Annotated in this window: 40 protein-coding genes, 2 tRNA genes and 1 pseudogene; 15 read left to right on the top strand and 28 right to left on the bottom strand. The window is 67.9% G+C overall.

Annotated elements, in window-relative coordinates; translation table 11 throughout:
* Positions 1–202: 202 nt before the first annotated feature.
* Positions 203–278, bottom strand: a tRNA-His gene (locus AC1AYX_RS09430).
* Positions 279–1,510: 1,232 nt separating this feature from the next.
* Between AC1AYX_RS09430 and AC1AYX_RS09425 the strand changes: the two genes are divergently transcribed.
* Complete coding sequence (locus tag AC1AYX_RS09425; protein ID WP_476503230.1) at positions 1,511–2,548, top strand: threonine aldolase family protein; 1,038 nt, start codon at positions 1,511–1,513, stop codon at positions 2,546–2,548.
* A gap of 44 nt (positions 2,549–2,592) precedes the next feature.
* On the opposite strand, the gene AC1AYX_RS09420 is transcribed toward AC1AYX_RS09425, so the two are convergent.
* Together AC1AYX_RS09420 and AC1AYX_RS09415 are read right to left on the bottom strand one after the other, a co-directional pair.
* On the bottom strand, positions 2,593–3,798 hold the full coding sequence (locus AC1AYX_RS09420) for a glycosyltransferase (RefSeq protein ID WP_476503229.1): 1,206 nt from the start codon (positions 3,796–3,798) through the stop codon (positions 2,593–2,595).
* 54 nt (positions 3,799–3,852) lie between these two features.
* Complete coding sequence (locus AC1AYX_RS09415) at positions 3,853–5,070, bottom strand: pyridoxal phosphate-dependent aminotransferase (RefSeq protein ID WP_476503228.1); 1,218 nt, start codon at positions 5,068–5,070, stop codon at positions 3,853–3,855.
* Between the two features lie 192 nt (positions 5,071–5,262).
* On the opposite strand from AC1AYX_RS09415, the gene purT reads away from it, so the two are divergent.
* The 4 genes from purT (at position 5,263) to AC1AYX_RS09395 (ending at position 12,049) form a co-directional block, all read left to right on the top strand.
* Entirely contained in the window at positions 5,263–6,573 is a 1,311-nt protein-coding gene (purT, locus tag AC1AYX_RS09410; protein WP_476503227.1) for a formate-dependent phosphoribosylglycinamide formyltransferase, read from the top strand.
* Between the two features lie 108 nt (positions 6,574–6,681).
* On the top strand, positions 6,682–7,371 hold the full coding sequence (gene purC / locus AC1AYX_RS09405) for a phosphoribosylaminoimidazolesuccinocarboxamide synthase (RefSeq protein WP_476503226.1): 690 nt from the start codon (positions 6,682–6,684) through the stop codon (positions 7,369–7,371).
* 254 nt (positions 7,372–7,625) lie between these two features.
* Entirely contained in the window at positions 7,626–11,378 is a 3,753-nt protein-coding gene (locus AC1AYX_RS09400) for a phosphoribosylformylglycinamidine synthase (protein ID WP_476503225.1), read from the top strand.
* 134 nt (positions 11,379–11,512) lie between these two features.
* Positions 11,513–12,049 (top strand): DNA-deoxyinosine glycosylase, encoded by a 537-nt coding sequence (locus AC1AYX_RS09395; protein ID WP_476503224.1) that lies wholly within the window; start codon positions 11,513–11,515, stop codon positions 12,047–12,049.
* A 40-nt stretch (positions 12,050–12,089) separates the two neighbouring features.
* On the opposite strand, the gene AC1AYX_RS09390 is transcribed toward AC1AYX_RS09395, so the two are convergent.
* The 4 genes from AC1AYX_RS09390 to AC1AYX_RS09375 form a co-directional block, all read right to left on the bottom strand.
* Positions 12,090–12,656: a hypothetical protein gene (locus AC1AYX_RS09390; protein WP_476503223.1), complete on the bottom strand. Its 567-nt coding sequence runs from the start codon at positions 12,654–12,656 to the stop codon at positions 12,090–12,092.
* Positions 12,657–12,711: 55 nt separating this feature from the next.
* Entirely contained in the window at positions 12,712–14,118 is a 1,407-nt protein-coding gene (locus AC1AYX_RS09385; RefSeq protein WP_476503222.1) for a Na+/H+ antiporter NhaC family protein, read from the bottom strand.
* Between the two features lie 119 nt (positions 14,119–14,237).
* The gene (locus AC1AYX_RS09380; protein ID WP_101622064.1) at positions 14,238–14,456 is read right to left on the bottom strand and encodes a hypothetical protein; all 219 of its coding nucleotides are present in this window, start codon (positions 14,454–14,456) and stop codon (positions 14,238–14,240) included.
* A 152-nt stretch (positions 14,457–14,608) separates the two neighbouring features.
* Positions 14,609–16,231 carry a Y-family DNA polymerase gene (locus AC1AYX_RS09375; protein ID WP_476503221.1) on the bottom strand — a complete coding sequence of 541 codons (1,623 nt, stop codon included), beginning with the start codon at positions 16,229–16,231 and terminating at the stop codon, positions 14,609–14,611.
* Between the two features lie 245 nt (positions 16,232–16,476).
* On the opposite strand from AC1AYX_RS09375, the gene purF reads away from it, so the two are divergent.
* From purF to purD, 3 genes are read left to right on the top strand one after another with little or no spacing between them, the layout of a single operon-like run.
* Positions 16,477–18,000, top strand: a complete 1,524-nt coding sequence (gene purF / locus AC1AYX_RS09370; protein ID WP_101622061.1) for an amidophosphoribosyltransferase — start codon at positions 16,477–16,479, stop codon at positions 17,998–18,000.
* 60 nt (positions 18,001–18,060) lie between these two features.
* The gene (gene purM / locus AC1AYX_RS09365; RefSeq protein WP_476503220.1) at positions 18,061–19,098 is read left to right on the top strand and encodes a phosphoribosylformylglycinamidine cyclo-ligase; all 1,038 of its coding nucleotides are present in this window, start codon (positions 18,061–18,063) and stop codon (positions 19,096–19,098) included.
* Positions 19,099–19,157: 59 nt separating this feature from the next.
* Positions 19,158–20,429: a phosphoribosylamine--glycine ligase gene (gene purD, locus AC1AYX_RS09360; RefSeq protein ID WP_476503219.1), complete on the top strand. Its 1,272-nt coding sequence runs from the start codon at positions 19,158–19,160 to the stop codon at positions 20,427–20,429.
* Positions 20,430–20,601: 172 nt separating this feature from the next.
* Here the strand turns inward: purD and AC1AYX_RS09355 are convergent, their stop codons facing one another.
* The 7 genes and pseudogenes from AC1AYX_RS09355 to AC1AYX_RS09325 all read right to left on the bottom strand — a co-directional run bounded on the left by AC1AYX_RS09355 (position 20,602) and on the right by AC1AYX_RS09325 (position 28,803).
* Positions 20,602–22,143 (bottom strand): aldehyde dehydrogenase family protein, encoded by a 1,542-nt coding sequence (locus AC1AYX_RS09355; RefSeq protein WP_476503218.1) that lies wholly within the window; start codon positions 22,141–22,143, stop codon positions 20,602–20,604.
* Positions 22,144–22,153: 10 nt separating this feature from the next.
* Positions 22,154–24,244: a sulfatase-like hydrolase/transferase gene (locus AC1AYX_RS09350; protein WP_476503217.1), complete on the bottom strand. Its 2,091-nt coding sequence runs from the start codon at positions 24,242–24,244 to the stop codon at positions 22,154–22,156.
* A gap of 185 nt (positions 24,245–24,429) precedes the next feature.
* Positions 24,430–25,359: a metal ABC transporter solute-binding protein, Zn/Mn family gene (locus AC1AYX_RS09345; RefSeq protein WP_476503216.1), complete on the bottom strand. Its 930-nt coding sequence runs from the start codon at positions 25,357–25,359 to the stop codon at positions 24,430–24,432.
* Positions 25,360–25,594: 235 nt separating this feature from the next.
* A complete protein-coding gene (locus AC1AYX_RS09340) occupies positions 25,595–26,005 on the bottom strand; it encodes a Fur family transcriptional regulator (RefSeq protein ID WP_476503215.1) in 411 nt (136 codons plus the stop codon).
* 87 nt (positions 26,006–26,092) lie between these two features.
* Positions 26,093–27,259, bottom strand: a pseudogene (gene purK, locus AC1AYX_RS09335) (5-(carboxyamino)imidazole ribonucleotide synthase); the annotation flags it as partial.
* Positions 27,243–27,740 carry a 5-(carboxyamino)imidazole ribonucleotide mutase gene (gene purE, locus AC1AYX_RS09330; RefSeq protein WP_034526948.1) on the bottom strand — a complete coding sequence of 166 codons (498 nt, stop codon included), beginning with the start codon at positions 27,738–27,740 and terminating at the stop codon, positions 27,243–27,245. The gene purE and the pseudogene purK, both read right to left, overlap by 17 nt.
* Before the next feature lie 70 nt (positions 27,741–27,810).
* Positions 27,811–28,803, bottom strand: a complete 993-nt coding sequence (locus AC1AYX_RS09325) for a zinc-binding dehydrogenase (RefSeq protein WP_476503232.1) — start codon at positions 28,801–28,803, stop codon at positions 27,811–27,813.
* Between the two features lie 214 nt (positions 28,804–29,017).
* On the opposite strand from AC1AYX_RS09325, the gene AC1AYX_RS09320 reads away from it, so the two are divergent.
* Positions 29,018–31,183: a 1-deoxy-D-xylulose-5-phosphate synthase gene (locus AC1AYX_RS09320; protein WP_476503214.1), complete on the top strand. Its 2,166-nt coding sequence runs from the start codon at positions 29,018–29,020 to the stop codon at positions 31,181–31,183.
* Between the two features lie 55 nt (positions 31,184–31,238).
* Here the strand turns inward: AC1AYX_RS09320 and AC1AYX_RS09315 are convergent, their stop codons facing one another.
* Genes AC1AYX_RS09315 through AC1AYX_RS09305 form a run of 3 tightly spaced genes read right to left on the bottom strand, consistent with a single transcriptional unit; the run spans position 31,239 to position 34,638 of the window.
* Complete coding sequence (locus AC1AYX_RS09315) at positions 31,239–32,741, bottom strand: ABC transporter permease (protein WP_476503213.1); 1,503 nt, start codon at positions 32,739–32,741, stop codon at positions 31,239–31,241.
* Entirely contained in the window at positions 32,738–33,925 is a 1,188-nt protein-coding gene (locus tag AC1AYX_RS09310) for a COG1361 family protein (protein ID WP_476503212.1), read from the bottom strand. The genes AC1AYX_RS09315 and AC1AYX_RS09310 overlap by 4 nt, the downstream gene beginning before the upstream one ends.
* Entirely contained in the window at positions 33,922–34,638 is a 717-nt protein-coding gene (locus tag AC1AYX_RS09305) for an ABC transporter ATP-binding protein (RefSeq protein ID WP_476503211.1), read from the bottom strand. The genes AC1AYX_RS09310 and AC1AYX_RS09305 overlap by 4 nt, the downstream gene beginning before the upstream one ends.
* A 362-nt stretch (positions 34,639–35,000) precedes the next feature.
* Here AC1AYX_RS09305 and AC1AYX_RS09300 point away from each other — a divergent pair.
* A tRNA-Arg gene (locus AC1AYX_RS09300) sits at positions 35,001–35,074 on the top strand.
* A gap of 111 nt (positions 35,075–35,185) precedes the next feature.
* On the opposite strand, the gene AC1AYX_RS09295 is transcribed toward AC1AYX_RS09300, so the two are convergent.
* Positions 35,186–35,587, bottom strand: coding sequence for a DUF4186 domain-containing protein (locus AC1AYX_RS09295; protein ID WP_034526933.1), 402 nt, complete (start codon positions 35,585–35,587; stop codon positions 35,186–35,188).
* Positions 35,588–35,958: 371 nt separating this feature from the next.
* On the opposite strand from AC1AYX_RS09295, the gene AC1AYX_RS09290 reads away from it, so the two are divergent.
* Positions 35,959–36,171 carry a Nif11-like leader peptide family natural product precursor gene (locus AC1AYX_RS09290; protein ID WP_476503210.1) on the top strand — a complete coding sequence of 71 codons (213 nt, stop codon included), beginning with the start codon at positions 35,959–35,961 and terminating at the stop codon, positions 36,169–36,171.
* 218 nt (positions 36,172–36,389) lie between these two features.
* Here AC1AYX_RS09290 and AC1AYX_RS09285 read toward each other — a convergent pair whose 3' ends face one another.
* Positions 36,390–37,061: an ECF transporter S component gene (locus tag AC1AYX_RS09285; protein ID WP_476503209.1), complete on the bottom strand. Its 672-nt coding sequence runs from the start codon at positions 37,059–37,061 to the stop codon at positions 36,390–36,392.
* A 268-nt stretch (positions 37,062–37,329) separates the two neighbouring features.
* Between AC1AYX_RS09285 and purB the strand changes: the two genes are divergently transcribed.
* From purB to AC1AYX_RS09270, 3 genes are all read left to right on the top strand, one after another.
* Positions 37,330–38,766 carry an adenylosuccinate lyase gene (gene purB / locus AC1AYX_RS09280; RefSeq protein ID WP_034526926.1) on the top strand — a complete coding sequence of 479 codons (1,437 nt, stop codon included), beginning with the start codon at positions 37,330–37,332 and terminating at the stop codon, positions 38,764–38,766.
* Between the two features lie 40 nt (positions 38,767–38,806).
* A complete protein-coding gene (locus AC1AYX_RS09275; RefSeq protein WP_476503208.1) occupies positions 38,807–41,275 on the top strand; it encodes a lysylphosphatidylglycerol synthase transmembrane domain-containing protein in 2,469 nt (822 codons plus the stop codon).
* Between the two features lie 157 nt (positions 41,276–41,432).
* Positions 41,433–41,717: an HU family DNA-binding protein gene (locus AC1AYX_RS09270; protein ID WP_055426949.1), complete on the top strand. Its 285-nt coding sequence runs from the start codon at positions 41,433–41,435 to the stop codon at positions 41,715–41,717.
* Between the two features lie 244 nt (positions 41,718–41,961).
* Here the strand turns inward: AC1AYX_RS09270 and pafA are convergent, their stop codons facing one another.
* The 6 genes from pafA to AC1AYX_RS09240 all read right to left on the bottom strand — a co-directional run bounded on the left by pafA (position 41,962) and on the right by AC1AYX_RS09240 (position 48,918).
* Entirely contained in the window at positions 41,962–43,467 is a 1,506-nt protein-coding gene (gene pafA, locus AC1AYX_RS09265) for a Pup--protein ligase (RefSeq protein WP_476503207.1), read from the bottom strand.
* Entirely contained in the window at positions 43,467–43,670 is a 204-nt protein-coding gene (locus AC1AYX_RS09260; protein ID WP_476503206.1) for a ubiquitin-like protein Pup, read from the bottom strand. The genes pafA and AC1AYX_RS09260 overlap by 1 nt, the downstream gene beginning before the upstream one ends.
* Positions 43,671–43,715: 45 nt before the next feature.
* Complete coding sequence (locus AC1AYX_RS09255) at positions 43,716–44,573, bottom strand: inositol monophosphatase family protein (protein WP_476503205.1); 858 nt, start codon at positions 44,571–44,573, stop codon at positions 43,716–43,718.
* A 97-nt stretch (positions 44,574–44,670) separates the two neighbouring features.
* Positions 44,671–46,380 (bottom strand): depupylase/deamidase Dop, encoded by a 1,710-nt coding sequence (gene dop / locus AC1AYX_RS09250; protein WP_476503204.1) that lies wholly within the window; start codon positions 46,378–46,380, stop codon positions 44,671–44,673.
* Between the two features lie 16 nt (positions 46,381–46,396).
* Entirely contained in the window at positions 46,397–47,938 is a 1,542-nt protein-coding gene (arc, locus tag AC1AYX_RS09245) for a proteasome ATPase (protein ID WP_476503203.1), read from the bottom strand.
* 269 nt (positions 47,939–48,207) lie between these two features.
* Complete coding sequence (locus tag AC1AYX_RS09240) at positions 48,208–48,918, bottom strand: DedA family protein (RefSeq protein ID WP_476503231.1); 711 nt, start codon at positions 48,916–48,918, stop codon at positions 48,208–48,210.
* A 71-nt stretch (positions 48,919–48,989) separates the two neighbouring features.
* Here AC1AYX_RS09240 and serB point away from each other — a divergent pair, with 71 nt between their 5' ends.
* Positions 48,990–49,733, top strand: a complete 744-nt coding sequence (gene serB, locus AC1AYX_RS09235; RefSeq protein ID WP_476503202.1) for a phosphoserine phosphatase SerB — start codon at positions 48,990–48,992, stop codon at positions 49,731–49,733.
* Positions 49,734–49,862: 129 nt separating this feature from the next.
* On the opposite strand, the gene fmt is transcribed toward serB, so the two are convergent.
* The 3 genes from fmt to AC1AYX_RS09220 all read right to left on the bottom strand — a co-directional run bounded on the left by fmt (position 49,863) and on the right by AC1AYX_RS09220 (position 54,181).
* Entirely contained in the window at positions 49,863–50,834 is a 972-nt protein-coding gene (gene fmt, locus AC1AYX_RS09230) for a methionyl-tRNA formyltransferase (protein WP_476503201.1), read from the bottom strand.
* Positions 50,835–50,975: 141 nt separating this feature from the next.
* The gene (locus AC1AYX_RS09225) at positions 50,976–51,680 is read right to left on the bottom strand and encodes an HAD family hydrolase (RefSeq protein WP_476503200.1); all 705 of its coding nucleotides are present in this window, start codon (positions 51,678–51,680) and stop codon (positions 50,976–50,978) included.
* Between the two features lie 98 nt (positions 51,681–51,778).
* Complete coding sequence (locus AC1AYX_RS09220; RefSeq protein ID WP_476503199.1) at positions 51,779–54,181, bottom strand: primosomal protein N'; 2,403 nt, start codon at positions 54,179–54,181, stop codon at positions 51,779–51,781.
* Positions 54,182–54,335: the final 154 nt, after the last annotated feature.

Here is a 54,335-nt window from a genome sequence, read left to right as displayed (position 1 = left end):
CGAGCTTCGGCCTGGATGCAAAAGGAAAGGAAGACAACGGAAATCCTGCGACAGCATCCACACCACGCCCGGGATTTCTAAAACACCACGTTTGGTTCCTATAACCCTCGCCTACCGCACCATGAGGGTTTTACCGCACCATGGGATGAAACGGGGGGGGAGGGAATACGAAAAGACCCCGAGGTTTCCCTCGGGGTCTTGGTGGGGTGGCTAACGTGGCTCGAACACGCGACCTTCTGAACCACAATCAGATGCTCTACCAACTGAGCTATAGCCACCATTGTTCTCGACCCGCTCTCGCCGGTCGGCAACGAGTGAATACAATACAGGAGTTTCCGCCGTTGTCCAACTACGGCGTGTCGCGCCTGTTTCCAAGGATTGAGGGCATATATACCCCAAGAGCACGATGCAGGAAAGCACGCAACTATTCGCGAAATCGTGGAATCCCACGCCGCATCGCCCATTTCGTCCCCTCTGCACCACACCTCCGCTCCTCGCGCGCGGACGGCTGCAGGCCCGACTCGCCGCGTTGGGCGCGCCCGCGACCTCCGCTCCTCGCGCGCGGACGGCTGATCACGGGTGGTTACGCGTTGGCGAAGTTCTGACCTCCGCTCTTCGCGCTCGGACAGCCGCCGATGCATGTCTGCGCGGTGGGGCGGGTGACGCCTCCGTTCCACGCACGCGGACGGCCGCACGTAGGCGGCGCGCCCGCCCGCCACTCCACCACGCCCCCACCGGTTCCACCGTCGGTCCCTTCGTTTCACAAGTACGGCCGCCCGCGCCGCAGCAAAACCCACGCCCGGCAAACCCTGCATCCCACGTCGCCTTTGCGAACCGTCATCGCCCCACCCAATCGCTCGCATACGCACATGAGAACGGTCACATTGTTCGCTTGTGTTCATTTCAACATAGCCCGTCACCCTTACTGCCGATTGGCTTTCCGGCGTGTTGAAGCGTGCAGCATGTTCGGTTTTTGGTATACTTACCAGTGAAGGCCGGAGTTTAAGATCGGCCGGGAATCCGGCAGGTCGCAACGAAGCGCAGAAAGCCGTAAGGCCGCAGGCGCAACGCCTTCGAGATAACTGAACAGCGATCGATGGTGAATTCACCGAGGTGCGGCAAGGCAACACGGCGCAGGCGCCGGGCCGCGAAAGAAACACGTGTACTGGTTGTTTGTGGTTCATCATTGCAAGGAGGCCGCGCAAGGCGGCGCGGCGAAAGCAGCAAAGCGTACCATCGCCTCCTTCCCCATCAGATGGCCCCCGGAACTTCTTCCCTTCGGTTCCGGGGGCCATCTTCTTGTGCGCGGGACACGAGGCCTCGCACGCCCCCCCTCGGCCCCGCTTCGCGGAACAGCTCCCGCCGGCGGGAGCGAAGAGGTACGGATACGCTCGGTCATGCAGACCACCCTCAGTCAGCCGTAGGCTGACAGCTCCCGCCAGCGGGAGCGCAAACTCCATGCGGGAGCGGAAACTCCGCGCGGGAGCGGCCGGCCACTACACTGGTCGTCATGCTTTCCTTCGAGAACGATTACTCTCGCGCGGCGCACCCGGCGGTGCTCGACGCGATCGCCCGCATCAACGAGAACCTGTACCCCGGCTACGGCATGGATCCGATCTGCGAGCGCGCCAAGGCGAAAATCCGCGAGGCGTGCGCCCTGCCGGAGGCGGACATCCACTTCCTGGTCGGCGGCACGCAGACCAACCAGGTCGTCATCGACGCGGTCACGCCGCCGTACGCGGGCGTCGTCGCCGTCGCATCCGGCCATCCGAACGTGCACGAGGCGGGCGCCATCGAATACTCCGGTCACAAGGTGCTCACGCTCCCCCATCACGATGGGAAGATGGACGCGGCCGAGCTCGACGAGTACTGCGCAACCTTCTACGCGGACGGCAACCACGGGCACATGGTCTTCCCCGGATGCGTCTACGTCTCCATGTCGACCGAATACGGCACCGTCTACTCGAAGGCGGAACTCGAGGCCATCGCCGACGTCGCGCACCGTTACGACATGCCGTTGTTCGTGGACGGCGCGCGTCTCGGCTACGGCCTCACGGCGACCGGCTGCGACATGACGCTGCCCGATCTCGCCCGCATCGCCGACGTCTTCTATATCGGCGGCACGAAGGTGGGCGCGATGTTCGGCGAGGCGGTCGTGTTCGCGAACCGTGACGCGCGTTCCGCCGCGCCGCGTCATTTCCTCACCGAGATCAAGCAGCATGGCGCGCTGCTCGCGAAGGGCTTCCTGCTGGGCGCGCAGTTCGACGCGCTGTTCACCGACGACCTGTACTTCCGCATCGCCCGCAACGCGAACGTGCAGGCGGACCGCATCCGCGCCGCCCTGCGCGACAAGGGCTACACGCTCACGTTCGAGGCGCCGACGAACCAGATCTTCGTCACGCTCGACCAGCCGACCATCGACCGTCTGGAACGCGACGTGCGTCTCGGCTTCATGGAGAAGGCGGACGAGTCGCACACGGTGATGCGCATCTGCACGAGCTGGGCGACCACGGACGAGGAGACGGACCGGCTCATCGCCCTGCTGTAGCAGTCCCCACTACGGCAGTCCCCGCTACGGCAATCCCCGCCGTATCACGCCTCCGCCGTGGCGATCGCCTCGCGTTCCATGTCGACGAACCGGTGGACGGACGCCTCCACCGAATAATGCTCGCGCGTGTGCTCGGCGTAGACCGCGCCCCAGCGCGCGAGCTCGTCCGGATGATCGATCCACCAGTCGATGCGGCGCGCGAGCATCGCGGCGTCGCGCACCGGGAACAGCGAGGCGTCGGTCAGCGCGAACTGGCTCGCCGCGGACAGTTCGGACGCGGCGATGACCGGCACGAGGCCGCACGCCATCGCCTCGATGACGCTCACCGATTCGATGTCGGCAATCGAACAGTGCACGAACAGGTCGCACGAACGCAGCAGCGCCGGCATGTCGACGTTGCGGTGGAAACCGATGTCCGCCTTGCGCTTGAGGCGACGGTTCGCACGGAACGTGAGATACCGTTTGAGCGGACCGGTGCCGGCGATGACCAACTGGACGTCGCTCGCGTGCCGGCTCATCGAGATCGCCTTGATGAGCGTGATCTGGTCCTTCTCGTGTGCGAGGCGGCCGGACGCGACGACGCGGAACGGCACGTGCGCGGGCGCGTCCGGATCGAACGGCTCGCGCGCGGTGAACCGTGGCGCGTAGCCGTTCGAGATCACGTGCATCGTCCCCTTGTACCCGTGTTCGCGCAGCAGGCTCGCGGTCATCTCGGTGGGCGTGTGGATGTGGTCGACGCGCTTGTACAGCCACTGGCGGAACAGCCAGTAGAGGAACCGCTCCATGCCGGGGATGTAGCGCAATGGTCCGGCGGAGTAGAGCACGTTCTCCGGCTGCAGGTGGAATCCGGCGGTCACGGGGATGCCCATCCGACGGGCGACCTTCGCGGCGTGCCGGCCGAATTTGAACGGCATGTAGATGTGGACGACGTCGACGCCTTGGAACGCGGTGCGGAACAGCGTGTCGCTCGGCTCGGCGAACTGCATCTGCTGCTTGGCGGCCACCCACGAGACGAGCGGCACCTTGTTGACGCGTGCCGGATAGTCGGGCGCGCCGACGCCGACGAGACGCACGTGATGCCCCTGCCGTTCCAGTTCGGCGGCCCATTGCAGCGCCGAATTCGACGTGCCGTTGCCCTGGTTGCCGACCGTGTCGACCACCAAGGCGATGGTCAGCGGACGGTCGATGTCCTCCTCGACGATCGGCGTCCGCCGAATCTCCTCATCATGCTCCGATTCCTGTTCACGCATTGCTCCAGTCTATGACCGCACGCGACTGGGCACGGGCCGTGCGCCGCGGCGATGCTATGCCAGCGCGCGCGTGATGCGCGACACCGCCTGATAGAGGTCGCGTTCCGGTTTCAGCAGGCTGAACCGCACGAATCCGTCCGACACGGGACCGAAGCACGATCCGGGCATGACGGCCACACCCGCATGTTCGATGAGCCATGCGGTGAACGCGTCCGACGTGCCGTAGCCATCCGGCACACGCGCCCACAGGAACAGTCCTCCGCGAGGCGGCGCCACGTCGAGCCCCGCCTCGCGCAATCCGTCGGCGAGCACCTGCGCGCGATGCCCGTAGCTTGCGCTGAGCGCCGCCACGGAACGCAGGTCGCCGCTCAGCGCGACCGCACCGGCCTGCTGCACGACGCTGGGCGCGAGCACGGCGGTCTGCTGGTGGACGGCCTTCGATGCGGCGAGGATCGCGGCGTTGCCGGCGATCCAGCCGCCGCGCCACCCGGCGACCATGAACATCTTGGACAGCGATCCGAGTTCGACGGCCACATCGAGCGCGCCCGGCGTGGCGAGGATGCTGGGCGACGGCGCGTCGCCGAACTCGATGCCCGCGTAGGCGAAATCGTTCATCACCGCGAACCGGTGCTCGTGCGCGAGCGCGACGACGCGCCCGTAGAATTCCGGCGTCGCGACGGCGCCGGTGGGATTGTTCGGATAGTTGAGGATCAGCAGCGTCGCCTCGTCCCACAGCTTCGGGTCGACGGCGTCGAGGTCCGGCAGGTAGCCGTGCGCCGGGTCCGCGGGAATCGTGACGAAGCGGCCCTTGGCGACGGCGGTGGAGCCCTCGTACTGCGGATAGTACGGGTCGACGGCCACGACCGTGTCGCCTTCGTCGATGAGCGCCTCGATGACGGTGGAGATGCCCACCGACGCGCCGGCGGTGGCGAGCAGGTGCGCGCGCGGGTCGAGCGCCACGCCGTAGCGTCCGTGATACCAGTGCGCGATTGCGTCGAGATAGGCGGGGACACCGTCGAACGCGGGATAGCGGAACAGGGACGGGTCGTGCGCGGCGTGGGCGAGCGCGTCCTGCATGAACGCGGGCGGCGCGCCGTCCGGATTGCCTTTGGACAGGTCGATGACGTCATGCCCGGCGCGGATGGCGGCCGCGGTGCGCGCGTCGGCCTGGGCGAACGGGTTCGGCGGGAGCGCCGCCGCCCTGCGTGAGATCAGATCCGCGATCGGATCGACGGACTGACTGGCTGCGGGCGACGGATTCCCTTCCCCCATCTCCAACTCCCTTTCTTCCCCTTCAGGAAACGTTGGCCCGATCGTTTATTCCCAACCGATCGGTGATACTCAAGGTACGCTGCGGATCGGCGCGTGGCGACGGCGTGTCTATACGCGGTATTTATGGACGGTTATCAACGCGTGCCGGCATGCCGGCGCGCCTCATCGGGTGGCGATGGGAGAATGTGACGCATGACCGATAGCGTGAACACCGTCAACACCGTCAATGATTCCCCTTCCTCGTCCCACTCCCCCGTCTCCGGCCGCGTGCTGGGCACGCCGCTGGGCGCGCGGCCGACGCGCGTGCTGTTCCTCGGCTCGGGCGAGCTCGGCAAGGAGGTGACGATCGAGCTCATGCGCCTCGGCGCATGGGTGTGCGCCGCCGACTCGTATGCGGGCGCACCCGCCCAGCAGGTGGCGCATGAGGCCCGCGTGCTCGACATGGCGGACGCCTCCCAGCTGCGCGCCCTGTTCGACGAGGTGAAGCCGGACATCGTCGTGCCCGAGGTGGAGGCGATCGCCACGTCCGAGCTGGCGGATGCGGCCGCCCGCGGCGTGCAGGTGGTGCCGAGCGCCGAGATCGCCGCGATCTGCATGGACCGTGAGCGTCTGCGCGTCATCGCGCACGAGGAGCTGGGACTGCCGACCACGCCCTACCGGTTCGCGGGCTCGCTGGAGGAGCTGCGCGCGGGCGCCGACGAGGTCGGCTATCCGTGCGTCGTCAAGCCGGTGATGAGCTCGTCCGGTCACGGCCAGTCGGTCGTGCGCGAGGCGGACGCGATCGACGCCGCGTGGACGGAGGCGCAGGAGGGCCGTCGCGCCGCCGGCGAGGGCGACGTGTCGCGCGTGATCGTCGAGGCGCTGGCGCCGCTCGACTACGAGCTGACCGTGCTGACGGTCTCGTCGAGCGCGGGCATCGTGACGTGCGCGCCGATCGGGCAGCGTCAGGAGTCCGGCGACTACCGCGAATCGTGGCAGCCGGCCGCGGCGACGGATGATGTGCTCGTCGAGGCGGGCCGCATCGCGCGCGCCGCCGTCGAGGGCCTCGTCGCGAAGGCGAAGGCGAGCGGCGAGACCGGCTGGGGCGTGTTCGGCGTGGAATTGTTCGTGCTGACCGACGGCTCCGTCCTGTTCAACGAGGTGTCGCCGCGTCCGCACGACACGGGCATGGTGACGATGGCCTCGCAGCGGCTCAGCGAGTTCGCGCTGCACGCGCGCGCGATCCTCGGCCTGCCGGTCACGGAGGGCCATGTGGCGCTCGCGATGCCGGAGGGCGCGGTGGCCGCCAGCCATGCGATCGTGGTCGCCGGCGACGGCGAGGCGGAGTTCTCCGGGCTCGACCGCGCGCTCGCCGAGCCGGGCACCGATCTGCGCGTCTTCGCCAAGCCGGAGGTGCACGGCCATCGCCGCATGGCCGTCGCGCTGGCGATCGGCGGTTCCGAGGCCGACGCGCGCGCCAAGGCGGGCCGCGTCGCCGACGCGCTGACCATCGAAGTGCGCTGACCATCGAGGTCGCCGGCCATCCGCCGCGGTCGTGTGTTGCATGTAGCCGGCGATTGGTACCCTTTTACCGTTAGTTCACCCAGATATTCCACTCCTGAAAGGCGAGTAATGGAGAAACTGGAAATGCTCTACAAGGGCAAGGCCAAGAAGATGTACGCAACCGACGACCCCGACGTGCTGTGGGTCGAATACATGAATCAGGCGACCGCCGGCAACGGCGCGAAGAAGGCCCAGATCGAAGGCAAGGCCAACCTGAACAACCACATCACCTCCGTCATCTTCGACCTGCTCAAGGCGCGCGGCGTGGAAAGCCACTTCATCAAGCGTCTGTCCGACACCGAGCAGCTGGTGAAGAAGATGGACATGTACCCGCTCGAGATCATCATGCGCAACACCGCGGCCGGCTCCTTCGCCAAGCGCTACGGCGTCGAGGAGGGCACTCCGCTCAAGAAGCCGATCCTCGAGTTCTGCCTCAAGTCCGATGAGCTGGGCGACCCGTTCATCAACGACGACGGCATCGTGGCCCTGGGCCTCGCCTCCGAGGAGGAGCTGGCCGAGATCTCCCGCATCGCCCGCGCCGTCAACGAGGGCCTCAAGGACATCTTCTCCAAGATCGACGTGCAGCTCGTCGACTTCAAGATCGAGGAGGGCAAGACCTCCGACGGCACCATCTTGCTCGCCGACGAGATCACCCCGGACACCTGCCGCCTGTGGGACCTCAAGGACAAGTCCGGCAAGATCGAGCATCTCGACAAGGATCTCTTCCGCCGCGACCTGGGCAACATCATCCCCGCGTAAGAGGAGATCTACGGCCGTCTGGTCAAGCTGGCCGAAGCCGAAGGCGTCGAACGCGCCGAGTGACACGCTTTCATGCAGGCTCCCTCTGACGAGGGAGCTGGACCGCGAAGCGGGACTGAGGGAGAGAACCCGTCGGGAACGACGGCATGGCGACGACGGTCGCCGTCTCTCCCTCAGTCGGCTCCGCCGACAGCTCCCTCGTCAGAGGGAGCCGATGTTTTAGGATTCCGTTCAATATTCCCGAAAGGACCCTCATGGTTTTCCGCGTGTACGTGGAGAAGAAGCCCGGCTTCGACGTCGAGGCTCAGCAGCTCGCAGGCGAGCTGAAGACCATCCTCGGCATCGCCGGCCTGAAATCCGTGCGCATCGTGAACCGCTACGACGTGGAGGGCATCAGCGCCGAGCTGTTCGCCCAGGCCACGCCCACCGTGTTCAGCGAGCCGCAGGTGGACGACGTCGCCAACGACCTGCCCGACTTCGGCGCGGCGAAGGTGTTCGCCACCGAGTTCCTGCCCGGCCAGTTCGACCAGCGCGCCGACTCCGCCAGCGAATGCATCCAGCTCATCTCGCAGGGCGAGCGTCCCACCGTGCGCTCCGCCAAGCTGTACGCCCTCGAAGGCGACCTGACCGAGGCCGACGTCGAGGCGATCAAGCGCTACGTCATCAACCCGGTCGAGGCGCGCGAGGCGTCCCTCGACGTCAAGGAGACGCTGAAGACCGCCGTGCCGACGCCCGGCAAGGTCGAGGTCATCGCCGGATTCAACGAGATGGACGCCGAGGCCGGCCAGCGGTTCATCGACGAGCGCGGCCTCGCCATGGACCTCGCGGACCTCGAGTTCTGCCAGAAGTACTTCGCCGAGGCGGGCCGCGAGCCCACGATCACCGAGATCAAGGTCATCGACACCTACTGGTCCGACCACTGCCGCCACACGACGTTCGGCACGATCCTCACCGACGTCGCCATCGACGACGAGGTCGTCAAGGCCGCGTTCGAGCGCTACCTCGAACTGCGCCACGAGCTCGGCCGCGACTCCAAGCCTCTGTGCCTGATGGACATGGGCACGATCGGCGCGAAGTGGCTCAAGAAGAACGGCATCCTCACCGGTCTCGACGAGAGCGAGGAGATCAACGCCTGCACCGTCAAGGTGAAGGTGGACGTCGACGGCGAACAGCAGGACTGGCTGTTCCTGTTCAAGAACGAGACCCACAACCACCCGACCGAGATCGAGCCGTTCGGCGGCGCCGCCACCTGCATCGGCGGCTGCATCCGCGACCCCCTGTCGGGCCGCTCCTACGTGTACCAGGCGATGCGCGTGACCGGCGCCGCCGACCCGACCGTGCCGGTCTCCGAGACGCTCGAGGGCAAGCTCCCCCAGCGCAAGCTCGTGACCACCGCGGCCGCCGGCTACTCGTCCTACGGCAACCAGATCGGCCTCGCCACCGGTCAGGTCGACGAAATCTACCACCCGGGCTACGTGGCCAAGCGCATGGAGGTGGGCGCGGTCGTGGCCGCCACCCCGGCCGACCACGTGCGCCGCGAGACCCCGGCCCCCGGCGACAAGATCATCCTGCTGGGCGGACGCACCGGACGCGACGGCATCGGCGGCGCGACGGGCGCCTCCAAGGCCCACAACGTCGAATCGCTGGAACTCGACGGCGCCGAGGTGCAGAAGGGCAACGCGCCGGTCGAGCGCAAGCTGCAGCGCCTGTTCCGCCGTGGCGACGCGTGCCGTCTCATCAAGCGCTGCAACGACTTCGGCGCGGGCGGCGTGTCCGTGGCGGTCGGCGAGCTGGCCGACGGCCTGTACGTGGACCTCAACACCGTCCCGAAGAAGTACGAGGGCCTCGACGGCACCGAGCTGGCGATCTCCGAATCGCAGGAGCGCATGGCCGTCGACGTGGCCGCGGAGGACGTCGACGAGTTCCTCGGCTACGCGCGCGAGGAGAACCTCGAGGCGACGGTGATCGCCACCGTGACCGAGGACCCGCGCATGGTGATGACCTGGAACGGCGACGAGATCGTGAACCTCACCCGCGAGTTCCTCGCCTCCAACGGCGCGCCGAAGCATCAGGCCGTGCACATCGAAGCGCAGCAGGCGTACGAGGTGCCGTCCGCGTGGACGACCGGCACGCTGGCCGAGCGCATGCACGCCCTCGTCACCGACCTCAACGTGGCCTCCAACAAGGGTCTGTCGGAGCGCTTCGACTCGACGATCGGCGCGGGCACCGTGCTTATGCCGTTCGGCGGCGTCAGGCAGCTCACCCCGAACGAGGCGATGGTCGCCAAGCTCCCCGTGTTCGGCGAGACCACGACCGCATCCGCGATGGCCTGGGGCTTCAACCCGTACATCATGGAGAAGAACCAGTTCACCGGCGCGTACCTGTCCGTCGTCGAATCGCTCGCCAAGCTGGTGGCCGCCGGCTTCGAGCATGAGAAGGCGTACCTGAGCTTCCAGGAGTACTTCGAGAAGCTGCGCGACGAGCCGGAACGTTGGGGCAAGCCGATGGCCGCCGTGCTCGGCGCCCTGATGGCGCAGATCGACCTCGGCGCCGGCGCGATCGGCGGCAAGGATTCCATGTCCGGCTCGTTCGAGGATCTCGACGTGCCGCCGACCCTGATCTCCTTCGCCGTGGCCGTGGGCAATATGAATCGCGCCACCTCCCCCGAGTTCAAGGGCGCCGGCCACCGCATCGTGCGCATCGCGCCGCGCTACCTGGCCGACGATCTCACGCCGGACAAGGACGCGCTGCTCGACGCGTTCGGTCTGGTCGAGGAGCTCACCGACTTCGGCACCGCGCTGGCCGTGTCCACGCCGGGCTACGGCGGCACCGCCGAGGCGCTGTTCAAGATGACCGTGGGCAACGGCATCGGCGTGGCTCTGAACGACGGCATCGCGCTCGACGACCTGTTCAAGCCGGCGTATGGCTCGTTCATCGTCGAGCTCAAGGACAACGAGAAGATCCCGGCCGTCTCCAACCTGGTCGAGGTCGGCGAGATCGGCATGACCACCGAGGCCTACGAGTTCACGGCCGCCGGCGAGACGCTCGACCTCGCGGGCACGCAGGACGCGTGGGAGGGCGGCATCGAATCCGTGTTCCCGTACCGTTCCCGCGGCGCGGAGAAGACGGAGACCGTCGAGACGATCGACTTCCACGCGGCCGAGGCCGGCGTGAAGAAGACCGTGTACGTGGGTTCCGGCGTGGCGCGCCCGCGCGTCATCATCCCCGTGTTCCCGGGCAACAACTGCGAGTACGATTCGGCCGCTGCGTTCGAACGCGCGGGCGCCGAGGCGCACACGCTGATCGTCAACAACCTCACGCCGGCCGCGGTGGCCGAGTCCACCGCCAAGCTGGTCGAGGAGATCGGCAAGAGCCAGATCGTGATGATCCCGGGCGGCTTCTCGGGCGGCGACGAGCCGGACGGCTCCGCCAAGTTCATCACCGCGTTCTTCCGCGCCCCCGCCGTCACCGAGGCGGTGCGCGACCTGCTGAAGAACCGCGACGGCCTGATGCTCGGCATCTGCAACGGCTTCCAGGCGCTCATCAAGCTGGGTCTGGTGCCGTTCGGCGACATCGTCGACATGGACGCGACTTGCCCGACGCTGACGTTCAACACGATCGGCCGCCACCAGAGCCGTCTCGTGCGCACGCGCGTCGCCTCCGACCTGTCCCCGTGGCTCGCCCGGACGCAGGTCGGCGACGTGCATACGGTCGCCATCTCCCACGGCGAGGGCCGTTTCGTCGCCTCCGACGAGACGCTGGCGCGTCTCAAGGCCAACGGCCAGATCGCCACGCAGTACGTGAGCGAGGCGGGCGTGCCCGGCATGGATCTGGACGTCAACCCGAACGGCTCGATGCTCGCCATCGAGGGCATCACCAGCCCGGACGGCCGCGTGTTCGGCAAGATGGGCCATTCGGAGCGTTCCGGCAACGGCCTGTACGTGAACGTGCCCGGCGACAAGTACCAGCCGATCTTCGAGGCCGGCGTCGAGTACTTCGCCGCCTGATCCGGTAGACCGGTAAGAGCGAGGGGCTGGGTTCCGGAGTCGTCAGGACTCCGGAACCCAGCCCCTTTTCCGTATGTTCCGGTTCACGATTTGCCGGCTGTGCGGATCGTGAAGCGGTTTCTATGATGGGAGGCATGGTGCGTGTGGAGCATGGGTTCGGGCCGGTGTGGGACGAGGGCTCGCGGGTGTTGGTGTTGGGGTCGATGCCGAGTCCGAAGTCGCGGGAGGCGGCGTTCTACTACATGCATCCGCGCAACCGGTTCTGGCCGGTGCTTCAGGCGCTGTTCGCGGATCCCTCCGACCCCTCCGACCGTGTGGGCGACTCCCCCGCTTCGCGCCGCGCGTTCGCGTTGCGGCATCACGTGGCGTTGTGGGATGTGATCGCCTCATGCGACATCACGGGGGCGAGCGATTCCACCATCCGCAATGCGGTGCCGAACGACATCGCTCCGATTCTGCGCGGCGCGCCGATCGCGCATGTCTTCACGACGGGCGGCAAGGCGGCGCAGCTGTATCGGCGTCTCATCGCGCCGCGACTGGACGCGGCCGGCCTCGACGTGCCGATGACGCCGCTGCCGTCGACGAGTCCGGCGAACGCGTCGATGCGGCTGGACGACCTCGTCGCCGTCTATCGCGAGGCGTTCGCCGCGGCGGGGCTCATCGGCGGGTGATTCGTCATCGACGCGGCTCGCCGACCACGACGCCGGCGGCTCAGCCGATGAGCTTGGCCTTCACGTGGTTGACGCGCACGTAGAACTTGAGATCGAAGTTGATGCTTTTGGCCTTCGCGTCGTAGGTGAACACCTTGGTGGAGTCCTCGGAGCCGAATTCCGACTTGGCGACCTTCTTGCCTTGCGCGGACTTCGAATCGGCCTTGCTCGTCCACTTGCCGGTCTTCGCGATGGACTCCGAATCGACGGTGCCGTACCAGTACGGGTACTTGCCGAAGTCGTCGGACATGACGGCGGAGATCATACCGTCCTTGACGGTGACGGTGATCTTGCAGTCCTTCGTGCAGTCCTTGCCGAAATCGGAGAACTCGTAGGTGCCGGTGATGTCGACCGGAGTGGCGGATGCCGACGCCGAGGCATCGGAGGAATCGGAGGAATCCGTCTTGTCGGGCTGTTCGGACTGTTCGGACTTCTTGGAGGAGCTCCTGTCGGTCTGCGAGCTGCTCGCGGAGCCGTTCGCCGATCCGTTCGCGGCGGAGGCGTTCGACGACCCGCATGCGCCCAGTCCGATGGCGAGCGCACCGCACAGCATCATGGTGGCCAACATCGTTCCCGTTCTCATGCCCATCGTCGATCGTCCTTTCGTGGAAATCCTCATCACGTCATACGGATGCCATGATAGCGTCATCATCCCGCGGCTCTCCGGACTCGCCGCATTCCGTGGGAACCGTCGCACGCCGATGCCTGCGTATGGCCGACGCCAGAAGCCGGGTGAGCGGCAGGAGATAGAGGAACGTCGCGGCGGCGATGCTCACGGTGGGCGCGCCTATCGTGGCCAACGGCACCGCGCCGGCGATCGACCAGGGTACCAGCGGCGCGATGACGACGGCGGAGTCCTCCAGGTCGACGGCAAACGCGCCGCGCGCCGCCTCGTCGTCACCGTACAGTCCCGTGCAGAGCTGGTGGGTGAGCATGATCGTCAGGGTCTGGTTGCAGGAGAGCGCCGCGGCACCTGCCGCGACGGCCGTGGTCGTGCCGGTCGCGCCGATGCGGAAGCCCAACGCGTCGATGGCATGCCGCAATCGGGCGAGCATGCGGGTTTCGGCGAAGATGCCCGCGTAGGCGGAGGAGATGCATACGATCGCCGCCACGTTCAGCATGGACACGATGCCACCGCCGTCGAGCAACGCGCCGACGTGTGGATCGACGGCATGGTATCCGGAAACGAGGAGGCACAGCAGTTCCGGCCAGGTCATGCGCTGCACGCCGACGCATACCACCGCGGATACGGCGATGCTTGCCAGCATGGTCAGCCGCACGTCGACACGCAGCAACGCCATGACGACCACGAGGATCGCCGGCGTCACGGTGAGCCAATGCAGGTCGAACGTCTTCGCGAACAATCCGGCGATCGGGACGCCGCCGGAGACCGCCGCCGTCGTTCCGCCTCTGGATATGGAGCCGGCCATGGCGGCCACCGCATAGATGATGCAGCTCAACGCGAACGGCACCGCGCCGGTACGTAGCATGCGCCCGAGGTTGGAGAACAGATTTGTGTGCGTGAGCTGCGCGACGAGCAGCGCACTGGTGGAGACCGGGGAGAACCGGTCCCCCACGTATACGCCGGCGAGCACCGCGCCGCCGAGCATCGCCGGGTGGGCGCCCATCGACAGTCCCAATGACATGCAGATCGTGCCCATGGTCGCGGCGCTGGCGAACGACGAACCGACCAGCATCGACATCGCCGAGCAGAGCAGGAACGTCAGAGGCAACACGGTCACGCCGTGAATCAGGGACGAGGCGTGGGCGACGATGAACGCGATGGTGCCGCTGGCCCGCCACAAGGAGGTCAGCATGCCGATCAGCGCGAACGTCACGAGGATCATTCCGGCGGCGCGGATGCTGCCGGCGGCACGGCGCGTCATCGCGGACAGCTTCCGGCCACGCGCCAACCCGTATCCGACGAACAGCACCATGCCGATCAGCAGCGCGGGGATGATCGACCAGCCTTGCGCGACGCTTACGAACAGCGTTGCGCAGAACGCGAGCATCACGACCGCCTCGGTCATTCCCGCGCCTCCTTTCCCGTCCGATCCGATGCCGACACAGAGTACACCGCGTCACCGTTCGCAGCCGAGCCACGGTCGGATGCTTGACCGCGACCGCATGAGCCGCACCCGTTCCATGGTCACGCGCCGAAGTCGCGGTCGAACTGGGAGTCGCGGGCGGCGACGGTCTCCTCGACGCGGCGCGCGGTCTCCTCGATGACCTGCTCGTAGCCGGTCAACGCGGCGAACGGCATGAACTGGGCCGCGCGTTTGTGCCGCGACATCGGCGGATGCCGTCGCGACACGTGGTGCGGCAGATCGATGATGTCGTCATAGCGGTGCGTCTCATGCAATGCCATGGCGGGTGCCCCCTGACGACATATCCGCCTCCACCCTCAGCCCCGCATACGCGGGACAGCTCCCGCCAGCGGGAGCGAGGAAAAGACTCGACAATCGCCGGGCACCTCCTGTCACGGTCTGGTTTCGCCAGCGGGAGCGGCACAGCTGGTAATCACGCATGATGTCCTCCGATCTGGTTGTTGCGTTCGATGCCGGTGGCGCCGGGTTCCATGTTCATGGCCTTGACGACCGCGTTCTTCCCGAATCGGCGTTTGATCGCCAGCAGCGCGCGGTCCACCGCGTCGCGGTTGGCCGTACCGGCGTCGGATTCCCCGCCGACATCGCCACAGGGCCGGACGGCATCGGATTCCCCGACATCTCCGTCTGCCGCGTCATCCGCATCGAACAGGTCGGGCTGCTCGTAGCGTTTGCCGGCGGCGAGCTCCTCGTCCGTGGCGAGGTCGTCGGCGACGACGGTGAGCCGGCGCACCAGCAGCCGCGAATCCACGATGCGCTCGAACAGCGACGCCATCGCCTCACGGATGCGCGCCGATGAGGACGTGAACTCCCCCAATCCGATCGAACCGGCCGACGGTTTGGGTACCTTGCGACCGTAATGGTCGACCGCCACCGGGCCGTGATAGGACTCGGCGGCGCGTCTCGCCAGACGTTTTGTCTCCGGCGCCTCGCAATCGTCCAGCAGGCCCGCGTCGAGGCTGCCGACGTCGTATCCGACGACGAGCGTGAGCCGGTTCGTGCGCACGCCCTTGCCGACGAGGTCCAACGCGAGCGCATCGGCCATCTCCTTGGCGATGAGCCGCGCGGTGGCCCAGTCGGCCGGTCCGGTGAGCACCTGGCCGATGCTGGTGCTGTGAGCGTCCGGCTCATACGACTTGATGTCGGCGATCGTGCACGGCTCCCACCCCCACGCGTGGTCGATGAGCAGTTCCGCGTTCACGCCGAACATGCGGTAGAGCAGATCCTCGTTGTAGTAGTCGGAGGCGCGCCCCACCGAGCACCGCGCGACGTCGCCCATCGTCATGAGCCCCGCCTTCTCGAGTTTGCGCGCGTACCCGCGCCCGACCCGCCAGAAGTCGGTGAGCGGGCGATGGTCCCACAGCAGGCGGCGGTACGACGCCTCGTCGAGTTCGGCGACGCGCACGCCGTCCGCATCCGCCGGCATATGCTTGGCGACGATGTCCATCGCGACCTTCGCGAGGTACAGGTTCGTGCCGATGCCGGCCGTCGCGGTGATGCCGGTCTCGCCCAGGATGTCGCGCACGATGGTCATGGCCATCTCGTGCGGGGTCATGCCGAGCGCGGCGAGATACGGCGTGGCGTCGATGAAGACCTCGTCGATCGAATACACGTGGATGTGCTCGGGGGCGGCGTATCTGAGGTAGATGCCGTAGATGCTCCCGCTGACGGCGAGGTATCTCGCCATCCGCGGCGGGGCGATGATCATCGACGCCTTGAGCCGCGGCGATTGTTCCAGATCGCGCGCGTCGCACGACTCCCCCATCAGCCGGCGGCCGGGGGCCGCGAGCGCGCGGTCGGCGTTCACGCGACGCAGCCGCTCCTTCGCCTCGAACAGGCGCGGACGGCCGGGCAGCCCGTACGCCTTGAGCGACGGCGACACGGCGAGGCAGATCGTCTTGTCGGTGCGTGTCTCGTCGGCCACGACGAGATTCGTCGTCAACGGGTCGAGGCCACGAGCATGACATTCGACGGACGCATAGAAGGATTTGAGGTCGATGGCGAGGTAGACGCGGCCCCGCCCGGAATCATCGGCCATCGGCATCGCCGTCACCCCCCCATCATCAAACAAATGTTCGAACGCCAGTCGTCCGATGTCATTATCATACCAAACCATCGAACATGCGTTCGATGTACGTGTGTCGCGCCCGCGCGTCCATCCCCGAAACGCCCACATAGCGGGACGGACACGGCCACGACGCGCCGCCATGATGTAGCCGGCGATTGGTAGGGTGAACGGGTAGTGAACTCCATGTCTGACCACGTTTGAAAAGGAGCTTTGGCTTGTCGGCTGAACTCGAAGACATTCATGAGGAATGTGGCATCTTCGGCGTGTGGGGCCATCCCGACGCCGCACGACTCACCTATTTCGGACTGCACGCGCTGCAGCATCGCGGCCAAGAGGGCGCCGGCATCGTCGCGAACGACAACGGCCACCTCACCGGACACCGCGGCCTGGGCCTCCTGACCCAGGTCTTCGGCGACGAACGCGAGATCGAACGCCTCAAGGGCGACCGCGCGATCGGCCACGTCCGCTACGCGACCGCCGGCTCCGGCACGACGGACAACATCCAGCCGTTCATCTTCCGCTTCCACGACGGCGACGTGGCGCTGTGCCACAACGGCAACCTCACCAACTGCCCGTCCCTGCGCCGCAAGCTGGAGGACGAAGGCGCGATCTTCCACTCCAACTCGGACACCGAGGTGCTCATGCACCTCATCCGCCGCTCCATGCAGCGCACCTTCATGGACAAGCTCAAGGAGGCGCTCAACACCGTCCACGGCGGCTTCGCCTACCTGCTCATGACCGAGGACGCGATGATCGGCGCGCTCGACCCGAACGGCTTCCGCCCGCTCTCCCTCGGCAAGATGAAGAACGGCGCCTACGTGCTCGCCTCCGAGACCTGCGCGCTCGACGTGGTCGGCGCCGAACTCGTGCGCAACATCCGCCCGGGCGAGATCGTCGTCGTCAACGAGCACGGCTACCGCATCGTCCAGTACACGAACAACACGCAGCTCGCGATCTGCTCGATGGAGTTCATCTACTTCGCCCGCCCCGACTCCGACATCTACGGCGTGAACGTCCACTCCGCCCGCAAGCGCATGGGCGCGCGTCTCGCCGCCGAATCCGGCGTGGACGCCGACATGGTCATCGGCGTGCCGAACTCCTCGCTGTCCGCCGCGTCCGGTTACGCCGAGGCCGCGGGCCTGCCCAACGAGATGGGCCTGATCAAGAACCAGTACGTGGCCCGCACGTTCATCCAGCCGACGCAGGAGCTGCGCGAACAGGGCGTGCGCATGAAGCTCTCCGCCGTGCGCAGCGTCGTCAAGGGCAAGCGCGTCGTCGTCATCGACGATTCGATCGTGCGCGGCACCACGTCGAAGCGCATCGTGCAGCTGCTCAAGGAGGCCGGCGCGGCCGAAGTGCACATGCGCATCAGCTCGCCGCCGCTCAAGTACCCGTGCTTCTACGGCATCGACATCTCCACCACGCGCGAGCTGATCGCCGGCCACAAGTCGGTCGAGGAGATCCGCGAGTACATCGGCGCCGACTCGCTCGCCTTCCTGTCGCTCGACGGCCTGGTCGAATCGATCGGCCTCGGCGCGGACGCCCCGTACGGCGGCCTGTGCGTCGCCTACTTCAACGGCGACTACCCGACCGCGCTCGACGACTACGAGGAGGACTTCCTCAAGTCCCTCACCCCCGAGGACCGCGTGCGCCTGCCCGAATTCGCGCTGTACAAGAGCAAGTACATCGGCAACGAGTACACCGTGCAGCCCGAGGACCGTCCGCAGGACAACGCCTGACAAACGTCCGACAGTAAAACAAGCCCCAACCCCATCAGCCCCAAGAAAGGCCCAACCCCAATGCCCAAAGCATATGAGAACGCCGGCGTGAGCGTCGAAGCCGGCTACGAAGTCGTCAAGCGCATCAAGTCGCACGTCGCCCGCACGAACCGCCCCGGCGTGGTCGGCGGCATCGGCGGCTTCGGCGGCCTGTTCGACCTCGCCTCCCTCGGCTACAAGGAGCCGGTGCTCATCTCCGGCACCGACGGCGTGGGCACCAAGCTCGTCGTCGCCAAGATGGTCGGCAAGCACGACACCATCGGCGTCGACTGCGTCGCCATGTGCGTCAACGACATCGCCGCCCAGGGCGCCGAACCGCTGTTCTTCCTCGACTACATCGCCTGCGGCAAGAACGATCCGGCCCTGCTCGAGCAGGTCGTCGCCGGTGTGGCCGACGGCTGCGTGCAGGCCGGGAGCGGCCTGATCGGCGGCGAGACCGCCGAGATGCCCGGCATGTACGACGAGGACGAGTACGATCTCGCCGGCTTCGCGGTCGGCGTGGCCGAGAAGTCGAAGATCGTCGACGGCTCCGGCATCGCCAAGGGCGACGTGCTCATCGGCCTGCCGTCCACCGGCATCCACTCCAACGGCTTCTCCCTCGTGCGCAAGGCCCTGTTCGAGCAGGCCGGCTACACCGTCGACACCGAGCTGGACGAGCTCGGCGGCGCGAAGCTCGGCGACGTGCTCCTCACCCCCACCAAGATCTACGTGAAGGCCCTCAAGCCCCTGTTCGAGGCTGGCGTCGTCAAGGGCGTCGCGCACATCACCGGCGGCGGCTTCATCGAGAACGTGCCGCGCATGATTCCCGACGGCCTCGCCGCCGAGATCAAGCTCGGCTCCTGGCCCGTGCTGCCGATCTTCGACGTGCTGGAGAAGGCCGGCGAAATCGACCACATGGAGATGTACAACATCTTCAACATGGGCATCGGCATGGTGCTCGCCGTCCCCGCCGAGCGCGCCGACGAGACCATCAAGCTGCTCGAGGCCAACGGCGAGGCCGGCTACCGCATCGGCGAGATCGTCGAGGACGCCGACGGCACGCAGATCGCGCTCAAGTAACATTCACGCTTCATGAAGCCCCCGCCAGCGGGGGCTTTGGATTGAAAGGACAACACGCAATGGGTCAGAAGGTTCTGGTCATCGGTTCCGGCGCGCGCGAGCACGCCATCGCCCACGCGCTCCGGCGCGGCGGCAGCGTCGAGGAGGTGACCGTCGCCCCCGGCAACCCCGGCATGGAGCTCGACGGCATCCGCACCTCCCACATCGACGAGTCGAACCACGCGGCGCTCATCGACTTCATGAAGGACAACGACTACGACTGGGTGTTCGTCGGCCCCGAAGTGCCGCTCATCGACGGTCTCGTCGACGACTTCGCCGCCGCCGGCCTCAAGGCGTTCGGCCCGAACAAGGCCGCCGCCCAGATCGAAGGCTCCAAGGACTTCGCCAAGCAGCTCATGGAACGCCACGGCATCCCCACCGCCAAGTACGCGACCTTCGACACGCTCGAACCGGCCGTCGCCTACGTGCGCGAGCACGGCGCGCCGATCGTCGTCAAGGCCGACGGACTGGCCGCCGGCAAGGGCGTCACCGTCGCCATGGACGTCGAGACCGCCATCGCCGCGCTCGACGACATCTTCATCGATCATCGTTTCGGCAACGCGGGCGCCAAGGTCGTCATCGAGGACTTCCTCGAAGGCCAGGAGTTCTCCCTGATGAGCTTCGTCAACGGCACCGAGTTCTGGCCGATGCCAATCTCCCAGGACCACAAGCGCGCCTACGACGGCGACAAGGGCCCGAACACGGGCGGCATGGGCGCCTACAGCCCCGTGCCGCAGATTCCGCAGACCGTCGTCGACGAAGCCATCGAGACGATCGTGCGCCCCACCGTGCAGGCCATGGCCGACGAGGGCACGCCGTTCACCGGCATCCTCTACGCTGGCCTCATCGCCACCGCCGACGGTCCCAAGGTCATCGAATTCAACGCCCGCTTCGGCGACCCCGAAACCGAAGTCGTCCTCCCGAAGCTCACCTCCGACCTGGCCGCCGGCATCAGCGCGATCCTCGACGGCGAGACCCCCGAGTTCACCTGGGACGACGACCGGGTCACCCTCGGCGTCGTCCTCGCCTCCGACGGCTACCCGACCAACGTCGTCAAGGGCGCGAAGATCCCCACCATCCCCGTCGACGAGGACTCCCACGTCTACTACGCCGGCGTCGCCAAGGACGAGAACGGCGAGCTCGTCGCCTCCTCCGGCCGCGTCCTCTTCGTCGAAACCTCCGCGCCCACCATCAAGGACGCGCAGGACAAGGTGTACGCGGTCATCGACGCGCTGCCCACCGAAGGCATGTTCTATCGTCACGACATCGGCTTCAAAGCCCTGAACGCGTGACGATGGTGTGTTAGCGGCGTTGCGGAACATTCGACGTACCTTCGTACGCCTTCATGTTCCGCGCCTTGCTACCACACGCATCGTCCCACGTTCAGTCCGGATAGACGTATCTCCGTAAAAAACGCCGCTGAGTAGTACTCAGCGGCGTTTTTTACGAAGACGATCCAATCAATCAGCTCAATCGTCGCAACACATCGATGACGCCTCGCGTCATCGCGTCGAACGGCGGATAGACCAGACGCAGCGTGTCCGGATGCTGCGGCTTCACCGTCACCGTCTTGACGTGGCTGAACGTGTCGAACCCGGCCTTGCCATGGTAGGCGCCCATGCCGGACGCGCCCACGCCGCCGAACGGCAGGCGCGCGGACAGAAGATGCCCCAGCGGCAGGCCGAATCCCAACGCGCCGGACGAAGTACGCCGCTCGAAGGCGAGCCGCGTCGCACGATCCCGTGAGAACACGTACGCGGCGAGCGGACGCGGACGGGCGTTCACGAACCGGATCGCCGCATCCGCGTCACGCACGACCAGGACCGGCAGAATCGGACCGAAAATCTCCTCGCGCATCACCGGCACGTCCGGCGACGTGCCGAACAGCACGGTGGGCGCGACGTACCGCGCCTCACGGTCGACCACGCCGCCGCACACCACGCGTCCAGCCGCGTCCGGCGCGGGTCCGCCGCCGGACGAGCCGAGACGGCGGCCCACCATATCCGAAACGGCGCCGAACACGGACGCCACCCTAATCAACGGCGACGTCGGACGCGCCGGACCTGCCGGAGCGGCGGCCGACGCGGCGGCCGCGGGCAACAGCCCGCGCAGCCGCTCGACGTGATGCACGTTGACGATGCGCCCATAGTCGGGCGAACGGCGCGGGTCGTCCCCGTAGAGCTCGCGGATGGCGACGGCTATCCGCTCCGCCAGCGCCTCCGCCACGTCCGGCGTGGCGAGCACATAGTCGGGGGCCACACAGGTCTGTCCGGCGTTCGTGAACCGCCCCCACGCGATGCGCCGCGCCGTCACGGCGAGATCGGCCGTGCCGTCGACGAAGACCGGCGATTTGCCGCCGAGTTCCAACGTGACCGGCGTCAGGTGCTCAGCCGCGGCCCGCATGACGATCCGGCCGACGCGTTCGCCGCCCGTGTAGAACACGTGGTCGAACGGATGCGCGAGCAATGCGCCGGTCTCCCCCGCCCCGCCTTCGACCACGGCGACCGCGTCCGGGTCGAGGTAGCGTGGGATCAGGCGCGCGAGCAGCGCCGACGCGCGCGGCGCGAGTTCGGACGGTTTGACGCAGACCGCATTGCCGGCGGCGAGCGCGTCGGCCAACGGTCCGAGCGTGAGCAGCACCGGATAGTTCCATGGCGCGATGACGAGCACGACGCCTTTCGGTTCGGCGACGGTCCAGCCGGCCGCGGGCTGCAACGCCAACGGCATCACGACCGGTCTGCGGCGCGTCCATACGCCGATCCGGTCGCGTACGAACCGGGCTTCGGCGGCGACGAGATCGAGTTCGGTGAGCATCGTCTCGGCCGCCGGCTTGCCGAGGTCGGCGCGGACCGCTTCGGCGAAATCGTCGCGATGCTCGCGCAGCATGCGGCGCAGCGCGTCGAGCTGCGCGCGCCGCCATGCGTGCGGGCGTGTGCGGCCGGAATCGTAGGAGGCTGTGAGCCGTGCGAACGTCGCGTCGATGGCGTTGTCGATGTCATCGGTCATGGAGGCCTCCTTACGGCAGCGTGAGGAAATCCGTGTCCTTGAGATAGTTGTGGCCGTCGGTGATGTCGTACTGGATGAGCTTGTAGTCCTCCAGCAGCTGCTTCGTCTCCTCGTCGAAGTCGCTTGCGGCCATCGGCTTGCCCGCGTTGTCGAGGTAGATCGCCTGGCCTTCGGGGATACGGTCCCAGCCTTGGATCTTGTTGACGACTGGCGGCTCCATGGCGGAGACGTGCTGGTGCATGAGCGTGAGGAACGCGAGGTACGGCGACACCTTGGCGTCCATGTGTTCGGCGGCCTGCGCGACGAAGAAGTTCGGCGACGAGTAGTCGGCGTTGTCGATCTTCACGCCCTGCGTGCTGGAGGCCTTGTTCGACCAGATGAAGTAGTCGGTCAGGTGGAGGGCGAGCGAGTTGTCGTCGTCCTCGCTGGCGGACGAGTAGATGCCGGGCAGATGGTCGCCGTAGAAGACCACGGTGACCGGCTTGTCGATCGCGTCGAGCTGGTCGAGGAAGTCGGCGGTCGCCTCGTCGGTGATCGCCTGGCCCTTCTGGTAGGTCTCGATGGATTCCTGCTCGTCCTTGCCGAGCGGCGTGCCGGTGGTGGATTCGGCGGTGAAGTCGTTGTCCTTGTACCACTCGTGGTAGGGCATGTGGTTCTGCATGGTGATGACCTGCAGGAACTGGTTGGACTTGGTCTTCCTCACCTCCTCCAGCGTGCTCTGGTACGTGGCGGCGTCGGAGACGTAGGGACTGTCGTCGATCCGGTCCTGGTGGGAGATGACGTCCGGGCCGGTGAGCGTGTAGAAGTGGGAGAAGCCGAACTTCTTGTAGTTGGTGGCGCGCGAGTACATGGAGGATTCGTACGGGTGCAGGCCGATCGAGTTCTTCGGCGCGCCCCACATCTGGTTGATCGTGGGCGTCCAGTGCTCGCCGGGGACGAGCTGCTGGTAGGGGCTCGTCAGCGACGAGTCGAAGTTCGCCATCGACAGGCCGGTGAGCCCCATGTATTCGAGGTTCGCGGTGCCGCCGCCGTAGCCGGAGGAGAGCATGAGGCCGGAGGTGGTGTTCTCCTTGATCGAGCGGATGTTCGGCATCGAATCCTTGTTGACCTTGAGTCCGGGCACGCGCGACGTGTCGGAGAAGGATTCGGACAGCACGTAGATGACGGTCGAGTCGGTGAGGTTGTTGCTACGCGTGGCGTTGATCTTCGCGGCGGCCTTCCGGTAGCGTTGGGCGACCTGCTGCATCGTCTCCTCGGAGTATTCGGACGGCTTGTCCATCACCTTGGGGTTGACCTGGCGCATGAACGCGACGAGCGGGCCGTTGCGCTGCGCGTCGTACACGGAATCCCACATGGACGGCTTGTCTCCCATCACGGTGGCGAGGTTCTTCGCCCAGCTGCCGACGGTGCTCACCTGCATCGCGTACAGGCCGAAGAACAGGCCGGGCACGAGCACGAGCAGCAGACGCGCGACGGCGTCCGCCGACCTGGCCTGACGTCCGGTGCCACGGAACAGCCTGCCGTGACGCGCGTCGATGTGGTTGAGCGCGACGAACACGGCGGCGAACACGGCGAACACGGCGATGGCGGCGAGGATCACCCAGTGCGCGCCGGCGGGCATGAAGCCCATGAGATTGCCGGCGTCCGCCTTGAGGAAGTTCAGGTCGGAGGGCAGCACGGCCTCGTAGCGGATCGAGATCTTGAAATGCTCGATGACGGCGACGACGATCGCCGCGGCCACCAGCACCGGCGTGGCGATCCAGAACCGGTTGAAGATCATGAGCAGCGCGAGGTAGAGCACGCCGACGAGCAGGATGTTGAGCAGGAACACGAAGTTGGGTTCCCGGGCGTTGAACATCTTGCCGACGAAATCCCAGCCGACCTCGGGGCTGGACAGGGTCACGCGCGAGGAGGCGCCGAGGCTGACGCCGACCTCGAGGATTGCGACCGCGGCGACGTCGAAGACGAGGAACAGCACGGCGTACAGCCAGCCGGGGAACGGCCGAGGCTCGGGCAGCCCGCGACGCGGCCGTCGGCCCGTCCCGCTGGTCGCGTCCCGCGCGGCGTCGCGTCCGGTCTTGGCATGCGATTCCTGATTCATACTGCTTGACTCACCCATACGCTCGGTTCCGTGTGACATACAACCGTTCATTGTCGCCGTCGAACCTTGGAAAGACCAGAGCCGCGACGGTTTCCTCACGTTTTCCAACCATTCACCTTATCGCAAAGGGTGCCTCGGATTCGATCCGCGGCACCCTTCGTTCCCCTCCTGCGTGGATTGCGCCGTTACTTCGCGGCGGAGGCGAAATCGCCGACGAGCGCGCCCATCCAGTCGAGCAGGTCGTCGTACTGCGACGGCATCTGTTCGGTGAGCTCGACGGTCGGCACGTTACCCTCCTTGGCGGCGGAGACGATCTGCTTGGTGGTGGAGTTCTCCTCCTGCGTGTTGAGGACGAGCAGGTCGATGCCGCCGCCCGTCAGGGCCTTGCGGAACTCGGTGATGTCGCCGGGAGTCGGCTCGCTCTCGTTGGCGGAGGCCTGCTTGTAGCCCTTCGGCGTGGCGTCGGTCATGCCGAGGTCGTCGGCGAGGTACCAGGCGACGGATTCGGTGGCGGCGTACGGCAGCCCCTTGGTCGTGGCGGAGGTCTCCTCGATCTTCGATTCGAGCCGGTCCTCCTTGGCATGCCAGTCCTTGTTGAGCTTGGCGTAGTCGTCCTTATGGGCCGGGTCGGCCTGCTGGTAGGCCTTGGTGATCGCATCGGCGGCGGCGGAGCGCACCTTGGCGGAGAACCACACGTGCGGGTTGCCGCCCTGCTTGACGCCGCCCGCTTCGGCGGCGTCGACGAGCGTGGCCTTGGTGGATTCGACGGCCTTGGTCGCCCACGCGTCGTAGTCGGCGCCGTTGACGACGGCGACCTTCGCCGAACCGATCTTCGCGACGTCCTGCGCAGTGGGCTCGTAGTCGTGCGCCTCCACGTTGGTCTTCGTCATGATCGCGGTGACGGCGACGTGGTCGCCGCCGAGGTCGCGGGCGACGGAACCCCACTGGTTGATGGACGCGACGACCGAGACCTTGCCATTGGATGACGAGGCCCCGGAAGCGGAGTCGCCGTTGGACGACGAACCGCAGGCGGCGAACGAGCCGAGCGCCACGATCGCGGTGACGGCGGCCAGTCCGCGCATGGCGGCGTTCCTGATGGTGGTCGGAATGGACATGATGGATGCTTCCTCTCTACGCGGCCGACGTCCGGCCGCTCCATATGACGCATCACACCATAACACATATTGAGAACTATTATCATTAGCATTACAGCGGCGTGTCGCATGCGGGAACGGATTGCGAGACGACACGCGAGCATACGAAAAGGGCCGTTCCCATCGGCATCATGATTCGCTGCTGACGGGAACGGCCCTTCCCTCCACAGGACGGCGACGCGCCCTTCCGTAACGCTCAGACGGCCGTCTTCTCCCGTTTCTCCCGGCATTCCGGGCACAAACCGAAGACCTCGAGCGTGTGGCTTTCGACGGTGAACCCGTGTCTGGCGGCCACGCCGCGCAACCACGCCTCGTCCGGCGGCTCGATCTCGACCGTGCGGCCGCAGCGCTTGCACACCAGATGATGGTGGTGCGCGTCGTCGCCGCACAGGCGGAACAGCTGCTGGCCGTCCAGCCTAATCGTATCGGCCGCGCCCGAGTCGGCGAGCGCGTTCAGCTGCCGGTACACGGTGGCCAGTCCGATGCGCGAGCCCTCGTCCTGCATGCGCCGATGCAGGTCCTGCGCGGAGATGAACTCGTCACAGCCGGCGAGCGCCGCGTGGATCGCGTCCTTCTGCTTGGTCTGTCGTTCGATGTGTTCGACCATGGACGCGGCTCACGCCTTCGCTTCGGCGGAACCGGACGCGCCCGAGCCGGCGGGCGGCACGGGCCGCACGAACGGCCGTGCGTACGGCTTGAGATCGTCCCAGCAGCCGGTCGCCTCGAGCTCGTCCACGGTGCGCGCGGTGTCGTCGGTGAGCACGGTGATGTGGCCCATCTTGCGGTTGTGGCGCAGCTGCGCCTTGCCGTAGTCGTGCACGTTCCATTCAGGGTGCGTGGCGATCTGCGCGCGCGTGGGCAGCACGTGCTGGCCGAGCACGTTGACCATGACGGCGGGGCTGAGCAGCTTCGGCTGGACGAGCGGCCAGCCGGCGATGCCGCGGATGTGCGCGTCGAACTGGTCGATGGAGCACGCCTCGATCGTGTAGTGGCCGGAGTTGTGCGGGCGCGGCGCGAGCTCGTTGACGATCACGCGGTCGTCCTTGGTGACGAACAGCTCGATGGCGAGCGTGCCGGCCAGCTCGAAGCCCTTGGCGAGCGCGAGCGCCATCTCGTGCGCGGCCTGCACGATCGAGGGGTCGACCTCGGCGGGGGCGATCGTCATGTGGAGGATGTTGTTGCGGTGGTCGTTGCGCACGATCGGGAACGTCACGTAGTCCTTGCCGTTGCCGGACACGAGGATGGACGCCTCGAACGCGAAGTCGACGAAACCTTCGAGGATGGACGGGGGGAAGCCGCCGCCGCGGTCGCCGCGGGCGCGGATCTTCTCCAGGTCCATGTCGTTCCTCAGCACATGCTGGCCGTGGCCGTCATAGCCGCCGGAACGGGTCTTCAACACGCACGGGTAATGCAGGTCGTCGATGGCGGCCTCGAGCTCGTCGAAGTCGTTGACCTCGCGCCACGGGGCGGTCTCGATGCCGTGCTTGTTGATGAACGTCTTCTCGTTGATGCGGTCCTGGGTGACGCGCAGCAGGTCGGTGCCCTGCGGGGCGGCGACCAGGTGGCGCACCTCGTCGATCGAATCGGCGTCCACGTTCTCGAACTCGTAGGTGAGCACGTCGGACTTCTCCGCCAGATCATGGATGGCGGTCTTGTCGTCGTACTCGCCGACGACCTGGAAGTCGGCGACCTGCGCGGTCGGGCAGTCGGGGGTCGGGTCGAGCACGCCGATGCGGAAGCCCATGTACTTGGCGCTCAGGGCCATCATGCGGCCGAGCTGGCCGCCGCCGATGATGCCGATGGTCGCGCCCGGCTGCAGCATCTGCGTGGCGCCGTGGGTTTCCTCAAACAAGCTGGGCATTGGATTCCGCCACCTTCTCCTTCAGCGACTCACGGTAGGCCTGGAGCTTGTCGGCCAGGTCGGGCTCGAACGCGGAGAGCATCTGCACGGCGAGCAGGCCGGCGTTGGTGGCGCCGGAGTTGCCGACGGCGGTGGTGGCGACGGGGATGCCGCCGGGCATCTGCACGATGGAGAGCAGCGAATCCCAGCCGGACAGGGCGTGGGAGCGCACGGGCACGCCGATGACGGGCAGCGTGGTCTGCGCGGCGATCATGCCGGGCAGGTGGGCGGCGCCGCCGGCGCCGGCGATGATGACCTTGAGTCCGTTGGCGCGCGCGTTGTGCGCGAAGTCGGCCATGAGCTCCGGGGTGCGGTGGGCCGAGATCACCTGCTTGTGATAGGCCACGCCGAACTGGTCGAGGATGTCGCAGGCGCGCTTCATGGTCTCCCAGTCGCTGGACGATCCCATGACGACCGCCACTTCGGGCTTGCTGTCCGTCATTATCATTACCTCCACGTTATTGAGAATGTGGTTTCACTGTACTCCCCCGCCACCCCGGAAACATGGAGACTCACACGGTGATGGCGACCTTGCCGAACACGTCGCCGCCGATCAGACGGCGGAACGCGTCCGGCGCGGCGTCGAGTCCGGCGAACGTCGAGTCGATCACGGGATGGATGCCGGCGTGCTCGACGAAGCGCAGCAGGCGCGCGAAGTCGTCGCGCGAGCCCATCGTGTTGCCCTGCACGCGGATGTCCTGGAAGAAGACGCGCGTGAGCTCCGCGCCCGGCTGGTCGCCGGTGGTCGCGCCGCACACGGCGATCGTGCCGCCGGGGCGCACGGACTTGACGGAATGGGACCATGTGGCCGCGCCCACCGATTCGATGACGGCGTCGACCTTGCGCGGCAGGCGCGCGCCCGTCTCGAACGCGGCGTCCGCGCCGAACGCCAGCGCGCGTTCGCGCTTGGCCTCGGAACGCGACGTGACGAACACCTCCAGCCCGGCCGCGTGGGCGAGCTGGATCGCCGCGGTGGACACGCCGCCGCCCGCGCCCTGCACGAGGATCGCGTCGCCGGGCTTGACGTTCGCGGACGTGAACACGAGCGAGTAGGCGGTGAGCCAGCTGGTGCCGAGCGCCGCCGCCTCGGCGAGGCTCAGGTTCGCCGGCTTCGCGAACACGTTCGCGGCCGGCACCTGCGTCTTCTCGGCCATCGTGCCCGGGTATTTCTCGGACAGGATCGTGCGGCGCTCCCCCGGCGCGACGCCGGCGCCGTCGGTGCCGACGAACGTGTAGAGCACGACCTCGCTTCCCGCCTTGAGCCCGCCGCGGCCCGGCACGTCGTCGTCGAGGATCCCGGCCGCGTCGGTGCCGAGGATCATCGGCGTCTGTTCGGCGCGCAGTCCCACGCCGCGAAGGCTCCACACGTCATGGTGGTTGACGGTCACGGCCTTCACGGACACGGTGGACCAGAACGGTTTCGGCTCCGGTCCGGGAAGCTCGCCCACGGCGAGCGCGGCGAGTGGATCGGCATTGTCGACGCGGGAAGCGTATACGGCCTTCATCGGCGTTCCTTTCGTCATGCGGCGTTCCGCGACGCCGCGCGCGGGGCGGCGTCGTTCCGCCATCATTGTCGCACGGACACGCGCCGATTCGCGGATGACGCCGGGCGATTTACGGAGATGTTGGGAGTATCGCCGCGTGGCGTATGACCGCTGGCGGCGGGAGCGTCTAGGCTTGCGGTCGGCAGAGGACACCATCGGGAGGAGCGAGACGCATATGACGAACGGCATTCTGGAACGGATTTCGGGTCCCGCCGACGTCAAGGCGCTCTCCCGCGCCGAACTGCACGGGCTGTGCCGCGAGATCCGGTCCACGCTGCTCGCCTACGGCCACGCGCACGGCGGCCACATCGGATCGAACCTCGGCATGGTGGAAGCGACGGTCGCGCTGCACCGCGTGTTCGACTCGCCGCACGACCGCATCGTGTTCGACGTGTCGCACCAGAGCTACGTGCACAAGATGCTCACCGGCCGCGCCGCCGCATATCTCGATCCGGCGCGCTTCGACGAGGTGACCGGCTTCACGAACCCCGCGGAGAGCGAGCACGACCAGTTCACGCTCGGCCACACGGGCACGTCGATCTCGCTCGCCTGCGGTCTCGCGAAGACGCGCGACATGGCGCTCGCCGCCTCCGATGGCGCCGACGACGCGGGCATCGGCGCCGTGGTCGCGGTGATCGGCGACGGCTCCCTGAGCTCGGGCATCGCGTTCGAGGGATTGAACAACGCGGCCGAGCAGGGCGGCAACCTCATCATCGTGCTGAACGACAACGAGATGTCGATCGCCGGCGACTTCGGCGGCATGTACGGCCCTCTGGCGCGGCTGCGCGAGTCGAACGGCGCCGCGCAGCCGAACCTGTTCGAGGCGTTCGGCCTCGGCTACCGGTATGTGGCGCGCGGCAACGACGTCGACGCGCTCGTCGAGGCGTTCGAGGCGGTCAAGGGCACCGACCGTCCGGTCGTCGTGCACATCCATACGCTGAAAGGCGCCGGTTTCGCGGGCGGCGACGTCGCGGCCGTGGGCGCGGACGGCGCGGGTACGACCGCGGCCGACGCCGTCGACGCGAACGACACCGGCGTCAACGCGACCGGCAACGTCGCGCACGCCGAGCCGTGGCGTTCCGACCACTGCGACCTGCCGGACTCCGCGCCGCACGAGGGCCAATGCGAGGCGTCGCACTGGCAGACGCCGGACAAGGCGCTGGGACGCCCCGACGACCCACGCAAGCATTACGGCAAACTCGCGATGGCCGCGCTGGAACGCCGCTTCCCCGACGAGCCGGGACTCGTCGTGATCTCGCCGGCGACGCCCGGCTCGAACGGCATCACGCACGAGTTCCGCGAGCGCGCGGGCGCGCATTACGTGGACACGGGCATCACCGAGGCGCATGCGGTCACGTTCGCGGCCGGCATCGCGAAGGCGGGCGGCACGCCGGTGGTGGCGACGACCGCGTCGTTCTTCCAGCGCGCCTACGACCAGTTCTTCCAGGAGATGAGCCTCAACCGTTCGCGAGTGACGGTCCTCGACTTCCTCGGCGGCCTGTCCGGTTCGGACAACACACATTCCGGCGCGTACGACGTCGCGATGTTCGCGAACATCCCGGGAGTCACGATGCTCGCGCCGACCTCGACGCGCGACTATCTCGACGATCTCGCGTGGGCGACGTCGCCGGCGGGCGCGGCCGGTGCGCCGGACGGTCCGGTGGTGATCCGCGTGCCCGGTCAGGCGATTCTCGACCGCGAACGCGCGCTGGGACGCGAGTCGTCGCCCGAGGCGGTGCTGCGCGGGGAGTTCGATTACGGCGGACACCCCCTCAGCCGTCCTGCGGACGGCAGCTCCCCCTCCAGGGGGCGCGGGGACGCGAAGGCGGCGGACATGCTCGCGTACCGCGTGGATCATGCGGGTGCCGATGTGGCGGTGATCGCGCTCGGCAACACGCATCCGCTGGGCGAGCGGGTCGTCGAGGCGCTGTCCGCGCCGACGACGGACACCGATGACGCGACCGGCGAGACCGGCGAGACCGGCGCGACCGGCGCGGATACCAGCCGCTCCCCCATCGACGCGACCCTCATCGACCCGCGGCAGTGCACGACGCTCGACGTCGCCGCGCTCGAGGCGCTACGCGACGGGCATCGCCTCGTCGTCACGCTGGAGGACGGACAGCTGGAAGGCGGCTGGGGCGAGAAGGTGACCGCGTACTACGCGAACCACGGAACCGCCGGCGCGGGCGCCGGTGCTGGAACCGGTGCCGGCATGCGCGTGCTCAACTTCGGCGCTGCGAAGGAGTTCACCGACCGCGTGCCGCTGACGGAACTCAACGAGCGCTACGGGCTCACCGTGGAGACGATCACGCGCCGCATCCGCGAGACGCTCGGCCGCTGACCGGCGGCCTCCCGGTCGGCCGGCGGCCTCGCCACGACGGCCAGCCGGCCCCGCGCTAGCCGTCGTTCCTGATGGCGTCGAGCGCGGGAATCCTCACCGCGCGGTTGGCGGGCTGGAAGCCCGAAACGACGCCGATCGCGCAGGAGAACGCCAACGCGAACAGGTACAGCCACCACGGGATCACGGAGACGCGGCTCACGTCCTCGCCGCCGACGATCGCGTTCCATATGGTCGTGCCGTTCACGCCGCCCAACGCGATCAGGTTGATGACGAGCGAGACGAGGGCGCTCACCACGCAGCCGATCAGGCCGCCGAGCAGACCGATGAATCCCGCCTCCCCCAGGAACATGACGCGGATGTCGCGCACGTAGCAGCCGAGCGCCTTCATGATGCCGATCTCGCGCGTGCGTTCGGTGACGGACATGATCATCGTGTTGGTGATGCCGATGGCGGCGACGAGCAGCGAGACCGCGCCGATGCCGCCGAGCACCAGCTGGATGGCGCGCGACTGCTCCTCGAGGCTCTTGCGCGTCTGTTCGCTCGAGTTTGTGCCGAAGCCCATGTCGCGGATCTGCTGCTCCACGTCGGAGACCTGCGAGATGTCGGAGACCTTGACGAGCGCCGAACCGTAGGTCGTGGTCTTCGCCGCGGTCCTGTCGGCCTTCGCGATCATCGCCTTGAGCTGGTCCAGGTCCATGAGCAGGCCGTTGGAGGTGGACTGTCCCTTGTTGTAGTCCTCCTTGAGCGTGCCGGTCACCTTGAGCTTGAACACGTTCGGCGCGGTGGATGCGGCGGTGCCGGAGCCGCCGTCCGAAGTCCCCGTAGCGCCGGTCGTGCCGGTCGCGGCCGTGGCGCCGCCCGATTCCTCGTCGCCGATGGTGAGCGTGATCCGCGTGGTCATCGGGTCGAAGAACGCGCCCTTCGCCTGGTCCGCGGGCACGGCGGCGCAGTTGCCCATGTCGTCGCATTCCATGACGGTGCCGTCGCCCATGTCGTACGGCTGCTGCCGGTAGTTCTGCCCCTCGGGACGGTACTTGTCCATGAACTGGTAGGCGAAGTACTGCCCGGCAAGCACCTCGCCGTCCTTCACCGGCTTCGTACCGTCCGCAATCTCGAATCCGAGGACGTCGAGCTGGCTCAGATCCACGGCCTCGATGGTCCCGTAGTCGGCGGTGTACCGCCCGTTGTCGGCGGTGATCCGCACCGGGGCGTCGAGCGTCATCTGCGCGCTCGCGCCGACGACGCCGGGAATCCGCTTCATGTCGTCGATGGTCGCGTCGTCGAGTTTCGCGGACGTGCCCGAACCCGAACCGGAGGAGGACGCGCCGCCCATCGTCATCATGCCGGAGGCGGAGCCCTGCGCGTACACGTTGATGATGGTCAGGTCGCCCATCTGTCTGAGCATCGCACGGTTCTGCTCGGTCAGTCCCGCACCGAGCGAGACCATGATGACGATCGAGCAGCATCCGACGACCACGCCCAGCACGGTGAGAATCGTGCGCGACTTGCGGCGCAGCAGGTTCTGCCCGCACAATCGCAGGATGTCCGCGAATCTCATGCGCGCCCTTTCGCGTCGGAGGCCGAGGCGCCGCCGATCGTACCGGCGCCGGCGATCACCTGCGTGGCGACCGCGTCGGAGGCCGGTGCCGTCGCGGACGCCGGGACCGCCGCCGTGCCCGGAGACACGGTAGCCGGCCTGCCCCAGTCATCCCAATCCTCGTCGTCCTGGGCGTCGGCCTTCGCCTTGCGCTTCCTGCGCCGGCGACGCACGACGAGCGCGACGACCACGACGACCACCAGCACGATGCCGACCGCAACGAGCGCCACCGCCCACCACGGTACGGCGGGCTGCGGCTCCTCCACCGTCGCGCCCATGTCGTCGGACGTCGGCGCCGGCTCGGCCGCCTCGATCGTGACCGGGAACTCCTTCGACTGCGCATGACCGTCGGAATCCTCGTAGGCAACATGCAGCTTCGCCTCGATCGCACCGGACTGCGTCGGTGTGAACGCGAAACCGATCGAACCGTTCGCGCCGGACGCGACGTTGCCCACGTACTGCGTCTTGACGGTCGTCTCGAGTCCGTCGCCCTCGATCGACGCCTCCACGTTGGCGATGTCGCCCTTGCCTTTGTTCACATAGTCCATCGTGATCGTCGTCTCCGCGCCGACGGTCACGCCCTCGGGCACGACCGGATCGTTGAGCTGGAAGCGGTCCGGCTGCGAGACCGGCACGGAGATGCGGATGTCGGACGTGTTCGACGAGCGCGCGTCGTTGTCGACGTACTCGTACCGGAAGCTCACATTCACCGGTTGGGCGCCGCTCTTCGCGCTCTGCAGCGCCTGCATCGGCACGCTCTGCGTGAGCGACCAGCCGGCGTACAGCGTGTCGAAGTAGAACGTGTTCGTGCCGCCGGAGATGGCGAAGTTCTCGCCGCCGTCCACGGTGACGACCATGTTGCCGACCGCCACGCGGCCCATGTTCTGGAACGTGAACGTGAGGGTGAAGTCGCTGCCGACCGCCACCGACCCGTCGCCGTACGTGAAGTTCGTGATGATGATGTTCGGCACCGGACCGGAGATCGGCGCGGGGGCCGCCGTGGACGAGCCCTGGTCGGCCGTGGTCGCGGCGTCGTCGGCGAAGGCGGCCGGCGGCGTGGCCGCGACGGCGACGGTGCAGACGAGCGCCAGCGTGGCGAGCAGCACCGTGAACGCGGTGAGGGCGCGGTGGATGGATGGGGTCATCGTGGGTCTCCTTGGCTCGGGATGTCGGTCGTATGGTCGATGACGCGATCGTCGATGATACGTCCGTCGAGCAGCGTGACGACGCGGTCCGCGTAGGCGGCCATGTTGTCGTCGTGCGTGACGAGCACGATCGTCTGGTCGAGGGCGCGCGCGAAGGAGACGATCATCTCCATCACGTCGATCTTGGTTCTGGAATCGAGATTGCCGGTCGGCTCGTCGGCGAACACGACCTGAGGCCTGGCGACGAACGCGCGGGCGATGCCGACGCGCTGCTGCTGTCCGCCGGACATCTGCGTCGGATAGTGGTTCAGCCTCCTGCCGAGGCCGACGCGCCTCAGCATGGCACGCGCCGCCCGTTCGCGCTCCTGTTTCGGCACGCCGCGGAACATGAGCGGCATCGCGACGTTCTCCACGGCGGTGAGATTCGGCAGCAGGTTGTACGACTGGAACACGAATCCGAGATGACGCTGGCGAAACGCGGCGAGCTCGCGCTCGTCGAGACGAGAGATGACGGTGCCGCCGATGCGCACGCCGCCGCGGGTCGGCTTCTCCATGCCGGCGAGCTGGTTGAGCAGCGTGGATTTGCCGGATCCGGATTCGCCGTAGATGCAGCAGATCTGGCCGCGCGGGACGACCAGGTCGATGCCGGCGAGCGCGACCACGGTCTCGTCGTCGGCGGGATACTCCTTGCGCAGGTCGCGCACTTCAATCATCGGAGGCGCGTGGGATTCCCGCGGTTCGCGTGATTGCTGCGGTCCATGTAATCGTTGCGGTCCGCGTGATATCGGCGATCCGTGCGGCTCCTCTGGCTTCGGCATGGTCGCGGCCCTCTTCCACTCCTGCGGGACGTGCGCGCATCGGTCGCATGCGTCTGTATCCCGTTTTTCGTTCGTCGTCCTTGACGGACTTCCTTCCTTGGTCCGGCCGTCGGGCCGTTTCCAGGGCCAGTGTATAGCTGCCGGTCCGTCGCCGCATCCCCTAGGGGTGTTCCCCGATGGGCGTGCAGGCGCGTGTGCCGTCCCATGCGCCACTTCCATGCGCCGTTCCACCCCAGCCGCTATAGTGTGACGGGTTTGGCCCCGTAGCTCAGCTGGATAGAGCAACTGACTTCTAATCTGTAGGTCGCCGGTTCGAGCCCGGCCGGGGTCACCGGAGACCCCTTGGAATTCCAATGATTCCAAGGGGTTTGATTTTTCCGTCATCCCCGTTGCGTCCCTGATGGTCCCCGGCGTACCGTTTCGGCGCGCGCCGCCGGACACGTCATCTCGGACCGGCGGGTTGATTCACGGGATGGTTCACGAGGTCGCGTTCGATCCATGCCATGACGAGGTCGGCGAGACGGTCCACCTCCGCGTCGGTCAGTGCGCGGCCTTTGGGGATGTGATGCCATTTCTCGATGCATCCGCGGCAGCAGGTGGCGGTCGCGTGTTGCGCGGTGAACACCGGATGCCCGCGCCACGGGGTCTGCCGCCCGTCGTTCCTCGGCTCGGCGTCGCCGACGCGGGCGCGCAGCATCTCGCGCGCATGCCGGTCGATGGTCGCCTTGCCTTTGTCGCGCGCATAGGCGCGGTCCTTGGCGGTCAGTTCGAATTTCGCGCGGAACGCCGAATGCGAAAGCCGTTCCAATGTCCCGCCGATCCACCGCCGTTCGTCATCGTCCATATCGGGCCCTCCTCGTCGTCCATGTGCGCCGCCGTATCCGTTCACTCCCGGATTAGCACGGTTCGCTCCGTGAATCCAACGGCTCCCTCCACGGCCGTCATGGCTCGCTCCATGATTCGACACACATTCCCGTGGAAAACCACGAAGCGAACCGTGACGGATGAGGAAGGAACGGTGACGAGCACGGAGCGAACCGTGACGGATATGGAGAAACGCCGGGCGGAACGCTACCCGTCCGGGCCGGAAACGACTAAAACGGGAATCAGCCGGGGAATCCCGAGGGCGGGGTTCCTGAAATCCGCGGCGCACGACGACACCGACGCCGATGGCGTGCGTGCGACGGCCGCGGTACGAGACGCAAGGAGTCGACTATGACTGGCATCAGCGAGAAGGAACTTGACGAGAAGCTTGCGGCGGCGCAGACCATCGACGAGGTCATGGCCATCGCCAAGGAGGCTGGCCATTCGCTGACCTACGAGGAGGCGGACGCGTTCTTCGGCCGCATTGAACAGGCCAAGTCGGATACGGCCGAGCTGGTCGGCGATTCGGTGCAGTCCGTGGCGGAGGAGGAGTTCGGCATCTGAGCCGGGCCGGCGTTTTCTTTCCCCATAGCGACGCGGCGGATCTTCCGGAAAGAAGGTCCGCCGCGTCGCTATGTCCATGCGGGCTAAAAGCCCGCTTTCTCTCCCCCAGTCAGCTTCGCTGACAGCCCCCTCGTCAGAGGGGGCCAAACCAAAGGCCCGCACGAGCCTCCGGCGTTTCCGTCACGGCTCGGCTCGTCAGAGGGAGCCGAATCGGCGCGTCAGGCCTGGGGACGGGCGCGGAGCAGGGCCCTGCCGGAGGCGAGGCGGTCGAGCACGCCGGTCGAGGCGAGGGCGAGCATGAGGAACCACGGCATGACGCCGCTCAGCACCACGCCGCCCGTCACCTCGGAGATCATGTGCACGATGCCGCGCGGGCTCACCAGCGCCACGCCCTGGTAGCGGAAGAACAGCAGGTAGAAGCCGTATTCGAGCGCGACCATCGCGCCGGAGGCAATCGAGACCGGCAGGTTGAACACGCGGTAGCGGGTCACGAAGAACGGGATCTCGGCGAACACGCCCTGCAGCAGCGCGGAGACGATCACGAATCCGATGCCGTACTGGCTGCCGATTACGGTCTCGACGAGCGTGCCGACCACGTTCACGTAGAGCGCGGCGCCCGGCTTGCGCAGGACGAGCACGGCGAGCGTGCCGGAGAAGTACCACATGGCGTGCGTCACGCTGGCGAGTCCCGGCAGCACGGCGCCGAGGAACGACGAGATCGGCATGTACGCGAAGTTGAAGCCCCAGAAGATGACGCCGCAGGCGACGCCGAGCGTCGCGCCGACGGCGATGTCGAGCGGCCGCCACTTGAGGCGCGTCCCGTCGTGCGCGGCTTCCGGCGCGACGGAGTTCGATGATTGCGATGATTGACGATCGGTGATGGCGGACATGCTGTTCCCACGATCCCTTCGATGATTCCCAAGACCGCGCACGGTACGATACGATGGCGCCGGCGTCGTGACGACGCCCCGCGTCGGCGCTCCTTGACCTGCGCGGTCCGGGCGGGAACGCCGCATGCCAGTATACGGTCGCGGGAAACGGTCATGTAAACAGGGGCGAACAGCCGCAAAACCACACAACATCGCACAGCGAAACCGCACAGAACGGCACAAATCGCAGCCATTCCCCCGGTTCACGGCTGGAAGTACCCTAACAACTATGAAGCTTACCGATATTTCCCCCGCAATCGCACTGACGCCGCTCGACGGCCGCTACCACAACGCCACCGCCCCGCTCGTGGAATACCTGAGCGAGCCGGCCCTCAACCGCGAGCGCATGCGCGTCGAGGTCGAGTGGATGATCCTCCTGGCCAACGGCTTCGAGGGCAACGGCAATCGGCCGATCATCGACGGCGTCGAGCCGTTCACCGAGGAGGAGAAGGCGTTCCTCCGCTCCATCCCGGAGGACTTCGGCGCCGAGGGCATCAAGCAGCACGCCGCGCACGAGGCCGTCACCCACCACGACGTGAAGGCCGTCGAATACTACATCGACGACCAGTTCGCCAAGGCCCCGGCCGGCTCCACGCACATCAACGACCGTCTCAAGACGCTCGTCCACTTCGCGTGCACCTCCGAGGACATCAACAACCTGTCGATCGCCCGCTGCGTGAAGAACGCCGTCGAGAACGTCTGGACCCCGGCGTTCAAGGAGATCATCGACCATCTCGCCGCCAAGGCCGAGGAGCACAAGGACCTCGCGCTCCTCTCCCTCACGCACGGCCAGCCGGCCACGCCGACCACGCTCGGCAAGGAGCTCGCCGTCTACGTCTACCGTCTGAACCGCCAGCTCAAGCACATCGAGAACCAGGAGTACCTGGGCAAGATCAACGGCGCGACCGGCACGTTCGGCGCTCACTTGGCCGCCTGCCCGGACGTCGACTGGATCGCCGTCTCCCGCGAGTTCGTCGAGAACCGCATGGGCCTGACCTGGAACCCGCTGACGACGCAGATCGAATCCCACGACTGGCAGGCGGAGCTCTACTCGACCATCGCCCACGCGAACCGCATCATGCACAACCTGTGCGTGGACGTGTGGATGTACATCTCGCGCGGCGTGTTCGCCCAGGTGCCCGTCAAGGGCGCGACCGGCTCCTCCACGATGCCGCACAAGGTCAACCCGATCCGCTTCGAGAACGCGGAGGCCAACTTCGAGCTGTCCTGCTCGCTGCTCGACACGCTGTCCGCCACGCTGGTGGAGTCCCGCTGGCAGCGCGACCTGACCGATTCGACCACGCAGCGCAACATCGGCTCGGCGCTCGGCTACTCGCAGCTCGCCCTGTACAACCTGATGGGCGGCTTGAAGTCCATCCACCCGAACGAGCACGTCATCACGCGCGAGCTCGACGAGAACTGGGAGGTGCTCGGCGAGCCCATCCAGACGGCGATGCGCGCCTGCGAGCTGCGCGGCCTGCCGGGCATGGAGAAGCCGTACGAGAAGGTCAAGGAGCTCATGCGCGGCCACACGATCGACCAGGCGCAGGTCGAGGCGTTCATCGACCAGCAGTCCTTCGATCCGGAGACCGCCGCCCGTCTCAAGGCGCTCACCCCGGCCACGTACACGGGCGTCGCCTCGAAGCTCGTCGCCTTCGATCGCTGACCCGTCCCACCCCGCACCCTGCAAGGAGCCGCATAAGCCCATGCACATCGACGATGTGGCGCCCCGGCGCACACACGACTTCGGTGATCTGACACGCGCCGCCATGTCCCTCGGACTGGCGGCCGTCGTCATGGTGTTCGCCGTATATCTGGGCGGCATGACGCGCGGCGTCGAATCCGACGCGCACACCGCCGCCCGGGCCATCGACTGGCTGGCCGGGATCCCGTCCACCGTCCTGCAGCAGTTCGCCACGCTCGTCATCGTGGTCATGGTCCTGTGCCAGCTGCTGCTCAGCCGCGAATGGCTGCAGTCCGCGGTCTCCGCGCTTTCCATGTTCGCCGGGTACGGCGCGGTCTGGCTGGCGTCCGCCGGCATCAGCGGTCTCGCCGACAAGACGCTCGCCCTGTCGCTCGCCTCCGCCGCGACCGCGTTCGGCTCCGGACTGCTGCCGAACATGTACGCGGGCATGGCCTCGTTCCTCACCGTCGCCGGCCCGCGCCGCACGCGTTCCAGCGTCAAATGGGGGTGGAACATCCTGTATGCGACGGCCGCGGTCATGGTGGTGCTCTCCTGGCATTCGGTGACCGGCATGCTCGTCTCGTTCGCCTGCGGGCGCACGGTCGGCATGCTCATCCGGTTCGCGGTCGGCACGCAGAACAAGGGCGTGTGGGGCGAGGATCTGGCGGCCGCGCTGCGCGGCGTCGGCCTCGACCCGTCGTCGCTGGTGCGCCGCGAGGACCCGTCGCCGGGCGTACGGTCGCTCAGCGCCTCCCTCGACGACGATCTGGTCGAAGGCTCGCGCATCTACGATCTCGAGACCCGCGACGGCGGCCGGTACACGGTGTCCGTACTGGACGCGCAGACGCATACGGCCGGCTATCTCAAGCAGCTGTGGGACTGGCTGCGCTTCTCCGGCGTGGCGATGCGCCGCGACCGTTCGGCGCGCGACGCCGTCCAGCATCACCTGTCGATGCTGCTCGGCCTGCACAACGTGAAGCTGCCCGCACCCGCGCCCTACGCGATCGCAGACACCGAGGAGTCCGCGATCCTCATCCTCAACGCGCATACGACGGAGCTCGCCGCGAACCCGAACACGCTGACGCGCGCCGACGCCGTCGACTACATGCGCTATCTGGCCGTCGCGAACCGTCGCGGCTACACGCACCGGCGCATCACGCCGGGCGTGCTGTCGCGCTTCGAGGACGGCACGCCGGTGATCGCCGGATGGCAGAACGGCGACGCCGCGTCCTCCCCCGCCAACGTCGCGTTGGACAAGGTCCAGCTGCTCGCCCTGTTCGCCGCGCTGATCGGCGTGGACGAGGCGGTGGCGGCGGCCCGCGACGCGTGGGACGAGGCGACGCTCGCCGCGATCGCCCCGTTCATCCAGAAAATCGCGGTGCCCGCCCCCACGCGCGCGCTCGACTCGTGGGACAAGTCCACGCTCACATCGTTGCGTGAGGCGGTCGCGCCGCGACGCGACGACGACGCCGAAACCGTCGCCGCGTCGTCGGACGGCGCGCCGGCGGCCGCCGGCGCCGTCCAGTCCGACGCCGCGGACGCCCCCGTGGAGACGGTCACGTTGGCGCGGTTCTCGCTGCGTTCGATGATCACGATGCTGCTGCTCATCGTCGCCGCGGTCGTCGTGTTCACGCAGATGCGCCCCGACGAGATCATCGCCGCGGTGCGCAACGCGAATCCGGTCATGGCGCTCGTCTGCCTCGCGTTCGGATTGTGCGGCTGGATCGGGTCGTCGGTCTCGCTCGGCGCGCTGATGGACCGCGACCGGCGCAACCCGGCGGGCGTGTTCATGAGCCAGGTGGCGGGCGGCTTCGCGACCGTGTCGATGCCCGCGGGCGTGGGCCCCTCGTTCGTGAACCTCCAGTTCCTGCGCCGATCCGGCTACCGCAATACGGCGGCGACCGCGATCATGAGCGCGGCGCTCGTCGTCTACTATGCGACGTACGCGGTGATCATCGTGGTCATCGGCCTGTTCACGGGACGCAACACGTTCTCCGGCATGATTCCGACGAACACGCTGGCGATCGTGTTCGGCATCGCCGTCGCCGTGTTCTCCGTCGCGATGATGGTCCCGCCGGTGCGCCATACCGTCATGCAGCGGCTCGTGCCGGTCGCGAAACGCTATCTCAACCAGCTGCTCGACGTGCTCGGCCAGCCGGTGCAGCTGTCGGCGAGCGTGGCCGGCGCGCTCCTGCAGAACATCACGACGGGACTCGCGTTCTGGGCGGCGCTGCTCGCGTTCGGCGTGAACACGAATCCGATCGAGACGACGTTCGTGTTCATGCTCGCCTACGCGCTCGGCTCGGCGGTGCCGACCCCGGGCGGCTTGGGCGGCGTGGAGGCGGCGCTCACCGTCTCGTTCGCCGCGGTGGGAGTGCCGCAGGGCGTCGCCCTGTCCGCCACGCTGCTGCACCGCGTCGTCTTCTACTGGCTGCGCATCCCCTTGGGCGCGCTGGCGATGAAGTGGCTGGACAAGCGCAACCTCGTGTGATGCGCGAGGGAGATGCGAAATCCGTGAAAATCACTTGTGGAACACGTGAAATCGTTGAAAAATGCGCTGTTTGGCCTCATCATGCGCTATCATCATCTATGAAATAAACGGACCGGCGGCCAAGTTGCCGGTCCCCGGACAAAGAAGGATGCTGTTCATGGCATACAACAAGTCTGATCTCGTTTCGAAGATCGCCCAGAAGTCCAACCTGACCAAGGCCCAGGCCGAGGCCGCCGTCAACGCCTTCCAGGATGTGTTCGTCGAGGCCATGCAGTCCGGCGAAGGCCTGAAGCTGACCGGCCTGTTCTCCGCCGAGCGCGTCAAGCGCGCCGCCCGCACGGGCCGCAACCCGCGCACCGGCGAGACCATCGAGATCCCCGCCACCTACGGCGTGCGTATCTCCGCCGGCTCCCTGCTGAAGAAGGCCGTCACCAACAAGTGAGTCTTCCGCCCAGCGGCGTAGCAGCATAAATCTTCGAGGGGCCTCCGCACCAATCGGTGCGGAGGCCCCTCGCGTATGTCGACCTTCTGTACCCCCTCATACCCCCCTCAGTCCGGCATAGCCGGACAGCTCCCCCTGCAAGGGGGAGCAAAGGGACAATCGTACGTCGATTCTTTGCGCCCCCTTCAGGGGGAGCTGTCGGCCGAAGGCCGACTGAGGGGGCATGCGTCAAGCCTTCCGACGCCTACCCCATCGCGGCCATCAGCTTGCGGTAGGCGTCGGTCGGCTTGGCGCCGAACGGGTCGAGGAGGGTCGCCTCGCGGCGGGTCGGCGCGGTGACGACGAGCGTCGTCCAGTCGCAGGAGAACTGGACGCCCGTGTCGAGCGCGCGACGCACGAACGCGCCACGCAACGCGGCGCGCGTGTCGGCGGGAGGCTCGTGCTTCGCGGCCGCCACGCGCGCGCCGTCCAGCAGCTCGCGCAACCGGCCGTGCGCGACGAGCGAACCGTAGAGCCGCCCATTGGCCACGTCATGGTAGTCGAGTTCCAATCGTTCCAGCTGCGCGAAGTCCAGGTCCGGCCGGCGACGGCGCATCGCGGCGGCGAGCAGGTGCTTCGCCGCCCAGTCGACGCGCAGCGACAACGCGGCGAAATCCCGCCGTTCCAGCGCGTCCAACGCCCACCGCCAGTCGGCGAGCACGGTATCGACGTCCGTTCTCGGCAGGGAGGCGGCGACCGCTTCACGACGGTCGCGCACGAACGCCTCGACGATGCCGAGGTAGCGACGCTGCATGGCGAGCGGATCGGGCATGCCGGCGGCCGCGGCATCGCCCGCATCGCCCGCGCCGCCCGCGCCGGACGCATCGCCCGGCTCCCGCCCGTCCGTACCCGCGTCCAGCCAACGGCTGACCGCGCGGTTCGCGGCGGCCGGATCGGCGAACGTGAGATCCTCGAACCCGCTCGGCACCCCGCGGCGCACCGCGTCCTCGATCACGCACAGCACGAGGTGCGTGACGGCGAGTTTCATCCACGTGGCCCACTGGGAGCGGTTGGAGTCGCCGATGATGACGTGCAGACGGCGGAACGATTCGGGGTCGGCGTGCGGCTCGTCGCGCGTATTCACCATCGGGCGCGAACGCGTGGTCGCGGACGAGACCGCCTCGTCGAGGAAGTCGGCGCGCTGCGTAATCTGGAAGCCGTCCGGCGTGAACCGGCCGGCGCCCGTGTACAGCTGACGGGTGATGAGGAACGGCAGCAGCTGCCGCTCGATCGTCTCCAACGGCACGAACCGGCGGACGAGATAGTTCTCGTGGCAGCCGAACGCGTGGCCGGCGGAGTCCACGTTGTTCTTGAACACGTGGATCGTCGCGCCCGCGCCGTGGCTCGCGCGGAGCCGCGTCTGCGCGTCCTGCGCGAGCGACGCCATCACGCGTTCGCCGGCCGCGTCCTGCGCGAGCGCGTCGAGCGGGTCGCGCGCCTCCGCGGTCGCGTACTCCGGGTGGGAGCCGACGTCGAGGTAGAGGCGCGAACCGTTGTCGAGATACGTGTTCGTCGAGCGGGCGCGGGAGACGACCGGCTGGAACATGGTCATCGCGACCTGTCCGGCGTCCACCGGACGGTCGGCGCCGGTGACGGACACGCCGTATTCGGTCTCGACGCCGAAGATGCGCATGAAGCCGTCGAGTTCGGCAGCCGGCGTCGCGCCCGCCTCGTGGGCGGCGCGCGTGCCACTGTCGCGCAGCTGCGGCATCACTCGCCGCCCTTCTGCACGAAGCTGTTCACGTACTCCTCGGCATTGGTCTCCAACGTGGATTCGATGTCGTCGAGCACCGCGTCGAGCGCGTCGAATTCGACGTCCGACTGCTGCGCGGCCTGCGCGGACGCGAGCTCCTCGCCCGCGTCCTGCTGGTCCGACTGCGCGGACTGGTTCGCCTGCGCGAATTCCTGAGGCATGATGGTTCCCCTTCCGTTCTTTCCGTCCGTCCGGTCGACCGGACGTCACTCGCCTTCGCCCTGGATGAGGTACGGCTTGATCTCGCGGTCGATCAGGCCGTTCGTGCAGAGCACGTCGTTGTCCTGACGCCAGTGGATGCCGTTGCCGTTCCAGCGCCGCAGCGTGCCCTGCGCCTCCCAGACGACCACGGCGGCCGCGGAGATGGCGGGCACGTCCCACTCGTGCAGCATCGGTTCGAAATACGCGTCGTACGTGCCGTCGGCCACCTTGCACAGGTCGAGCGAGGCGGGGCCGACGCGCTTGATGTCGGCGGGATGGCCTTCGGCGAGCGCGGCGACGGTGTGCAGCGCGCGGTCGGCCTCGCCGGGCACGTAGGACATGCCGAAGCTCACGACCGCGCCGTCCAGCGAGGAGGTCATGGACGGGACGACCTTCTCGCGCTTCTCGCCGACGGGCGTGTTGCGGATGCGCAGCGCGCCCGCGCCCTTCGCGGCGAGATACGTCTCGCCGAGCGCCGGCGCGTGCACGACGCCGAGGATCGGCTGCGCGGAGCCCTCCTCGTTGAATTCGAACAGGGATACGGTGACGGCCCATTCGCTCATGTTGCGGATGTAGTTGATGGTGCCGTCGATCTTGCCGACGCACCAGTAGCGCTGCCCGGGGCGGGATTTCGACGGACGCGTCTGCCAGAAGCCGTCGAAGTGCTCCATGTCCGCGAGACGGCCGGACATGTAGCGCAGCAGTCGTCCGTCGACTTCCGCGTTGGACTGTTCCTCCGGCTTGTCGCGTGAGATGAGCATGTCATGCGGTGCCATCTGATCCTGCAGGGCGTGTTTGCCGGCGGCCTGGGCGATGGCGGCGACCTTCATCGCGAGGTCGCGCAGATTCTCCTGTTGTGCCATGGTTCACCATCTTATCGGTGTTTTGTGGTGGTGTCGTGCGGCCGGCGACGAGACGGCGGCGGCGAGACGGCCGCCGGCCGCACGACGGCGTCGACGGCTATCGGCGCAGCGCGAGCCGTTCGATCAGCGAGGCCGCGTCGCCCGCCTCGGCGAGCGCGGTCTCGACGTTCTCCTTACGGAAGGCGAGCGGGTCGGACATGTCGAGGCTGACGAGGTCGCCGGGACGCACGCTCGTCGCCTCGGCCGCCGACGCGTTGCCGTACGTCTCCGGCATCGCTTCGCCCGCCTCACCGGTGCCGGAGACCGGCTTGCGCACGGTCAGGTGCGACCAGCTGGCGGCGACGACGTCGGCGGGGAACGTGCGCACGAGCGCGGCGCGCAGCCAGGCGCGCGTCGTCTCGGGCGGGTTCTGCGCGGCGCGTGCGAGCGCGTCGTCGTCGACGAGGCGCTCGGCGCTTCCCGCGGCGGCGAGTTTCGCGAACACGGATTTCGCCGGGTCGAGCGCCGCCCAGGACAGGTCGACGGCGGCGAGGCGCGGATCGGCCCAGGAGGAGGCGTCGGTGCCGGCGGCGACGCCTGTCTTGCTGGCGATCTTGCGGCGCAGCTTTTCGAGCAGCTGCCATTTGAGCAGCCATTCGACGCGCCCGGCCTCCGCCTTCATCGTGAGGCGCTTGTCGTCGTCCGCGTGGCGGATGGCGGCGGTGTCGGCGAGCGCCTGCCCCCACATGGCCATGACGTTGCGGGTCTCGCGGTCCTCCCACGCGGGTTCGCCCTTCGTGTCGGTGCCGAGCGTGGCGGCGGCGACCTCGTAGACGGCGCGGCGCAGGGCCACCTGCATGAGCCATGCGGTGGTGGTGCCGCCGGTTTCGAGCGGCAGCGGGGCGGCGAGCGTCAGGTCGTGGGAGACGGTGTGCATCGCCTCGACCGGGTCGGCGAGTTGGAGGGAGCCGAGCAGCGTGTCGAGGTCGTAGTCGGCTTCGCGCGCGTGTTCGAGCGTCCACAGGAGGATGGAGGTGACGCCGAGTTTGAGCACCTGCGGCACGTCCATGCGGTTCGCGTCGCCGACGATCACGTGGAGGCGGCGGAATGCGTCGGTGGCGTGGGATTCGTCGCGCGTGTTGATGATGGGCCGGTCGAACGTGGTCTGCAGGCCGATCTTCGCGTGGATCGTGTCGGCGCGCTGGCTCAGCTGGAATCCGGGTTCCTCGCTCGCCTCGCCGATGCCGACGCGGCCGGAGCCGGCCCAGATCTGGCGGGAGACGAAGTGCGCGGTCATCAGCGCGGCCACGTCGCTGAACGGCACGTCGCGGCGCATCATGTAGTTCTCGTGCGTGCCCCAGCTGGCGCCTTTGCCGTCCACGTTGTTGCGGTGGAGCACGACCGGATGCCCGGACGCCTTGAGCTCGGGATCGGTGGCGCTGGCGGCCCGGGCGGCGGCGAGCATGAGCCGGTCGCCGGCGTGGTCGTAGAGCAGCGCCTGGAACGGGTCGGTGGTTTCGGGTGCCGAGTATTCGGGGTGCGCGTGGTCCACGTAGATACGTCCGCCGTTGGGGGCGATCACGTTGGTGATGTTGAGCTGGGGCGCGTCGGTGAGCATGTCGGGGCGGGCGGCGGCGCGGTCGAGCCGGGTGCCGCGCGCGTCGTTGACCGGGTCCTCCTGACGGTAGTCCCAGCGGATGTGCCGGGTCGCGTCGTCGGCGGCCGCGCCAACCACGTCGAAGCTCAGTTTGACCGGCTGGTAGTAGGCGACGCCCGGCTGCGACACCGCGTACTCGGTCTCCGTCCCCATCACTCGTCTGACGGTCATGTTCCACTCCTTGCTACTATTCGACACCGCGGATGGCGGTGACGGTGCCGGCGTCGAAGCCGTTGACGCGGCTCCACTGGACGGGGTCGGCATCGAGCAGCGAATCGCGGGTTTCCGCGAACTCGTCCTCGACGGCCTTCGCGAGCAGGTCCACGCCGATCGCCACGTCGCCGCCGCGTTCGATCGACGCCTTCACGGCGAGCGTCTTCGCCCGGTCGACGATGTTCTTGAGGCTCGCGCCGCTCGTCACGTCGGCGAGGAACAGCGCGTTCCAGGTGCCGTGCTCGTCGCGCACGTCGGCGAGATGGCGGCGGGAGGAGCGCGTGTAGATGTCGCGAACGAGCACGCGGGCGAGCGCGTCCGCGTCGAGACCGTGTTCGAGCGGCAGGTCGTCGGTCAGATAGTGACGCACGATGGCGACGGCCGCCTCGCCGTCCGGCCGGTCGATGCGGATCTTCACGTCGAGACGGCCCGGGCGCAACACGGCCGGGTCGATCATATCGACGCGGTTGGAGGCGCCGATCACCATCACGTTGCCGAGCGATTCGACGCCATCCAATTCGGCGAGGAACTGCGGCACGATCGTCGTCTCCACGTCGGAGGAGACGCCGGAGCCGCGCGTGCGCAGCAACGAGTCCATCTCGTCGATGAACACGATGACGGGGCGGCCGTCGGCGGCGCGTTCGCGCGCACGCTGGAAGATGAGGCGGACGAGACGCTCCGACTCGCCGACGAACTTGTTGAGCAGTTCGGGGCCCTTCACGGAGAGGAACACGCCGGGTTTGCCTGTGCCTGCGCCTTCGGCGAGCGCATGGGCGACGGCCTTCGCGATGAGCGTCTTGCCGTTGCCGGGGGGACCGTACAGGAGCACGCCCTTGGGCGCGGCGAGATCATAGCGGGCGAACAGGTCACGGTGCTGGAACGGCAGCTGGACGGCGTCGCGGATGCGGTCGATCTGCCGGTCGAGGCCGCCGATGTCGTCGAACGTGACGTCGGGCGTCTCCTCGAGCACGAGGTCGGCGTCGTCCTGCTTCGGCAGGGCGGTGACGGCGATGCGGCCGGACGCCTCGACGACGACGCGGTCGCCCTTGTCGAACATGGTGGAGGCGAGCGCGCTGGCGCGACGGACGACGCTCGGATTGCCGCCAGCGTCGGCGACGACGAGACGGCCGTCGGCGAGCGTCTCCGTGACGGTGCGGACCGGGCCGAGCACGTCGTGGTCGCGTTGTTCGACGAGCACCATCTTCTCATTGAGCACGACGGTGGCGCCAGCGGCGAGACGGGACGCGTTGAGGTTCGCGGCGACGGGCACGACCATGCGGCGCGTGCCGGCGATGACCTCGGCGCTGGCGTGCTGCACGCCCATGTCGTCGACGCGCGACGAGTCGACCTTCACCATCGTGGCGAAGGTGAGCGGCGGCTGGGCGAGCTGCGCCAATTGCGAGCGCGCCTTGGTGAGCTCCTTGCCGGCGCGGTTCAACGCCTCGGCGAGCGCATGGTTGCGCGCCATGAGCCGGTCGTTCACCTCCGCCAGTTCCCGGGCGGTCTCCTCGCTCATCGCCTCTCCTTTCATCTCCAACGGAGCCGGCCACCGGCCGCCCCCATTCCCTCGGCTCCCCTTGTCAGGGGAGCTGCCGCGCGGATGCACGACTGAGGGGTAGCCCTGCGCTCGTCAACGGAGCCGGCCACCGGTCGCCCCTCCCCTCGGCTCCCCTTGTCAGGGGAGCTGTCGGCAACGCCGACTGAGGGGTAGCCTTGCGCCCCCCTTCAGGGGGAGCTGTCGCGCGGATGCGCGACTGAGGGGGTGGCCGGCGGCCCAAGGTGGTCTCACCCGTCCCGTCGTCCGTTCCTGTTCTGCATCACTGTACGCACCTTCCGCACGGCCCACACGGCGATGACCACGATGAAGGCGACGATGACCACATCCTCGAACACGTTGAGCACCCCCAGGATCGAGCACCATCCGGCGCCGAGGAAGTAGCCGGCGGAGACGAGGATCGTGTTCCACACGGCGGAGCCGAGCAGCGTCCATCCGGTGAAATGCAGGAAGTTCATGCGGTTGAAGCCGGCGGGGATCGAGATCAGCGAGCGCACGACGGGGATGACGCGGCCGATGAGCACGCTCCACGTGCCGTAGCGGGTGAACCAGTCGTTCGCCTTGTCCACGTCGTTGCGGCTCACGCCGGGGATCTTGTCGGCGGCCTTGTGGATGCGGCGCAGCCCCACCCATCGGGAGATGCCGTACAGCGCCCACGCGCCGATGAGGGAACCGACGGTCGCCCAGATGATCGCCTCGGCGAGGTGCAGGGTGCCGCGGGAGGCGGTGAATCCGGCGAGCGGCAGGATCACTTCGGAGGGGATCGGCGGGAAGATCGATTCGAGGGCGATGGCGAGGGCCACGCCGATGCCGCCGACCGTCTCCATGAGGGAGACGAGCCAGTCGGTGATGACTTGGATGAGGCCGCCGTCGCCGGTCGGGCAGACGGGCGAGGCCGCGGCGGGGGCGGCGACGTGGACGGTCGCGGCGGTGATGGTCATGGTCGTGGCGTCATGAATGGCGTCGAAAATCATATGAGGGATTGTCCCAAGGTTTTTCGACAATCGGGGGCATGACGCTTGAAACCACGCAATTCCTTGACGAGCAGGGCGCCGGCGTGCCCCACGATGACGGCGACGGTGACCGGAAGGCCGCGTCCGCGGTCGCGAAGCCGCCGACGCTCGCCGAGCCGGGACTGCTGGTGATGGACGTCGATTCGACGCTCATCGACGAGGAGGTCATCGACGAACTGGGCGAGGCGGCCGGATGCGGCGCGCGCATCGCCGAGGTGACCGCGCGCGCGATGCGCGGCGAACTGGACTTCCGCGAGGCGTTGCGCGCCCGCGTGGCCCTGTTGGAGGGGCTGCCGGTCTCCGTGTTCGACACGGTGCACGACCGGGTGCATTTCACCCGCGGCGCGCTGGCGCTCATCGACGAACTGCACGCGCACGGCTGGAAGGTGGGCGTCGTCTCCGGCGGTTTCCACGAGGTGGTGGACCGTCTCGTCGAGGAGGCGCATATCGACCACCGTCTGGCGAACCGTCTCGAGGCGCGCGACGGCCGGCTCACCGGCAAAGTGGACGGCGCAATCGTGACCAAGACGGTGAAATTGGAGGCGCTGCGCGAGTGGGCGGCGAGTGACGGCGTCGCCATGGCGCAGACCGTGGCCGTGGGCGACGGCGCGAACGACATTCCGATGATCCAGGCCGCCGGTCTCGGCGTCGCGTTCTGCGCGAAGCCGAAGACCCGTGCCGCCGCGCCCGCCGCCATCGACGAGCGCGACCTCACCAAGGTCCTCGACCTCCTGCGCCGCTAGACTCGCCCTTTTATGCCTCCCTCTGGCGAGGGAGGTTCATAGGCATCGGCTCACCACGCGGTCGCTCTCCCTTGCCTCCCTCTGACGAGGGAGGTGGCATCGCGAAGCGATGACGGAGGGAGAGACCCCCTACGCGAGCCGCGCCCCTTCGCCGAGCCGCGCCCCGCGCGCCCAGTCGGCGGCGCGCATGGCCTTCTTGCCCTGCGCCTTGACTTCGGTGAGTTCGAGCGGCGCGCCGCCGGTGCCGACCCACACGTTGCGCTTGCCGGTCTTGAGTTCGCCCGGCGCGAGCGACGCGGGCGTGTTCGGGTTCGCGGGATCGGCCGGCTGGGCGCGCAGGATGTGCAGGGTGAGCGGCTTCGCATCGTCCGCGTCGCCGCCCGCGTGCAGTTCGCACCATGCGCCGGGATGCGGCGTGCAGGCGCGGATCTGGCGGTCGGTCTCGTCAAGCGGCTTCGCGAAGTCGATGCGTGCGTCCTCGACGGTGATCTTGTGCGCGTACGTGAAGCCCTCGGCGGGCTGCGGCGTGTAGACCGCGGTCCCCTCCCCCACGCGTGCGAGCGCGTCCACGTACATGGGCGCGCCTTCCTCGGCGAGTCGGTCGAGCAGTTCGCCGGAGGTTTCGCGGCCGGTGAGCGTCACGCTCATCGTCGCGATGACGGGGCCGTCGTCCAAGCCGACGCCCACTTTGAACACGTCGGCGCCGGTGGTCGCGTCGCCGGCCCAGATGGCGCGCTGCACCGGGGCGGCGCCGCGCCATGCGGGCAGGTTGGAGAAGTGGAGGTTGTACCAGCCGAGCGGCACGGCGTCCAACACGTCGGCAGGCAGGATGTTGCCGTAGGCGATGACGGCGGCGATGTCCACGTCCAGCGACTTCAGCGTGTCGAGGAAGCCGGGGTCGCGCGGCTTCGCGTCGATGACGGGGATGCCGAGCTCGAGCGCGGCCGCCTTGACCGGGCTGGGCTTCAGCTTGCGGCCGCGGCCGGTGGGCGCGTCGGGGCGGGTGAGCACGGCAGTGACCTCGAAGCGCGGGTCGGCGGCGAACGCCTTGAGTGACGGCACGGCCACGTCGGGGGTGCCGGCGAACAGCAGTTTGAGCATGGAGTGGTGGGATTCCTTTCGGTGGGTTGATGGTGGGGGTGGGATACACCCCTCAGTCGGCTGCGCCGACAGCTCCCCCCCCGGGGGGGGGGGGGGAGCCAAGGAAATACGCTGGTCTCCGCCACCAGAGGCGGAGACACGCTACTGGAGGTCGGGGATGTTCACGCCGGCGTCGATGAGGAGGCGGCGCAGCTTGACCGGGTCCTTGAAGCGGATGCCGCGGATGCCGGCGGCGTTCGCGCCGACGATGTTCATCGCCTTGTCGTCGATGAACACGGCGCCGTCGGCGGTGATGCCGAACTCCTGCAACGCGCGCTCGTAGATGTCCTTGTGCGGCTTGCGCAGCCTCACGTAGCCGGAGACGACCTTGCCGTCGAGCTGTCCGAGGATCGGCGTGGCCTTCTCGGCGATCGGGAACAGCTCCTTCTCCCAGTTGGACAGGCCCCACACGCCGATTCCCGCGGCCTTGAGGTCGTTGATGAGCACGCGCGCGCCGGGGACGACGCCGACGAGCGAGTCCTCGAAGTTGTCGAGATAGTACCGGAGGATGTCGGCCCACTTGTCGCCGTGGGTCTCGCGCATCCACGCAACACCCTCCTCGGGGGTGGCGCCGCCGTCCATGCGGTCGTTCGCGTCGTAGAAGCCGGATATGTCGTTGTCGAGGAACTCGTCGATGGTCTTCTGGCTGTAGCGCGGGATGAGCACGGCCGCCGGATCCCAGTAGATGAGCACGTTGCCGAAGTCGAAGATGACGTCGGTAATCGGCTTGCCCGCGTTCGCTGCGGCCTCGCCGTCGGCCACCAACACGTCGTAGTCCATTTCCGGTTCTCCCGGCCAACCCTTCATCGCGTCTCCTTACGTTCGTGTCCGTATGTTTCCGCAGGCGGGGTGCGCCCGTCGCCGCCATCATGTTCCCATGCGTGCGGGACGGTGGAGGCCATACGCTAGATCAGGTCCTTTCTGTCGAGTTGGAAGCGCAGTTCGCCGGGTTCGCGGGCCGCCACGTGGCGTGCGACCGCGGTGCGCAACCGTTCGGCGAGTTCCTCGCGCCGCGCGTGGGGCACGCGGATGACGGCGCGCACGCGGTCGGCGGTCACTTCGAGTTCGCGCGCGTCCACGGTGCGCGGCTGCGGGATCGGCACCGGTCCGAGCACGCCCGGCAGCTCCGGGACCGGCGGCGTCACGTCGACCGGCGTCGATGTGCCGTCACCCGATGTGCTATCACCCGATATGCCGCCGCCCGGCGCGACGTCGACGCCCTGCGGCAGCGGGCAGACGGCCATATCGCCGCCGATCGCCGCGCCGACGGCGCGCAGCGCGTAGTCGACGGCGTCACGCCGCCCCCACACGCAGGCGACGGAGACGACCGGCGGCATGCCGGTCTCGTAGCGTTCGGCGAGTTCGCGTGCGGCGAGCAGCGACGAGTCCCAGAGCATCAGCGACTGCGCGATGGCCGGGTCGGTCTCCCCCAGCAGCAGCGCCTGACCGCCCTGTTCGCGCGGCGCGCACAGTGATACGGCGCGCATCCACGCGGACAGAGTGTCCACGCGCGCGTCCAGTCCCGGCGCGTACAGGCTCGTCCATGCGTCGAGGATCGCGACGGCCGCATAGGGGGAGTAACGGGGTCCGTCGCCCTGCGGCGCGCGCACGCGAGGTTCGGCGCCGGGCGTCGCGATGACGATCACCGGACGGTAGTCGATCTCGCCGATCATGCCGCCCGGTTGGCTGGGCGACGACAACAGGACGGGCACGCCGCGGAACAGGCCACGCAGTTCGTCGGCGGTGCCGGCCGCGCCGACGCGCACGACGCGCAGCCGCTCGCCGTGGCAGTGCGGGCATGTCCAGTTCGAGGCGGCCGCGCCGCACCAGCGGCAGCGCGGCACCGGATTGCCGTTCACACGTTGCAATGGCCCGGTGCAGCGGCGGCATCGCGCCTGCCGCAGGCATTTCGGGTTCGCGCAGCTCAACGCCTCCGACACGCCGTCGGAGGGGATGGAGAACAGGACGGGACCGGAGCGCAGCGCTTCCCGGATGTTGCCGACGGCGACGTGCGGCACACGCGCGCCGATGGACGGGTCGGCGAGACGCGCGAGCTCCTCGCGATTGAGCCATCGCACCCATGGCATGGCGTCACGGAGCACGGTGGGCAGCGGGCGGACGGGTGTGGACGGCCCGCTCACCGCGGTCGTGACGGCGCGCCGCGGCACGCCGGGAATCCCCACGGCCTCCATCTGGCTCAACGGGCTGCGCGCATTGGCGAGCGCGACGAACACGCCGCCATGCGCCTGCGCGCGCAATCTGAGTACGCCGCGCGCATGCGCGTACGGCATCATCCCGTCGGCCTGCTGGTAGGCGACGTCGTCCATGATGGCGAACAGTCCCGGTCCGTCGACGGGCGCGTACATGGCGGCGCGTGGCCCGATCACGCACTTCACCTGCCCGGTGGCGACGGCGAGGTAGGCGCGGTAGCGGTCGACGGGCGGCATCTCGGCGCTGAGGATGGCGACGTCGCCGGTCCAGCCGCCGGTCCCGGCACTGGCGCGCCCCGGTCCGAACGGCGCGAATCCGAGCGCCTGCAACGCGTCGAGCACGTCGTGGGTCTCCTTCATGCCGGGCAGGACGACGACGGCCGCGTGTCCGGCGGACAACGATTCGGCGGCCATCCATGCGAGGGCGCTGGCGGCCTGGCCGACGCCGGGCAGCGGGTCGAAGACGAACGAGCGGAAGGCGCGGGCGTGCAGCGCGTCGCGCAGGTCGCGCACGCCCGCGTCGTAGTGGGCCGACATGCGGTCATAACACACGTCGACGGGCGCGGCAGCGGTCTCTCCCCCAGTCGGCTGCGCCGACAGCCCCCTCGCCAAAGGGGGCCTGGCATCCGAGTGACGCGCGAAGCCGGCGACGAGCCGCTGCTCCTGTTCGACTTTGGCGACGCGCGGCGGCACGGCGAGGCGGAGGATGTTGGCGCGCGTGCCGCCGTACGCGTCGGCGATGAGCGTGATGTCGCGGCGCATGGCGGCGGGGACGAGAATGTCGCCGCCGAGCACGCGCTCGAGATAACGCAGGGCGGAACGCGGCGTGTCCGATGCGGCGGCACGCTCCCAGATCACGCCGTTGACGCGGCGTCCGCCGAACCGGACGCGCACGAGCGCGCCGGGACGGGCGGTTTCGGAATCCTTCTCGTCGATGAGATAGTCGAAGGTGCGGCCCAGATGCGTGGCCTGGATGTCGAGCACGACGCGCGCGATTGGGTCGTGCGCGGCGGGCGTTCGCGCCGCGGGCGCACGACGGCGCCGCTTGCGGGGGGCGAGCCCTTCAAGCGCCAGCTGTTCCGCTTCCATTCCGGTCATGCCCACCATCGTAGCGGTACGCGAAAGGGCCGGTACATACGTACCGGGCTATAGGAACCAAACGTGGTGTTTATGACCGGGGTTTGGCCTTGTGACAGTAGGCGTGTCGGGTTGGTTTTAACACGATGTCGCGTTAAAGACCGCCGGTTCGGCC

Source organism: Bifidobacterium sp. LH_419 (genome assembly GCF_056356955.1).
The sequence above is the reverse complement of the archived record's forward strand: the minus strand, read 5'-3'. Positions and strand labels throughout refer to the sequence as shown.

Excerpts from the sequence above, each read along its gene's own strand:
- AC1AYX_RS09425 (WP_476503230.1), top strand. The coding sequence starts at position 1,511 with ATGCTTTCCTTCGAGAACGATTACTCTCGCGCGGCGCACCCGGCGGTG.
- AC1AYX_RS09420 (WP_476503229.1), bottom strand. The coding sequence starts at position 3,798 with ATGCGTGAACAGGAATCGGAGCATGATGAGGAGATTCGGCGGACGCCG.
- AC1AYX_RS09415 (WP_476503228.1), bottom strand. The coding sequence starts at position 5,070 with ATGGGGGAAGGGAATCCGTCGCCCGCAGCCAGTCAGTCCGTCGATCCG.
- purT (WP_476503227.1), top strand. The coding sequence starts at position 5,263 with ATGACCGATAGCGTGAACACCGTCAACACCGTCAATGATTCCCCTTCC.
- purC (WP_476503226.1), top strand. The coding sequence starts at position 6,682 with ATGGAGAAACTGGAAATGCTCTACAAGGGCAAGGCCAAGAAGATGTAC.
- AC1AYX_RS09400 (WP_476503225.1), top strand. The coding sequence starts at position 7,626 with ATGGTTTTCCGCGTGTACGTGGAGAAGAAGCCCGGCTTCGACGTCGAG.
- AC1AYX_RS09395 (WP_476503224.1), top strand. The coding sequence starts at position 11,513 with ATGGTGCGTGTGGAGCATGGGTTCGGGCCGGTGTGGGACGAGGGCTCG.
- AC1AYX_RS09390 (WP_476503223.1), bottom strand. The coding sequence starts at position 12,656 with ATGTTGGCCACCATGATGCTGTGCGGTGCGCTCGCCATCGGACTGGGC.
- AC1AYX_RS09385 (WP_476503222.1), bottom strand. The coding sequence starts at position 14,118 with ATGACCGAGGCGGTCGTGATGCTCGCGTTCTGCGCAACGCTGTTCGTA.
- AC1AYX_RS09380 (WP_101622064.1), bottom strand. The coding sequence starts at position 14,456 with ATGGCATTGCATGAGACGCACCGCTATGACGACATCATCGATCTGCCG.
- AC1AYX_RS09375 (WP_476503221.1), bottom strand. The coding sequence starts at position 16,231 with ATGGCCGATGATTCCGGGCGGGGCCGCGTCTACCTCGCCATCGACCTC.
- purM (WP_476503220.1), top strand. The coding sequence starts at position 18,061 with ATGCCCAAAGCATATGAGAACGCCGGCGTGAGCGTCGAAGCCGGCTAC.
- purD (WP_476503219.1), top strand. The coding sequence starts at position 19,158 with ATGGGTCAGAAGGTTCTGGTCATCGGTTCCGGCGCGCGCGAGCACGCC.
- AC1AYX_RS09355 (WP_476503218.1), bottom strand. The coding sequence starts at position 22,143 with ATGACCGATGACATCGACAACGCCATCGACGCGACGTTCGCACGGCTC.
- AC1AYX_RS09350 (WP_476503217.1), bottom strand. The coding sequence starts at position 24,244 with ATGAATCAGGAATCGCATGCCAAGACCGGACGCGACGCCGCGCGGGAC.
- AC1AYX_RS09345 (WP_476503216.1), bottom strand. The coding sequence starts at position 25,359 with ATGTCCATTCCGACCACCATCAGGAACGCCGCCATGCGCGGACTGGCC.
- AC1AYX_RS09340 (WP_476503215.1), bottom strand. The coding sequence starts at position 26,005 with ATGGTCGAACACATCGAACGACAGACCAAGCAGAAGGACGCGATCCAC.
- purE (WP_034526948.1), bottom strand. The coding sequence starts at position 27,740 with ATGACGGACAGCAAGCCCGAAGTGGCGGTCGTCATGGGATCGTCCAGC.
- AC1AYX_RS09325 (WP_476503232.1), bottom strand. The coding sequence starts at position 28,803 with ATGAAGGCCGTATACGCTTCCCGCGTCGACAATGCCGATCCACTCGCC.
- AC1AYX_RS09320 (WP_476503214.1), top strand. The coding sequence starts at position 29,018 with ATGACGAACGGCATTCTGGAACGGATTTCGGGTCCCGCCGACGTCAAG.
- AC1AYX_RS09315 (WP_476503213.1), bottom strand. The coding sequence starts at position 32,741 with ATGAGATTCGCGGACATCCTGCGATTGTGCGGGCAGAACCTGCTGCGC.
- AC1AYX_RS09310 (WP_476503212.1), bottom strand. The coding sequence starts at position 33,925 with ATGACCCCATCCATCCACCGCGCCCTCACCGCGTTCACGGTGCTGCTC.
- AC1AYX_RS09305 (WP_476503211.1), bottom strand. The coding sequence starts at position 34,638 with ATGATTGAAGTGCGCGACCTGCGCAAGGAGTATCCCGCCGACGACGAG.
- AC1AYX_RS09295 (WP_034526933.1), bottom strand. The coding sequence starts at position 35,587 with ATGGACGATGACGAACGGCGGTGGATCGGCGGGACATTGGAACGGCTT.
- AC1AYX_RS09290 (WP_476503210.1), top strand. The coding sequence starts at position 35,959 with ATGACTGGCATCAGCGAGAAGGAACTTGACGAGAAGCTTGCGGCGGCG.
- AC1AYX_RS09285 (WP_476503209.1), bottom strand. The coding sequence starts at position 37,061 with ATGTCCGCCATCACCGATCGTCAATCATCGCAATCATCGAACTCCGTC.
- purB (WP_034526926.1), top strand. The coding sequence starts at position 37,330 with ATGAAGCTTACCGATATTTCCCCCGCAATCGCACTGACGCCGCTCGAC.
- AC1AYX_RS09275 (WP_476503208.1), top strand. The coding sequence starts at position 38,807 with ATGCACATCGACGATGTGGCGCCCCGGCGCACACACGACTTCGGTGAT.
- AC1AYX_RS09270 (WP_055426949.1), top strand. The coding sequence starts at position 41,433 with ATGGCATACAACAAGTCTGATCTCGTTTCGAAGATCGCCCAGAAGTCC.
- pafA (WP_476503207.1), bottom strand. The coding sequence starts at position 43,467 with ATGCCGCAGCTGCGCGACAGTGGCACGCGCGCCGCCCACGAGGCGGGC.
- AC1AYX_RS09260 (WP_476503206.1), bottom strand. The coding sequence starts at position 43,670 with ATGCCTCAGGAATTCGCGCAGGCGAACCAGTCCGCGCAGTCGGACCAG.
- AC1AYX_RS09255 (WP_476503205.1), bottom strand. The coding sequence starts at position 44,573 with ATGGCACAACAGGAGAATCTGCGCGACCTCGCGATGAAGGTCGCCGCC.
- dop (WP_476503204.1), bottom strand. The coding sequence starts at position 46,380 with ATGACCGTCAGACGAGTGATGGGGACGGAGACCGAGTACGCGGTGTCG.
- arc (WP_476503203.1), bottom strand. The coding sequence starts at position 47,938 with ATGAGCGAGGAGACCGCCCGGGAACTGGCGGAGGTGAACGACCGGCTC.
- AC1AYX_RS09240 (WP_476503231.1), bottom strand. The coding sequence starts at position 48,918 with ATGACCATCACCGCCGCGACCGTCCACGTCGCCGCCCCCGCCGCGGCC.
- serB (WP_476503202.1), top strand. The coding sequence starts at position 48,990 with ATGACGCTTGAAACCACGCAATTCCTTGACGAGCAGGGCGCCGGCGTG.
- fmt (WP_476503201.1), bottom strand. The coding sequence starts at position 50,834 with ATGCTCAAACTGCTGTTCGCCGGCACCCCCGACGTGGCCGTGCCGTCA.
- AC1AYX_RS09225 (WP_476503200.1), bottom strand. The coding sequence starts at position 51,680 with ATGAAGGGTTGGCCGGGAGAACCGGAAATGGACTACGACGTGTTGGTG.
- AC1AYX_RS09220 (WP_476503199.1), bottom strand. The coding sequence starts at position 54,181 with ATGACCGGAATGGAAGCGGAACAGCTGGCGCTTGAAGGGCTCGCCCCC.